Annotated in this window: 57 protein-coding genes, 1 riboswitch and 1 other annotated feature; of the genes, 45 read left to right on the top strand and 12 right to left on the bottom strand. The window is 44.8% G+C overall.

What is annotated here, in order from left to right; all coding sequences use genetic code 11:
- Positions 1-124: 124 nt before the first annotated feature.
- Both ACNAZ4_RS15080 and argH read left to right on the top strand, forming a co-directional pair.
- On the top strand, positions 125-1,330 hold the full coding sequence (locus ACNAZ4_RS15080; protein WP_415815582.1) for an argininosuccinate synthase: 1,206 nt from the start codon (positions 125-127) through the stop codon (positions 1,328-1,330).
- On the top strand, positions 1,327-2,697 hold the full coding sequence (argH, locus tag ACNAZ4_RS15075; protein WP_415815580.1) for an argininosuccinate lyase: 1,371 nt from the start codon (positions 1,327-1,329) through the stop codon (positions 2,695-2,697). Before ACNAZ4_RS15080 ends, argH begins: the two co-directional genes overlap by 4 nt.
- A 49-nt stretch (positions 2,698-2,746) precedes the next feature.
- Here the strand turns inward: argH and ACNAZ4_RS15070 are convergent, their stop codons facing one another.
- A complete protein-coding gene (locus ACNAZ4_RS15070) occupies positions 2,747-3,196 on the bottom strand; it encodes a universal stress protein (protein WP_415815578.1) in 450 nt (149 codons plus the stop codon).
- A 105-nt stretch (positions 3,197-3,301) separates the two neighbouring features.
- On the opposite strand from ACNAZ4_RS15070, the gene ACNAZ4_RS15065 reads away from it, so the two are divergent.
- The 3 genes from ACNAZ4_RS15065 to ACNAZ4_RS15055 all read left to right on the top strand — a co-directional run bounded on the left by ACNAZ4_RS15065 (position 3,302) and on the right by ACNAZ4_RS15055 (position 6,004).
- Positions 3,302-3,457, top strand: coding sequence for a hypothetical protein (locus tag ACNAZ4_RS15065; protein WP_415815576.1), 156 nt, complete (start codon positions 3,302-3,304; stop codon positions 3,455-3,457).
- 336 nt (positions 3,458-3,793) lie between these two features.
- Positions 3,794-4,915 (top strand): alanine dehydrogenase, encoded by a 1,122-nt coding sequence (ald, locus tag ACNAZ4_RS15060; protein ID WP_415815574.1) that lies wholly within the window; start codon positions 3,794-3,796, stop codon positions 4,913-4,915.
- A gap of 159 nt (positions 4,916-5,074) precedes the next feature.
- Positions 5,075-6,004: a manganese-dependent inorganic pyrophosphatase gene (locus ACNAZ4_RS15055; protein ID WP_415815572.1), complete on the top strand. Its 930-nt coding sequence runs from the start codon at positions 5,075-5,077 to the stop codon at positions 6,002-6,004.
- A gap of 67 nt (positions 6,005-6,071) precedes the next feature.
- Here the strand turns inward: ACNAZ4_RS15055 and ACNAZ4_RS15050 are convergent, their stop codons facing one another.
- From ACNAZ4_RS15050 to deoC, 3 genes are all read right to left on the bottom strand, one after another.
- Positions 6,072-6,686 (bottom strand): AmiS/UreI family transporter, encoded by a 615-nt coding sequence (locus ACNAZ4_RS15050; RefSeq protein ID WP_415815570.1) that lies wholly within the window; start codon positions 6,684-6,686, stop codon positions 6,072-6,074.
- A 137-nt stretch (positions 6,687-6,823) separates the two neighbouring features.
- A complete protein-coding gene (locus ACNAZ4_RS15045) occupies positions 6,824-7,246 on the bottom strand; it encodes a cytidine deaminase (protein ID WP_415815568.1) in 423 nt (140 codons plus the stop codon).
- 36 nt (positions 7,247-7,282) lie between these two features.
- On the bottom strand, positions 7,283-7,957 hold the full coding sequence (gene deoC, locus ACNAZ4_RS15040) for a deoxyribose-phosphate aldolase (protein ID WP_415815566.1): 675 nt from the start codon (positions 7,955-7,957) through the stop codon (positions 7,283-7,285).
- 457 nt (positions 7,958-8,414) lie between these two features.
- Positions 8,415-8,461, top strand: a riboswitch (PreQ1 riboswitch).
- Positions 8,462-8,554: 93 nt separating this feature from the next.
- Here deoC and queF point away from each other — a divergent pair.
- Positions 8,555-9,052 carry a preQ(1) synthase gene (gene queF, locus ACNAZ4_RS15035; RefSeq protein ID WP_415815564.1) on the top strand — a complete coding sequence of 166 codons (498 nt, stop codon included), beginning with the start codon at positions 8,555-8,557 and terminating at the stop codon, positions 9,050-9,052.
- Between the two features lie 247 nt (positions 9,053-9,299).
- Here the strand turns inward: queF and ACNAZ4_RS15030 are convergent, their stop codons facing one another.
- Positions 9,300-10,397, bottom strand: a complete 1,098-nt coding sequence (locus ACNAZ4_RS15030; protein ID WP_415815562.1) for a M24 family metallopeptidase — start codon at positions 10,395-10,397, stop codon at positions 9,300-9,302.
- A 208-nt stretch (positions 10,398-10,605) separates the two neighbouring features.
- On the opposite strand from ACNAZ4_RS15030, the gene ACNAZ4_RS15025 reads away from it, so the two are divergent.
- The 3 genes from ACNAZ4_RS15025 to ACNAZ4_RS15015 all read left to right on the top strand — a co-directional run bounded on the left by ACNAZ4_RS15025 (position 10,606) and on the right by ACNAZ4_RS15015 (position 13,106).
- Complete coding sequence (locus tag ACNAZ4_RS15025) at positions 10,606-11,286, top strand: metal-dependent hydrolase (RefSeq protein ID WP_415815560.1); 681 nt, start codon at positions 10,606-10,608, stop codon at positions 11,284-11,286.
- A gap of 102 nt (positions 11,287-11,388) precedes the next feature.
- The gene (locus ACNAZ4_RS15020) at positions 11,389-11,637 is read left to right on the top strand and encodes a hypothetical protein (RefSeq protein WP_415815558.1); all 249 of its coding nucleotides are present in this window, start codon (positions 11,389-11,391) and stop codon (positions 11,635-11,637) included.
- A 149-nt stretch (positions 11,638-11,786) separates the two neighbouring features.
- The gene (locus ACNAZ4_RS15015) at positions 11,787-13,106 is read left to right on the top strand and encodes a DRTGG domain-containing protein (protein ID WP_415815557.1); all 1,320 of its coding nucleotides are present in this window, start codon (positions 11,787-11,789) and stop codon (positions 13,104-13,106) included.
- A 45-nt stretch (positions 13,107-13,151) separates the two neighbouring features.
- Here ACNAZ4_RS15015 and ACNAZ4_RS15010 read toward each other — a convergent pair whose 3' ends face one another.
- A complete protein-coding gene (locus ACNAZ4_RS15010; protein ID WP_415815555.1) occupies positions 13,152-13,448 on the bottom strand; it encodes a YtpI family protein in 297 nt (98 codons plus the stop codon).
- Positions 13,449-13,622: 174 nt separating this feature from the next.
- Here ACNAZ4_RS15010 and ACNAZ4_RS15005 point away from each other — a divergent pair, with 174 nt between their 5' ends.
- Positions 13,623-14,558 carry a DHH family phosphoesterase gene (locus tag ACNAZ4_RS15005; protein WP_415815553.1) on the top strand — a complete coding sequence of 312 codons (936 nt, stop codon included), beginning with the start codon at positions 13,623-13,625 and terminating at the stop codon, positions 14,556-14,558.
- Between the two features lie 38 nt (positions 14,559-14,596).
- Here the strand turns inward: ACNAZ4_RS15005 and ACNAZ4_RS15000 are convergent, their stop codons facing one another.
- From ACNAZ4_RS15000 to ytrH, 3 genes are all read right to left on the bottom strand, one after another.
- Positions 14,597-14,920 carry a hypothetical protein gene (locus ACNAZ4_RS15000; RefSeq protein ID WP_415815551.1) on the bottom strand — a complete coding sequence of 108 codons (324 nt, stop codon included), beginning with the start codon at positions 14,918-14,920 and terminating at the stop codon, positions 14,597-14,599.
- Positions 14,921-15,058: 138 nt separating this feature from the next.
- Complete coding sequence (ytrI, locus tag ACNAZ4_RS14995; protein WP_415815549.1) at positions 15,059-15,562, bottom strand: sporulation membrane protein YtrI; 504 nt, start codon at positions 15,560-15,562, stop codon at positions 15,059-15,061.
- Position 15,563: 1 nt separating this feature from the next.
- Positions 15,564-15,893 (bottom strand): sporulation membrane protein YtrH, encoded by a 330-nt coding sequence (ytrH, locus tag ACNAZ4_RS14990; RefSeq protein WP_144477380.1) that lies wholly within the window; start codon positions 15,891-15,893, stop codon positions 15,564-15,566.
- 170 nt (positions 15,894-16,063) lie between these two features.
- Here ytrH and dnaE point away from each other — a divergent pair, with 170 nt between their 5' ends.
- The 8 genes from dnaE to ACNAZ4_RS14950 all read left to right on the top strand — a co-directional run bounded on the left by dnaE (position 16,064) and on the right by ACNAZ4_RS14950 (position 27,431).
- The gene (gene dnaE, locus ACNAZ4_RS14985) at positions 16,064-19,426 is read left to right on the top strand and encodes a DNA polymerase III subunit alpha (protein ID WP_415815546.1); all 3,363 of its coding nucleotides are present in this window, start codon (positions 16,064-16,066) and stop codon (positions 19,424-19,426) included.
- A 221-nt stretch (positions 19,427-19,647) separates the two neighbouring features.
- Positions 19,648-20,886: an NADP-dependent malic enzyme gene (gene ystJ, locus ACNAZ4_RS14980; RefSeq protein WP_415815544.1), complete on the top strand. Its 1,239-nt coding sequence runs from the start codon at positions 19,648-19,650 to the stop codon at positions 20,884-20,886.
- Positions 20,887-20,953: 67 nt separating this feature from the next.
- Positions 20,954-21,517 carry a FadR/GntR family transcriptional regulator gene (locus ACNAZ4_RS14975; RefSeq protein WP_415815826.1) on the top strand — a complete coding sequence of 188 codons (564 nt, stop codon included), beginning with the start codon at positions 20,954-20,956 and terminating at the stop codon, positions 21,515-21,517.
- A 220-nt stretch (positions 21,518-21,737) separates the two neighbouring features.
- On the top strand, positions 21,738-22,619 hold the full coding sequence (gene accD / locus ACNAZ4_RS14970; protein WP_415815542.1) for an acetyl-CoA carboxylase, carboxyltransferase subunit beta: 882 nt from the start codon (positions 21,738-21,740) through the stop codon (positions 22,617-22,619).
- The gene (gene accA, locus ACNAZ4_RS14965; RefSeq protein WP_415815540.1) at positions 22,604-23,581 is read left to right on the top strand and encodes an acetyl-CoA carboxylase carboxyl transferase subunit alpha; all 978 of its coding nucleotides are present in this window, start codon (positions 22,604-22,606) and stop codon (positions 23,579-23,581) included. Before accD ends, accA begins: the two co-directional genes overlap by 16 nt.
- Before the next feature lie 351 nt (positions 23,582-23,932).
- Positions 23,933-24,892 (top strand): 6-phosphofructokinase, encoded by a 960-nt coding sequence (gene pfkA, locus ACNAZ4_RS14960; protein WP_415815538.1) that lies wholly within the window; start codon positions 23,933-23,935, stop codon positions 24,890-24,892.
- A gap of 33 nt (positions 24,893-24,925) precedes the next feature.
- The gene (gene pyk, locus ACNAZ4_RS14955; protein WP_415815536.1) at positions 24,926-26,686 is read left to right on the top strand and encodes a pyruvate kinase; all 1,761 of its coding nucleotides are present in this window, start codon (positions 24,926-24,928) and stop codon (positions 26,684-26,686) included.
- A gap of 358 nt (positions 26,687-27,044) precedes the next feature.
- Positions 27,045-27,431: an FxsA family protein gene (locus tag ACNAZ4_RS14950; RefSeq protein ID WP_415815534.1), complete on the top strand. Its 387-nt coding sequence runs from the start codon at positions 27,045-27,047 to the stop codon at positions 27,429-27,431.
- 109 nt (positions 27,432-27,540) lie between these two features.
- On the opposite strand, the gene ytvI is transcribed toward ACNAZ4_RS14950, so the two are convergent.
- Positions 27,541-28,668 carry a sporulation integral membrane protein YtvI gene (gene ytvI, locus ACNAZ4_RS14945; protein ID WP_415815532.1) on the bottom strand — a complete coding sequence of 376 codons (1,128 nt, stop codon included), beginning with the start codon at positions 28,666-28,668 and terminating at the stop codon, positions 27,541-27,543.
- Between the two features lie 293 nt (positions 28,669-28,961).
- Between ytvI and ACNAZ4_RS14940 the strand changes: the two genes are divergently transcribed.
- The 22 genes from ACNAZ4_RS14940 (at position 28,962) to thrS (ending at position 53,851) form a co-directional block, all read left to right on the top strand.
- The gene (locus tag ACNAZ4_RS14940; protein ID WP_415815530.1) at positions 28,962-29,420 is read left to right on the top strand and encodes a DUF441 domain-containing protein; all 459 of its coding nucleotides are present in this window, start codon (positions 28,962-28,964) and stop codon (positions 29,418-29,420) included.
- Between the two features lie 372 nt (positions 29,421-29,792).
- Complete coding sequence (gene citZ, locus ACNAZ4_RS14935; RefSeq protein ID WP_415815528.1) at positions 29,793-30,908, top strand: citrate synthase; 1,116 nt, start codon at positions 29,793-29,795, stop codon at positions 30,906-30,908.
- Between the two features lie 171 nt (positions 30,909-31,079).
- Entirely contained in the window at positions 31,080-32,348 is a 1,269-nt protein-coding gene (gene icd / locus ACNAZ4_RS14930) for an NADP-dependent isocitrate dehydrogenase (protein WP_415815526.1), read from the top strand.
- A 91-nt stretch (positions 32,349-32,439) separates the two neighbouring features.
- The gene (mdh, locus tag ACNAZ4_RS14925; protein WP_415815524.1) at positions 32,440-33,378 is read left to right on the top strand and encodes a malate dehydrogenase; all 939 of its coding nucleotides are present in this window, start codon (positions 32,440-32,442) and stop codon (positions 33,376-33,378) included.
- A 163-nt stretch (positions 33,379-33,541) separates the two neighbouring features.
- The gene (locus ACNAZ4_RS14920) at positions 33,542-34,018 is read left to right on the top strand and encodes a MaoC/PaaZ C-terminal domain-containing protein (protein WP_415815522.1); all 477 of its coding nucleotides are present in this window, start codon (positions 33,542-33,544) and stop codon (positions 34,016-34,018) included.
- A gap of 560 nt (positions 34,019-34,578) precedes the next feature.
- Positions 34,579-35,295 (top strand): response regulator, encoded by a 717-nt coding sequence (locus ACNAZ4_RS14915; RefSeq protein WP_415815520.1) that lies wholly within the window; start codon positions 34,579-34,581, stop codon positions 35,293-35,295.
- Positions 35,292-37,058: a two-component system histidine kinase PnpS gene (pnpS, locus tag ACNAZ4_RS14910; RefSeq protein ID WP_415815518.1), complete on the top strand. Its 1,767-nt coding sequence runs from the start codon at positions 35,292-35,294 to the stop codon at positions 37,056-37,058. The genes ACNAZ4_RS14915 and pnpS overlap by 4 nt, the downstream gene beginning before the upstream one ends.
- A 63-nt stretch (positions 37,059-37,121) precedes the next feature.
- Positions 37,122-37,688 (top strand): DUF4256 domain-containing protein, encoded by a 567-nt coding sequence (locus ACNAZ4_RS14905; RefSeq protein WP_415815516.1) that lies wholly within the window; start codon positions 37,122-37,124, stop codon positions 37,686-37,688.
- Between the two features lie 286 nt (positions 37,689-37,974).
- Positions 37,975-38,943, top strand: coding sequence for an FtsH protease activity modulator HflK (gene hflK, locus ACNAZ4_RS14900; RefSeq protein ID WP_415815514.1), 969 nt, complete (start codon positions 37,975-37,977; stop codon positions 38,941-38,943).
- On the top strand, positions 38,936-39,871 hold the full coding sequence (gene hflC, locus ACNAZ4_RS14895; protein WP_415815824.1) for a protease modulator HflC: 936 nt from the start codon (positions 38,936-38,938) through the stop codon (positions 39,869-39,871). The genes hflK and hflC overlap by 8 nt, the downstream gene beginning before the upstream one ends.
- 117 nt (positions 39,872-39,988) lie before the next feature.
- A complete protein-coding gene (gene polA / locus ACNAZ4_RS14890; protein WP_415815513.1) occupies positions 39,989-42,619 on the top strand; it encodes a DNA polymerase I in 2,631 nt (876 codons plus the stop codon).
- Between the two features lie 36 nt (positions 42,620-42,655).
- Positions 42,656-43,483 carry a DNA-formamidopyrimidine glycosylase gene (gene mutM, locus ACNAZ4_RS14885; protein ID WP_415815511.1) on the top strand — a complete coding sequence of 276 codons (828 nt, stop codon included), beginning with the start codon at positions 42,656-42,658 and terminating at the stop codon, positions 43,481-43,483.
- Between the two features lie 85 nt (positions 43,484-43,568).
- Positions 43,569-44,201 carry a sporulation membrane protein YtaF gene (gene ytaF, locus ACNAZ4_RS14880; RefSeq protein ID WP_415815509.1) on the top strand — a complete coding sequence of 211 codons (633 nt, stop codon included), beginning with the start codon at positions 43,569-43,571 and terminating at the stop codon, positions 44,199-44,201.
- A gap of 25 nt (positions 44,202-44,226) precedes the next feature.
- Positions 44,227-44,823, top strand: coding sequence for a dephospho-CoA kinase (gene coaE, locus ACNAZ4_RS14875; protein ID WP_415815507.1), 597 nt, complete (start codon positions 44,227-44,229; stop codon positions 44,821-44,823).
- Positions 44,824-45,078: 255 nt separating this feature from the next.
- Positions 45,079-46,110 (top strand): glyceraldehyde-3-phosphate dehydrogenase, encoded by a 1,032-nt coding sequence (locus tag ACNAZ4_RS14870; RefSeq protein ID WP_415815505.1) that lies wholly within the window; start codon positions 45,079-45,081, stop codon positions 46,108-46,110.
- A gap of 308 nt (positions 46,111-46,418) precedes the next feature.
- Positions 46,419-46,799, top strand: coding sequence for an adenosylmethionine decarboxylase (gene speD, locus ACNAZ4_RS14865; RefSeq protein WP_415815503.1), 381 nt, complete (start codon positions 46,419-46,421; stop codon positions 46,797-46,799).
- A 104-nt stretch (positions 46,800-46,903) separates the two neighbouring features.
- Positions 46,904-47,308, top strand: coding sequence for a hypothetical protein (locus ACNAZ4_RS14860; RefSeq protein ID WP_415815501.1), 405 nt, complete (start codon positions 46,904-46,906; stop codon positions 47,306-47,308).
- 127 nt (positions 47,309-47,435) lie between these two features.
- Complete coding sequence (gene nrdR, locus ACNAZ4_RS14855; RefSeq protein WP_415815822.1) at positions 47,436-47,894, top strand: transcriptional regulator NrdR; 459 nt, start codon at positions 47,436-47,438, stop codon at positions 47,892-47,894.
- 295 nt (positions 47,895-48,189) lie between these two features.
- A complete protein-coding gene (locus ACNAZ4_RS14850) occupies positions 48,190-49,605 on the top strand; it encodes a replication initiation and membrane attachment family protein (RefSeq protein ID WP_415815499.1) in 1,416 nt (471 codons plus the stop codon).
- Positions 49,606-49,610: 5 nt separating this feature from the next.
- A complete protein-coding gene (dnaI, locus tag ACNAZ4_RS14845; RefSeq protein ID WP_415815497.1) occupies positions 49,611-50,543 on the top strand; it encodes a primosomal protein DnaI in 933 nt (310 codons plus the stop codon).
- 130 nt (positions 50,544-50,673) lie between these two features.
- On the top strand, positions 50,674-51,549 hold the full coding sequence (gene ytxC, locus ACNAZ4_RS14840) for a putative sporulation protein YtxC (RefSeq protein ID WP_415815495.1): 876 nt from the start codon (positions 50,674-50,676) through the stop codon (positions 51,547-51,549).
- A gap of 370 nt (positions 51,550-51,919) precedes the next feature.
- Positions 51,920-53,851 (top strand): threonine--tRNA ligase, encoded by a 1,932-nt coding sequence (thrS, locus tag ACNAZ4_RS14835; RefSeq protein ID WP_415815493.1) that lies wholly within the window; start codon positions 51,920-51,922, stop codon positions 53,849-53,851.
- 40 nt (positions 53,852-53,891) lie between these two features.
- Here the strand turns inward: thrS and ACNAZ4_RS14830 are convergent, their stop codons facing one another.
- Positions 53,892-54,095, bottom strand: coding sequence for a hypothetical protein (locus ACNAZ4_RS14830; RefSeq protein ID WP_311072092.1), 204 nt, complete (start codon positions 54,093-54,095; stop codon positions 53,892-53,894).
- Positions 54,096-54,350: 255 nt separating this feature from the next.
- Positions 54,351-54,477 (top strand) — a sequence feature (ribosomal protein L20 leader region).
- 131 nt (positions 54,478-54,608) lie between these two features.
- Between ACNAZ4_RS14830 and infC the strand changes: the two genes are divergently transcribed.
- The 5 genes from infC to ACNAZ4_RS14805 all read left to right on the top strand — a co-directional run bounded on the left by infC (position 54,609) and on the right by ACNAZ4_RS14805 (position 56,867).
- Positions 54,609-55,112 (top strand): translation initiation factor IF-3, encoded by a 504-nt coding sequence (infC, locus tag ACNAZ4_RS14825; protein ID WP_023627046.1) that lies wholly within the window; start codon positions 54,609-54,611, stop codon positions 55,110-55,112.
- A 16-nt stretch (positions 55,113-55,128) separates the two neighbouring features.
- Entirely contained in the window at positions 55,129-55,329 is a 201-nt protein-coding gene (rpmI, locus tag ACNAZ4_RS14820; protein ID WP_023627047.1) for a 50S ribosomal protein L35, read from the top strand.
- Between the two features lie 37 nt (positions 55,330-55,366).
- Positions 55,367-55,726, top strand: a complete 360-nt coding sequence (gene rplT / locus ACNAZ4_RS14815; protein WP_215037128.1) for a 50S ribosomal protein L20 — start codon at positions 55,367-55,369, stop codon at positions 55,724-55,726.
- A 235-nt stretch (positions 55,727-55,961) separates the two neighbouring features.
- Positions 55,962-56,237, top strand: coding sequence for a DUF1294 domain-containing protein (locus ACNAZ4_RS14810; protein ID WP_415815490.1), 276 nt, complete (start codon positions 55,962-55,964; stop codon positions 56,235-56,237).
- 57 nt (positions 56,238-56,294) lie between these two features.
- Positions 56,295-56,867 carry a TVP38/TMEM64 family protein gene (locus tag ACNAZ4_RS14805; protein ID WP_415815488.1) on the top strand — a complete coding sequence of 191 codons (573 nt, stop codon included), beginning with the start codon at positions 56,295-56,297 and terminating at the stop codon, positions 56,865-56,867.
- 60 nt (positions 56,868-56,927) lie between these two features.
- Here the strand turns inward: ACNAZ4_RS14805 and ACNAZ4_RS14800 are convergent, their stop codons facing one another.
- A complete protein-coding gene (locus ACNAZ4_RS14800) occupies positions 56,928-57,326 on the bottom strand; it encodes a sigma-w pathway protein ysdB (protein ID WP_415815486.1) in 399 nt (132 codons plus the stop codon).
- Positions 57,327-57,671 lie beyond the last annotated feature (345 nt).

Below are 57,671 nucleotides of genomic sequence, written 5' to 3'. Positions count from 1 at the left end.
CAGAAGTTTTTTGGAAAATTAAAATTAAGCCTTGAAAAGTTCTATAAAACCTGTTAATTTTATAAACATGAATAAAAATTTATATTAATGTATAAATATCCGAAATGGAAAAGGAGCTTTTAAAATGACTGATAATAAAGTAGTGCTTGCCTATTCTGGCGGGCTTGATACATCTGTAGCGATTAAATGGCTGAAGGATCAAGGATACGCTGTAGTAGCGTGCTGCCTTGATGTCGGTGAAGGAAAGGACCTTGATTTTATTAAAGAAAAAGCTTTGAAGGTTGGCGCTGTACAATCATATGTATTGGATGTAAAAGAAGAATTCGCAACTGAATATGCACTTTTTGCCCTCCAGGCTCATGCATTATACGAGGGGAAATATCCGCTTGTATCAGCACTTTCTCGCCCGCTTATTTCTAAGAAACTAGTAGAAATTGCAGAAATGGAAGGTGCTGTTGCAGTGGCACATGGCTGCACGGGAAAAGGAAATGACCAGGTTCGATTCGAAGTATCGATCAAAGCTTTGAACCCAGAATTGAAGGTCATTGCTCCTGTTCGTGAGTGGAAATGGTCACGTGAAGAAGAAATTGCTTATGCAGCCAACAACGGTATTCCGATTCCAATCAATCTGGACAGTCCATTCTCGATCGACCAGAATTTATGGGGACGCAGCAATGAGTGCGGGATTCTGGAAGATCCTTGGCAGGCACCTCCAGTCGAGGCGTATGAATTGACTGCCGAGCTGGAAGATACACCTGATACTCCTGATGTCATCGAAATTGAGTTTGTTGAAGGGGTGCCGACCGCAATTGATGGGAAAACATATCCTCTTTCAGAATTGATCCTTGAATTAAATGCCATTGCAGGCAAGCATGGTGTCGGAAGGATTGACCATGTGGAAAACCGCCTTGTCGGCATCAAGTCGCGTGAGGTGTATGAAGCACCTGCTGCGATGACCTTGATTAAGGCGCATAAAGAACTGGAAGATATCACACTTGTAAAAGAAGTTGCCCATTTCAAACCAGTGATCGAGAAAAAGATGACGGAACTGATTTATGAAGGCTTATGGTTCTCGCCGCTCCAGGAAGCCCTGGCTGCGTTCCTGAAGTCGACCCAGAAGCATGTCACTGGCACGGTCCGCGTCAAGTTATTCAAAGGCCATGCCATTGTCGAGGGCCGAAAATCACCATATTCTCTATACAATGAGAAACTGGCGACATACACTGCTGATGACGAATTTGACCACAATGCTGCTGTTGGTTTCATCAACCTGTGGGGACTGCCGACCGTTGTCCACAGCATGGTCCAGGGCAAGAAGGTGACAGTGTGAAAAAACTTTGGGGAGGAAGATTCACCGGATCTGCAGAAGAATGGGTAGACGAATTCGGTGCATCGATCGGCTTTGACCAGGAATTGGCGAAGCAGGATATCGAGGGCAGTGTCGCCCACGCTACAATGCTTGCTACCTGTGGCATCATCACAGAAGCGGAAGCGAACGAGATCATTCAAGGTTTGAAAAAACTTGAGCAGCAAGCAGAGCAGGGTGAACTGGATTATTCGGCCAAACTGGAAGATATCCATTTGAACCTTGAGCATCATCTGACAGAATTGATTGGTCCGACTGGCGGGAAGCTCCATACCGCAAGAAGCAGGAATGACCAGGTTGCAACAGACATGCATTTGTACCTGAAAGAGCAGGTGTCTGAAATCATTGAGCTGATCACTGATTTCCAAACAGCACTCGTCGACCAGGCTGAGCAGAATATTGAGACACTGATGCCGGGCTATACCCACCTGCAAAGAGCGCAGCCCATCTCATTTGCGCACCATCTCATGGCGTATTTCTGGATGCTGGACAGGGACAAACAGCGTTTCATCGACAGCCTGAAAAGGATCAATCTTTCGCCTTTGGGCGCCGGAGCACTCGCTGGGACGACTTTTCCGATCGACCGCCATATGACAGCTGAATTGCTTGGGTTTGCCGGTATTTATGAAAACAGTCTTGATGCTGTCAGTGATCGTGATTTCATTCTGGAGTTCCTGTCAGACAGTTCGATCTTGATGATGCACCTTTCAAGACTATGTGAGGAAATCATTCTCTGGACCAGCCAGGAATTCCAATTCATCGAGCTATCCGATGCTTTCACGACTGGAAGCAGCATCATGCCGCAGAAAAAAAATCCTGATATGGCCGAATTAATCCGGGGAAAAACTGGCCGTGTGTATGGCAGCCTGATGGGTCTGCTTACCGTATTGAAAGGCTTGCCTTTAGCGTATAACAAGGATATGCAGGAAGATAAAGAGGGTATGTTCGATACAGTCAAGACAGTCAGAGGCTCCCTGAAAATCTTCGCTGGGATGATCCGTACCATGAAGGTCAAGAAAGAGATAATGGAAGGCTCCGTCAAAAATGACTTTTCCAATGCAACGGAGCTGGCAGATTATCTCGCGTCCAAAGGAGTTCCTTTCCGCGAAGCACATGAAATCGTCGGGAAGCTAGTGCTCACCTGCATCGAAAAAGGCTGCTACCTTGCAGATTTGCCGCTTGATGCATATAAAGGGATGAACATGTTGTTCGAAGAAGACATTTATGATGCCTTGAATACGTACAATGCCGTGGAAAGAAGGAAGAGTGCTGGGGGCACTGGTTTTTCACAGGTACAGGTGCAGATCGAAAAAGCGAAAACCTTATTATAAATGTTAAAAAGCACGCAGCCCAGGCTGCGTGCTTTATTCATGTTGGTGATTAATCATTTTTGTCTGTTCGGACAACCAGGACATCACAGGTTGCATAGCGGGTAATATGCTCAGATACACTTCCGATAAAGAAGCGTTCCACTGCGTTCATTCCTGTTGCTCCGCAAATGATCAGGTCGGCGTTGTATTTTTTCGCAACATCCTTCGCAATCTTGACCTTCGGTGAACCATAATCGATTTCGTAGCTTACATCTGCGACACCAGCATCAATTGCCTGTTGTTTATAGCTTTCCATCAGCTCTGTGGCAAACTGGTTCGCACGTTCAGAGATTGTGCGGTCGTAAGCCTCCACAGTTGCAAAAGTGCGCAAATCGATGATATGGGTCATGACCAGTCTGGCATCGTTCCTTTTTGCGATCTCAATGGCTTTCTTGAAAGCCCATGCTGCTTCTTTAGAACCATCAACGGCAACTAAAATGCTCTTGTAATATAGCGCCATAGTTCTCGCCTCCTTTACCTATATTATACAACAGTTTATTTGGTATAGCTGTGACAATCCAACGAAAACTATAAATGCAAGCATCATATCAAAGGAGGAACCATTATGGATAAAAAGGAGAGACAAGGCCGGTCATCCTATGATTACGATGACCAGGGAATCATGCAGGTCAGTCAGCAGATCATGGATTCATACAACAGCGGAATCGTCCCGCAGGAACAAATGAAAGCAGCCGCTGAAGCGAATGAGGAATTGAGTTAAAAAAGGGATTTTCACAGCTTTTAGAAGATTATCAGCTTCGATGTTCCGGAAAATGATAGTGAAAAGTGGTAAAGGCTTGCTAGCATATGGTTCTTAGCAAGCCTCTTACTATGGCTCCGTTATCGCCGAACTTGACAGATCCGTAAAATTTTTCAATATACAGAATAGTATATTTTAGGGGAAATCGTACGAATTGTTTTGCCAAAAGCTGTTTTTTCTACTAAAATGAAAGTGTTTTCAATCTCGTTTCTTTTTACTGTTTCCCACTTTGAAAAATAGTTAGAAGAAGCAGGGTGAAATGGAAGAGCCATCATAATACATAGGAGGTATGCAAGAATGCGTATCGGTGTACCTAAAGAGATAAAGAATAATGAAAACCGTGTGGCCATGACGCCTGCGGGAGTAGTCAACCTTGTGAATTACGGGCATGAGGTTTATATCGAAACGGGTGCCGGAATCGGCTCCAGTTTTACTGATGAGGATTACAAAGCTGCCGGTGCTTTGATCGTTGAAAGCGCACAAGAAGCATGGGCACAGGATATGGTCATGAAGGTTAAAGAACCACTTCATGAAGAATACGGTTATTTCCGTGAAGGTTTAATCCTGTTCACATACTTACACCTTGCTCCAGAACCTGAGCTGACAAAGGCATTGATCGAGAACAAGGTTGTCGGGATCGCCTACGAAACAGTCCAGCTTCCAAATGGCTCACTTCCATTGCTGACGCCTATGAGTGAAGTGGCTGGTCGTATGTCTACCCAAATCGGCGCGCAGTTCCTTGAAAAGGTGCACGGTGGAAAAGGAATCCTGCTTGGCGGAGTCCCTGGTGTACAAAGAGGAAAAGTAACAATCATCGGTGGCGGTGTAGCAGGAACAAATGCGGCTAAAATGGCTGTTGGCCTCGGCGCTCAGGTTACAATGATCGACCTGAATCCTGACCGTCTTCGTCAACTGGACGATATTTTTGGATCAGATATTACGACGCTGATGTCCAATCCTTTGAATATCGCTGAAGCAGTAAAAGCATCTGACCTTGTGATCGGCGCTGTATTGATTCCGGGTGCGAAGGCTCCTAAGCTTGTGACTGAAGAAATGATCCAGGCTATGAACCCAGGCTCAGTCGTTGTCGATATCGCAATCGACCAGGGCGGAATTTTCGAAACAACTGACAGAATCACGACTCACGATAACCCAACTTATGAAAAGCATGGGGTTGTGCACTACGCAGTTGCCAATATGCCGGGTGCAGTTCCACGTACAAGCACAATCGCGCTGACAAACGTAACAGTGCCTTATGCTGTGCAGATTGCGAACAAAGGGTACAAGCAGGCTTGCCTGGACAATGAAGCTTTGCTGAAGGGGATCAACACGCTTAATGGCTACGTAACTTACCAGGCTGTTGCTGAAGCGCATAACCTTGTATACTCTGAAACAAAAACATTATTGGAGCAAATCTAAATGAAACCAGATCCGGGACTGACATTCCGGATCTTTTTATATGATCATATTTGGGACAAAGCTGTTTAAAATCTTTCCATTTTAGCGTATATTATTTATTGGATATACGGGTTCTCTAGAAGAATGTCCGTGATAAATTGTAACCTGAGGAGTGTCATGATGGAAAAAGTACTTGTTTTTGGCCATAAAAATCCTGATACAGATACAATCTGCTCTGCGATCGCATATGCAAACTTAAAGCAAAAGCTTGGTTTCGATGCTGAAGCAGTCCGCCTGGGCCAGGTGAATGGGGAAACTCAATATGCATTAGATTACTTCAAGGCTGAAGCACCTCGCCTTGCTGGCAGAGTTTCTGAAGAAGTGGACAAGGTCATCCTTGTCGACCATAACGAACGTCAGCAAAGTGCGGAAGATATTGCTGATGTACAGATCATGGAAGTTATTGACCACCACCGTGTGGCCAATTTCGAAACAAGCGATCCACTTTATTTCCGTGTTGAGCCTGTTGGCTGCACAGCGACGATCCTGAACAAGATGTACAAGGAAAACAATATTGAAATCGACAAGGACATTGCCGGATTGATGCTGTCTGCGATAATTTCTGATTCCTTGCTGTTCAAATCACCAACCTGCACAGACCAGGACGTGGCAGCTGCACGTGAACTGGCTGAAATTGCTGGGGTCGATGCAGATGAATACGGCCTCGAAATGCTGAAGGCGGGCGCTGACCTTAGCAGCAAAACGATCGAAGAGCTCATTTCCCTTGATGCAAAAGAATTCCAAATGGGTGAGTCCAAGGTTGAAATCGCCCAGGTGAACACAGTGGACGTCAACGATGTTCTCGCACGCAAGGTTGAGCTTGAAGATGCATTGAACAAGAAAGTGACTGAGAAGGAGCTTGGTTTATTCTTGCTGGTCATCACGGATATTTTAACGAATGATTCTGCAGCACTTGCTATTGGTGAAAAAGCTTCAGCAGTCGAAGAAGCTTTCAATGTTACACTTGCTGACAACACAGCGACACTCAAAGGCGTCGTTTCCCGCAAAAAACAAGTCGTTCCAGTACTGACAAACGTACTGGCTAAATAATTGCCATCAAAAGAAAACCGTCCTTGCCAATTCGGCAGGACGGTTTTTGCTTTTTTTGGGTTCAATATTAAGCGAATCTCTCGTATCTTGCAGATTCTTTCTTCAGCTTGATGGTGATATAGGCAAAATAGACAAAAGCAGCAATCGAGAAGTACACCCATGCCTGCGCTACCTGATCGGTCTTCCATAGGCCAGTCATCGACAGCAATGCCGGAAAGGTCAGTGTCAGCCATGATTGGACCATCGCTACCTTGCCGATATAAACATCGATTTTCTTGTTCATACTCATCGACAGGAAGAACAGGAACCAGAGATAGGCCCACATCAGCCATGTAAGGGTATTGACGATGTCCTCGAAATGGATGTAGGCAACGAATGCATAAATAAGGGCTATGACAGCCACCCAAAGAGAGTACCACCCAAGTCCGCTGCCATCAAGGTCCTTCAATAAAGTCATGCCTACATATAAATAAGTGAAGCCGAACAGAAAGATGCTGGCAAGGCTGTAAATCGTCCAGTTGCTTTGGTCAGATGCGATGATTAAATAGAATGGGACGATGACCTGCATGGCCCCGATGAATAAATTGAATACTGCTACACTTTTGGCATTCGCTTTTCCCAGCAGCATAAGGCTGTTCAGGAAAAGTGCAGCACCTGATAATAATAAACCTGCGTCTCCCATGATGTATGCCGCCCTGATGGCAATGGACGGCTCTTTCCTCCTTTTTCAAGCAACGTTTAGATTGAATAAGAAAGAGCAATTCCAATATCCAATTTCCAGGATGAATGGAATTGCCCTTTCTGTTAACTTGTCGCTATTTAAACCATTTTCTTTGACTGGTTGACCTTATCCATATCCTTGGATGTGAAATATCCCGGCAGGATTTCATCAATTGTCGTTTCCTTCACATCACCGTTCATGTTTGACAGGTAGATTTTAGTATCCTCAGTCGCAAATTCTGCAATAACCTGGCGGCAGGCACCGCAAGGAGAAACAGGACCTTCAGTATCAGCGACGACTGCAATCGCCTTGATTTCAGTGTCCCCTTCAGAAACGGCCTTGAAAATGGCGGTTCTTTCGGCACAGTTCGTCAGGCCGAAAGAGGCATTTTCAATATTGCAGCCAAGATAAACATTGTCATTGCTAGTGATGATTGCAGCGCCAACCTGAAACTTAGAATATGGAACGTATGCTGTGCTTCTTGCTTCTATAGCTTTTTCAACAAGCGTCTTTTTATCCATCGTCCATTCCCCATTCCCAAATGATATATTTATTGCTTAGTATGAAGAGTCAGAAGATAATCCGTTGACAATTGCTACACCAGAGCTTGCGCCAATTCTTGTTGCGCCGGCTTCGATCATGTTTTGTGCATCCTCAAGGCTTCTAACGCCGCCTGATGCCTTCACGCCGATTTCAGGGCCAACTGTCTTTCTCATCAATGCGATGTCTTCGACTGTTGCTCCGCCTGTTGAGAATCCAGTGGATGTCTTGACGAAATCCGCTCCTGCACTGACAGAAAGCTTGCAAGCCATTTCTTTTTCCTCATCAGTAAGAAGGCAAGTCTCGATGATGACCTTAGTCAATGCTTTGCCTTTTGCAGCGTCAACAACCGCTTTGATATCTTTTTCAACAAGGTCATACTGCTTGTCCTTCAAAGCGCCGATGTTGATGACCATGTCCACTTCAGTCGCACCATTTTCAATCGCATTTTTCGTTTCAAATGCCTTTGTTTCAGAAGTAGAAGCTCCGAGAGGGAATCCGATGACTGTGCAAACTTTAACACCTTCAGCATCCTTCAAAATTTCAGCAGACGTCTTTACCCATGTAGGGTTAACGCAGACAGAAGCAAATTTATATTCTTTTGCTTCCTCAGCCAATTTTACAATCTCCGCCTCGGTTGCATTCGCTTTAAGCAATGTGTGGTCAATCATTCCTGCTAGATCTTTAGTCATATCATTCATTCCCTTTCTATAAAAAAATATAATGAAACGCTTTCATAATGAAAAAATATATAGCACAAAGTTATTATATGTTACTTACATGAATAATATATCAGGTGGTTGAACAAATGTAAATAACCTTATGAACATATGTAAAAATAAAAACTGGGAATACACCTAATTGTCATAATTCCTTTTGTCTTTGTAAAAGGCTCTTTTCTCAATTTGTTGCATTTGGTTGCAAAATTGGATTGAATGACCTATGTTTCTTCACAAAATTAAAAATATTGATAAAAAAGAGCCTGCACACTTAATTCCGAACTGCAAAATGGCTACTTATTACGTTAAAATCGGCTTTAGGATTTTAACAACAATCTTTACGGAAACAAGAGCCTCGTAAAATTTTCTTTTGACTTTAACAGGACATTTCTTTATAGTGGCAATATAAATTGAATACAAATCCTGCATCGCGGGAGAGGTTCATAGCGGACACCCTCTATAAAAAACTATGGATTTGAATAATTTCAACCATATCCATGAGGATGTGGTTTTTTTAGCAGGGTTTTCGGCCTCGTTTAGCGTTTGCGGACATTAGTGGAGGCTTTAATCATGGCGGGAAGAAAAGATGAAGAAATGAAAGATTTGACGTTGCTTGGAAACCAGGGGACCAAATACTTATTCGAATATAGCCCTGAAATATTGGAAACCTTTGAAAACAAGCATCCATACAGGGATTATTTTGTGAAATTCAATACACCTGAATTTACGAGCCTGTGCCCGATCACAGGTCAGCCGGACTTTGCATCAATCTATATCAGCTATATTCCGGATGAGCTGATGGTCGAAAGCAAATCATTGAAACTGTATCTGTTCAGCTTCAGGAACCACGGTGATTTCCACGAGGATTGCATGAATATCATCATGAATGATCTGATCAAGCTGATGAACCCAAGATATATCGAAGTCTGGGGCAAGTTCACGCCAAGAGGCGGAATTTCGATCGATCCGTACACAAACTACGGTAAGCCAGGAACAAAATACGAGGAAATGGCAAACTACCGGATGATGAATCACGATATGTACCCGGAAAAAGTCGATAATCGTTAAATTAGGAAAGAGCAGCTTCTGCAGCTGCTCTTTTTAATTGAAAAAAAACACCGATATTTTCCAATTCGCTATAAAAAGTAAAAAGTCGCTATATAAAAAAGAAAGTCGCTATAAAAAAGAAAAAGTCGCTATAAAAATCGGATTTCCGCTATAAAAAGTAAAAACTCGCTATAATAATGACAATTCCGTTATCATTACCCAAAACAAACCGCCTGGACTCGGGATCGCAGGCGGTTTTGGCTCTTTTTTACGATACAAATACTAATTCTTTAGGGTATTTCGTTAAAATCTCGATTCCATCCTCGGTAATGACCACATCATCTTCAATTCTTACACCCGCGACGCCTGGTACGTAAATACCGGGTTCGGCAGTGAACACCATTCCTTTTTCCATTTTTAATGGGTTCGTGCTTGTCAATGATGGATATTCGTGGACGCTGACTCCGAGTCCGTGCCCGAGGCGGTGAGGGAAGTTGTCGCCGTATCCCGCTTCTTCAATCACTTTGCGTGCAGCAAGGTCAACCTCTGAACAGGCTACTCCGGCACGAGCTGTATCTAAAGCTTTCAGCTGTGCTTTCAACACTGTGTTGTAGATTTCTTCCTGCTTCTGAGTGATCTCACCGTAAGCAACAGTCCTCGTGATGTCTGAGCAGTAGCCATCCATCACGACGCCAAGGTCGAACAAGACGAGGTCGCCTTTCTTGATCTTTGTCAGTCCTGGTGTGCCATGTGGTGCCGCTGCATTTTTACCAGTAAGGACCATTGTTGAAAACGACATTTCAGTGACGCCTTTTTTCTTCAATTCATACTCGATCGCAGCAAGGACATCCAGCTCGGTTTTGCCTTCCTTGATCTCGCTGACTCCTGTCTCGATTGCAAAATCAGCCAGTTCACAAGCTTTTCTGAGCTTTTGCAATTCTTCTTCAGTCTTCACCATCCGCATCAGGCGGAGTTTTTCCTCTGCTGAAACAAATTCAGCATTGCCTAAAAGCCCGGTCAGTTTTTCATAACGCTCGACATTCAGTTGTTCCTTCTCGATTGCCGTCTTCTTAATTGACGGAACACGCTTCTTCATCGCATTATAGGCAAGTTCCATTGAATCATCTGTGTCGCTGTAGCCGATGATTTCAAGTTCCCATCCGGCATTTTTGGCATTTTCCTTATCCATCGCCGGGCAGATCATGAATGGCTCGGCATCCGGGAACACGGCAACCGCCAGCAATCTTTCGTGTGGGTCGCTTAAAAATCCGCTCAAATAAAATACATTGTCAGGGGATGTAACAAAAGTGACATCGATACCGTTGTCCTTCATCCATCCTGATAACGCAGCCAATCTTTCAGTCATAGATATTCCTCCTCTATGTGTACATCACACTATGAGAGTAGCAATTACCTGGTCAAAAGTAAAACTTTTAACAGCAGATGTTGTTGGGTATAAAGAAAAATGGAAGCAGGAGATCGCCAAAGGGTGTTGAAATAATTTAATGATACGGCTAATTTTGCACTGACTTATTTTTTTGCAAAAAAAGCCCTGAATGAAAGGAGCGATCATTATGAAAGTATCTTATCACGGCCATTCAGTTGTTAAGATTGAAACAAATGGGAAAACGATCTTGATTGATCCATTCATCACAGGAAATGACCTGACCGATCTGAAGGTGGAGGAGGTCAAGCCGGATGTCATCATCCTGACCCATGCACATGGAGACCACCTCGGGGATACAGTGGAACTCGCAAAAAAGCATGATGCCCTGGTAATCGCCAATTTCGAAGTCGCTACATATTTGAGCTGGAAGGGCTTGAACACACATGGCATGTCAATTGGCGGCGCTTATGAATTTGATTTTGGCAAAGTCAAGATGACACAGGCCTTCCATGGAACAGGCATGGTCACCGAAAACAATGAAATTATCTACGGAGGCATGCCAGCGGGAATCTTGTTCATGGCAGAAGGGAATACAGTGTTCCATGCAGGCGACACTGGTCTGTTTTCAGACATGAAGCTGATTGGAGAGAGGCATCCTATTGACCTGGCATTCCTGCCGATTGGCGACAATTTCACGATGGGACCGGAAGATGCGGCACTGGCAGCAGAATTCCTCGGTGCAAAGCAAGTTGTGCCGATCCATTTCAATACGTTCCCGCCTATCAAGCAGGATCCGCATGCATTTGTGAACATGCTGAAGAACAATCAAGGCCGTGTCCTTGAAGCGGGAGAAGTCATCGAATTGTAAAAACGCCGGCTGCACAAAATTTGTGCAGCTTTTTTATTTACCATGCTTTTTTCTGACCCTTAAGCATAGATATGAATTAAGACAACCTATAGGAGGGGAAGAATGAAGAAGAACCGCTATTTATTGTACCTGCTGTTATGCGGCGTCATGCTTTATATAGCATTGCCGGAGCTCAATCTCCAGGCTGGGGGAAAGGAAGCCCTGTTTGCAGGCTCATGGCTGTTTCTCGCCCTGCTGGTTTTCGCCGGGAATCTGGCGGCTTTTTTGTACACATCGAAAAAGCGGGCTGTGCCAGGAAGCGGAAAAATGGGGAGCAACCAGAAAAGAAAGTCACGCGTTTACACTGGCTGATTTTGATCAGCCAGTTTTTCTTTTTGCCATAAATCTCCTTTCTAAATGAGGGCCAAGCCTTAATACAATTGAATCAAACCCTTTAAAACCTTATAATGTAAATGGATAGAGCTACATTGAACGGAAAATTATGATAAAGGGTGAAAGTCTTGGCAACTAAGCATGAACAAATACTTCAATATATAGATGAATTGCCAATAGGTGAAAAAATATCGGTACGCCAAATCGCCAAGGCGCTTAACGTAAGCGAAGGAACTGCATACAGAGCCATAAAGGAAGCGGAAAATAAAGGGTATGTCAGCACGATTGAACGTGTCGGCACCATCAGGATTGAGCGGAAAAAGAAAGAAAATATCGAGAAGCTTACGTTCGCAGAAGTCGTCAACATCGTTGATGGACAGGTCCTTGGGGGACGCGGAGGGCTTCATAAAACATTGAATAAATTTGTCATCGGAGCGATGAAACTGGAGGCGATGATGCGCTATACAGGCGCGGGCAACCTGCTTATCGTCGGGAACCGCGATAAAGCGCACGAGCATGCGCTGAGAGCAGGAGCAGCCGTATTGGTGACTGGCGGTTTCGACGCTGAGGACCATGTCAAAAAGCTGGCCGATGAATTGCAGCTGCCGATCATTTCAAGCAGCTATGATACTTTCACAGTCGCGACGATGATCAACCGTGCAATTTATGATCAACTGATCAAAAAGGAAATCATCCTTGTCGAGGATATCCTGACACCGGTAGCTGAAACGATCTTCCTTAAGGCGAATGATACTGTGTCGGATTGGTACCGCCATAAGGATGAAACACTGCATAGCCGTTTCCCGGTCGTCGACCACAATATGAAAGTGATTGGGATGATCACTTCAAAGGATGTCATGGGCCATGAACAGGACACCCTGATTGAGAAAATCATGACGAAAAGCCCGATGTCCGTCAGCGGTTCGACAAGTGTTGCTTCGTCTGCCCACATGATGGTGTGGGAGGGTATCGAGGTACTGCCTGTTGTAGATGATGGCAACAAGCTCCAGGGAATCGTCAGCAGACAGGATGTTTTGAAGGCCCTTCAAATGGTTCAGCGCCAGCCTCAGGTCGGGGAAACGCTCGACGATACGGTGACGAACCAGCTTGTCCTTGCGAAAGGGAAAAACAGGGACGAGGATATTTTTCGCTGCCAGGTGACTCCGCAGATGACGAATCACATAGGGACCATTTCATACGGTGTTTTCACAACGATCGTGACGGAAGCAGCGAACCGTGTGCTCCGGGGATATAAAAAGGGTGATCTGGTAGTCGAGAACATGACGATCTATTTCATCAAGCCTGTACAAATTGACAGTGTCATAGACATTTATCCGAAAGTCCTCGAGGTAGGAAGGAAGTTTGGGAAGGTCGATATCGAAGCCTTCAATGATGGAATTCTTGTCGGCAAGGCGATGATGATGTGCCAGCTGATTGACAGACATTAATCGAATGAAAAAGCCGATCCATAACTGGACCGGCTTTTTTGAACGTTAATTTTCCTGGGCTTCTTTTACGGCATGTGGAAGATAAAATTTATACGCTTTGATTCCAGCCCATACACTCAATGAACCAATCACGATGAAAATAGCACCTACTATGTATGTGACTGCAGTCTGGAAAAGGAACAGTTGATTGATGCCGAACAGTGCAACGAACAATCCAAGGGCGATGCTGGATTTGGCAGAAAGCCAGCTTCGTTCAGCAGGTCTCTTGCTGCGGACATATTTAATCTTGTAAAAGATATAAAAGACGAATGAAAGAACGATCAATAATACGAGAATAGGCATTGCGATTCCTCCAAATTCATAATCTACTCTATTTTACAGCTTATCAAGGGAGATTGCCAAGCAAAGGTTGGGGATGGGAGAGGATGGCTAAATCAGGCCAGTTGATGTTCATGCTTTTCTTTTCCAAAAAATATGTTCATAATTGAGATATGAAAAAGGTGAAGGAGCATTTTGATGAAAGAGCAAATACTTGAGGCAATTGAAAATTATGAAACCATCATTATCCACCGCCATGTAAGGCCTGATCCTGATGCGTACGGTTCGCAGGGAGGGCTTGCGGAAATTTTGAAGGCTTCCTACCCGAAAAAGAATATATACACGGTCGGCGCCGAGGAGCCATCGCTCAATTACTTGAGGAAGCTTGATTCTATTCCTGAAAGCACTTTTAAAGGAGCTCTTGTCGTTGTCTGTGACACCGCTAATGCCGAGCGGATTTGTGATGAGCGTTATCGACTTGGGGAACAGCTTGTGAAGATCGACCACCATCCGAATGAGGATCCATATGGTGACCTTCAATGGGTGGATACTTCAGCCAGCTCTACTAGTGAGATGATTTATGAGTTTTATCTTACCTTCAAGGAAAAGGGCATCAGGATGTCTGATGAGGCAGCAAGGTTGCTGTATGCAGGAATTGTCGGTGACACAGGCCGATTCCTTTATCCAAGCACGACCAATAAGACATTTGCTTATGCGGGAGAACTGATTCACTATAACTTCTCGCGCACAGAGCTGTATGACAGGATGTATGAACTTGCGCCGAATGTGGTGAAGCTGAACGGATACATCCTGCAAAACTTCGAATTGCTCGAAAATGGTGCGGCGAAGGTTGTCATGAAGCAGGAATTGCTGGACCAGTATTCCGTGAAACCTTCAGAAGCATCGTTGCTTGTCAGTGAATTGGGCAATGTAGGGGGAATCAAGGCATGGGTGTTCTTTATTGAAGAAGAGGACCAAATCCGTGTACGCCTCCGCTCTAAAGGCCCTGTCATCAATACGATTGCCAGGAAATACAATGGTGGCGGGCACCCGCTTGCTGCCGGTGCATCAATCTATTCCTGGGATGATGTCGACCGTGTCCTGACTGACCTCATCGAAGCTTGCCAAGAATAAAAAGAAGGTGCGTTTCATTCCGAAACGCACCTTTCAAATCATCTATTGTTAAAATAAACCCGCAATGCATCAGCAATCTCCGTATCCATTCCATCGGTGTTGATTGTATAATGATCACCCTCCAGGGAAGCGGTAAAATCCTCGATCCCCTGCTGCTTTAAGAATTCATCAATGTCCGATAGATGTTCACCCTGATTTTTCAGGCTTTTTTGCCCGATCAGATCTTCATTCACATAAACATCATACTGGTCTTCAGTTAATTTCACCTGGTTGTCCCCATTGACTTTATTCATGGCGTAAGCAGGGAAAAGTCCGCCGCCAACACCACTTCCGCTATTTCCGGCTCCGTTATTAAAAGACATATGCAGCCCTCCATTCTGAAACTTTTCTTTTATGTTTCCCCTTTCTAATTGCAGTCACACAGATTGAAGGGAAATGGAGGGAATTTCCTATACAAATTTTCAATGCCGGCAAAAAGCAGCATTTAATCCGATGCCAAATCAGTCAAGACTGATCTCCACCAGGATGCTGACTGAAGTGTAAATGACCATTGACTTGATTTTCAGTTTATAGCGTTTGTCACTGATCCTGATCGATTTGTTTTCAATCACCTTTGTGATCAGCTCCCGGCTTTTAAAAACCGAATCGAGATCCTTGGCGAGGAGCATGTTCAGCTGACCTTTTGTCTCCTCCTCGATTTCGTAGATGCTGAGGGTATCAAGTTGTTTATACTTTTTATCATTGACGATTTTTACCTTGATTTCCTGAACGGTGAGTTTTTCCTGGTTCTTTTTGTTTAACTCTTCATAATCTTCCATCCAGATTTCAATGTCGCTTTTTAACTCTGCGATTTCATCTTTTTGCTGCTCGATCGTTTTCGCGTGTCTTTCCATCCATGCACCATTCATATATAAAAATAAAACCCAGCTGACGAGGGCTCCAACTGCTGCACCAGAAAAGAATCTTTGCCATTCTGGTTTACGGTAATAAGGAGGAACCCTCATGTCAGACATGCTCCTGGGTCAGCCAGTCAATGAGAAGGGCCCCGGTCTGGGCGCCGCCCATGGCAGTGAGGATCAATAGGAACTGTTTGAAAATATCCTTTGTTTCTCCATGCAAAAGTCCTTTTTCAAAGCTGTAGACAGTATCGAATGTGCCGCCGATCGCAGCGATGATGGCCCAGATCCTGATAGAGCTGGAGAAACGGGCAATTTCGGTCATTAATGGCTGTCCTGTTAAAAAAGCGGCCAATCCACCGATCAAAGAGCCGCCCAGCAAAACACCAAGCGCAATGAAATATGCTTCAAACAAACCCGGGATAAATGGCTGGTTCATACTATACACCCTTTTATAAAAGTCGATTTTTTCCTCGTACTTCATCTTATGGACAATCTGCCTGCAATATGTTTAAAGTTACTTGAATAAAGGAGAACATATTTTCTTTTTTGGCTTTAAAAGCCTATAATGAAAGAAGATGAACCTTACCTTTAAAGGGTGTGAGAGATATGCCATTTATTCACCTTCATGTCTATAGTGCATTCAGCCTGCTCACCAGTACGGCTACAGTTGAGCAGCTCGTCCGCGATGCAAAGGCAAAGGGCTTTTCCGCACTCGCACTGACGGATCACAATGTAATGTACGGAACGGTTGCGTTTTATAAAGAATGCCTCAAAAATTCAATCAAGCCATTGCTCGGCTTGACGGTTGATGTCGTCAGTACCTCTATGGAAGACGAATCATTTCCGCTTGTCCTCCTTGCGAAAGACAATGAAGGATTTCAGAACCTGATCAAAATTTCAAGTGCAGTACAGACGAAATCCCCTGAAGGAATTCCGGTGAAGTGGCTGAAGCATTATGCCGCAGGACTATTTGCAATGACACCAGGAACCAGGGGTGAAATAGAGTATTATCTGGCAAGTGGAGAAAGAGAGAAAGCGCTGGATACGATTGATTCATATAAACAGATTTTCGGGAAGGACAATTTTTACCTTGGCATACAGGACCAGGGCCTCTCGGGGCAAAGGGAGCTTGTCAAACAGCTGGCTGGTCTAGGCTCAGAAACAAATACTCCATTGGCAGCCTCGAATCAGGTGCACTATTTAGACAAAGAGGATTCCTTCGCCCAGGAGTGCCTGCTTGCGATCAAGAATGGTGATAAGCTCCAGGATGACGCTCGTGAAAAACTTGGCAGCAGCGAGTTTTATCTGAAAACCGCAAAAGAAATGGGCGATTTGTTTTCAGAGTATCCCGAAGCCCTGGAGAACACGCTGGAAATTGCGGAACAGTGCAATGTCATGCTTGACTTCGGTTCAAGGCATTTGCCAAAGTTTCCGGTCGAACCGGGAAAAACTGCCGACGAGATGCTTGAGGAACTTTGTTTCCAGGGGCTTGAAAAACGTTATGGAAACCCATCACACCAGCATGTGGAAAGACTGGAGTATGAACTATCCATCATTAAAAAAATGAACTTCAGCGATTACTTCCTGATCGTATGGGATTTCATCAAATATTCCCGGGAAAAAGGAATCCTGATCGGCCCTGGCCGTGGTTCCGCAGCCGGATCGATTGTATCCTATGTGCTGTTCATCACCGACGCCGACCCGATCGAACATAATCTTCTTTTTGAAAGGTTCCTGAATCCTGAACGGGTTTCCATGCCCGATATCGATATCGACTTTCCAGATAATCGCAGGGATGAGGTCATTGAATATGTCGCGGCAAAATATGGGGAGCTTCATGTCGCACAGATCGCTACCTTTGGAACACTTGCAGCCAAGGCAGCCGTCAGGGATGTTGGCCGTGTTTTCGGTTTGAACACCAAGGAGCTCGAGCGCCTCTCAAGGCTTGTTCCATCCAGACTCGGAATCACTTTGAAGGATGCCATCAACGAATCAGGCGGATTAAGGGAGTTTATAGAAGAATCTTCAAAGAATAAAAGAATCCTTGAAACGGCGATAAAGCTGGAGGGGTTGCCTCGCCATACTTCCACTCACGCTGCGGGTGTAGTCATCAGTGAACAGCCGCTCACGAATGTCGTACCGATCCAGTCAGGCCAGTCCAGAGTGTTCCTCACCCAGTATTCAATGGACCATCTTGAAGAAATAGGCTTATTGAAGATGGACTTCCTGGGCTTAAGGAATCTGACTTTAATCGATACCATCCTGCATTCCATCCAGAATAAAACCGGGCAAACGCTCCGGATCCATGATATTCCCGGCGAAGATGAACAAACGTTTCAAATGCTAGGCAGAGGGGAGACGACAGGTATTTTCCAGCTTGAGTCCGAGGGAATGCGGAAAGTACTGACAAGGCTGGAACCGACACGATTTGAAGATATCGTCGCAGTCAATGCGCTTTACCGTCCGGGCCCGATGGAGAATATCCCGTTGTTCATTGATCGGAAGCATGGGAGACAGAACATTGATTATTATCATAAGGACCTCGAACCGATCCTGCGTGATACATATGGAGTCATCGTTTACCAGGAGCAAATCATGCAGATTGCCTCAAAGATGGCGGGTTTCTCCCTCGGGGAAGCGGATCTGCTGCGGAGAGCGGTTTCGAAGAAAAAGAAGGAAGTCCTTTCCCAGGAACGCGAACATTTTGTGAATGGTGCGTTAAGGAAAGGATATGATGCACAGACAGCGCAGCTGGTCTACGATTTAATCGTCCGATTCGCCAATTACGGATTCAACCGCAGCCATGCTGTCGCGTACAGTATGATTGCCTACCAGCTGGCTTACCTCAAAGCGCATTATCCGCTTTACTTCATGGCTGCCCTGCTGACATCTGCCATCGGTAATGATACTAAGATTGCCCAGTATGCTAGAGAGCTGCAGCAGATGGAGATCAAGCTACTGCCTCCTTCAATTAACAGAAGCGCTTTCAGCTTCCAGCCGGAGGGAGAAGGTGTCCGGTACAGCCTGGCAGGAATCAAGGGGGTCGGGATCGCATCACTCAAGGAAATATTCCAGGCAAGACGCAGCGGGCATTTCAAGAACATTTTCGACTTTTGCATCCGAGTGCCGCAAAAGGCTGCATCAAGAAAAGTGCTGGAAGCCTTGATCTATTCGGGTGCTTTCGATGAATTCGGGCAGGACCGTGCTATCCTTTTGGCGACGATCGATGTGGCGATCGAACATGCCCAGCTCGTGGCTCCGGATGATTCAGGGCAGATCGATATGTTCGCTGAAGCGGAGTTTTCACTGAAGCCTAAATATATTGAGGTTGATTCAATGCGGATAGAAGACAAGCTCGGACTTGAAAAAGAAGTGCTGGGAGTCTATCTCTCCAGGCACCCTGTTTCCATCCATGAAAAGGAGTTCGAGGCTGCAGGCGTCAAGAAAATCGCATCCAGGGCCCCGGGCAGCAAAATTAGGCTTGGTGTCTATATTACGGAGCAGAAGAAAATCCGTACCAAAAAAGGCGAGGCAATGGCCTTCCTCACTCTCAGTGACGCAAGTGGTGAAACCGAAGCGGTTGTATTCCCCTCCGTCTATAAGCAGTATGGTCATGTACTGGAGCAAGGGAAAATGGCGCTGGTTGAAGGGAAATTCGATGAACGTGACGGTAAGAGCCAATTTATCGTCCAGCAGGTGCTGGACCTTGAAAAAGAAGCGGAAAAAAATGGACAGAAAAAGCCGGTTTTGTATTTGCGAATTGCAAGGGGTGCCGGCAGCACCGATAAAATGGCCGAGCTTAAAGCTTTATTGAAAAAATATCATGGTGCTGTCCCGGTAATTGTGTATAACGAAGAGACCGAGAAATCCATGCTGCTGCCAAATGAATTCAGTGTGAACACAGAACGGGACAGTATGAGGGCATTAAAGAAGGTATTGGGCGACAATAATGTAGTGCTGAAAAATTAGTTCTTTACAAGTATAATAGATGTGTTATATTGGAAAAGGATATGTGTGGTCAGACCACTGGAGAAGGCAACTTTTTTAAATAACCAGGCCGTTCGCCTATTATTGTGTTGCTGATCTTTCGCATTTTTCATCGAAGAACACCTGCCGTGGCCAAGAGTGCGGATCAAGATGAGTGAAATGATATTGTCGGAGAGTGCCCATAATTAAGGAGTGGACCTGAGTTGACTTTACGTGAAGAAGCTTTGCATATGCACCGTGTGAATAAAGGAAAATTAGAGTCGAAATCGAAAGTGCCTGTAAGGAATGCCAGAGATTTAAGCTTGGCCTATTCTCCGGGTGTCGCGGAGCCTTGCAAGGAAATATATGATAAGCCTGAAACAGTTTATGATTATACAATGAAGGGCAATATGGTGGCTGTCGTTTCCGATGGAACGGCTGTCCTTGGACTGGGAAATATCGGTCCTGAAGCCGCGCTTCCTGTAATGGAAGGAAAGGCTGTCCTTTTCAAAAGCTTCGCTGGAGTCGATGCTTTTCCAATCTGCCTGAATACAACAGATGTAGATAAAATTGTTGAAACGGTGAAGCTGCTTGAACCGACGTTCGGCGGTGTCAACCTGGAGGATATAGCTGCACCAAACTGCTTTGCAGTGGAAGAGCGCTTGAAAAAAGAGACGAATATCCCAGTGTTCCATGATGACCAGCATGGTACCGCAATTGTGACCGTGGCAGGACTTGTGAATGCGCTGAAAATCGTCGGGAAGAAAATGAATGAAATCAAGGTGGTTGCAAACGGAGCAGGAGCTGCAGGGATTGCTATCATCAAGCTTCTGTATTCGTACGGTGTCCGTGACATCATCATGTGTGATACTAAAGGCGCGATTTACGAAGGACGCCCGAATGGCATGAATGCGATCAAGGAAGAAGTGGCGAAATTCACTAACCGTGACAACGTTGAAGGGTCCCTGGCTGATGCGATTAAAGGTGCTGATGTATTCATCGGCGTTTCTGTTGCTGGAGCACTGACTTCAGAAATGATCCAGACAATGAATAATGATTCAATCATCTTTGCAATGGCGAACCCGGTGCCGGAAATCATGCCAGAGGAAGCGAAGGCTGCCGGTGCGGCTGTAATTGGTACTGGCCGCTCCGATTTCCCTAACCAGGTGAACAATGTTCTTGCTTTCCCGGGAATCTTCCGTGGAGCATTGGATGCAAGGGCAACCCATATCAACGAAAAGATGAAGGTGGCTGCTGTCGAAGCAATCGCAGGGCTGATTGAGGAATCAGAGCTTTCAAGCGATTATGTCATTCCAGGTCCATTCGATCCGCGCGTAGCACCCGCTGTTGCTGCAGCTGTCGCAAAAGCAGCGATGGAAACCGGGGTTGCACGCATCAAAGTGGATCCGCAGGAAGTCAGGGAGCGTACTGAACGTCTTGCATTGATCGGAAAAGGTGAGTGATTTCTTAGTGGCACAGCCTGAAAAAAGCACAAAAGTTTATGTGGGAATCGTCAGGCAGCTAAGGGAAATGATTAATAAGGACGGCTTGAAACCTGGAGATAAAATTCCCTCCGAACGTGAACTTTCAGAGCGCCTTAATGCCGGGCGCTCCTCGGTTCGCGAGGCCCTGCGCGCCCTCGAGCTCCTCGGGCTGATCGAGACAAGAAGGGGAGAAGGAACTTTTATAAGGGACTTCCGCGGCAACCAGCTGGTCCAATTATTAAGCACCTTTATCCTGCAGGATGAAAAAGCCAAGGATGATGTGGTCGAAACGAAAAACATGATCGAGGCAGATTGTTTATACCTGGCAGCTGAAAAAATTCAGGAAGACGATATTAAAAGATTAAAGGTCTGGATAGATGACCATAATTTTGAAGACGAGGAATTTTTCAGGGAAATTGCCGAGCTATCTGACAATCACCTTTTTTATCGGATTTGGTATATATTGAATGATTATTACAAGGCACTGGAGCTGAAAGCAATTCCAGCGGAAAAAGAAGAATACCATCTGCTGCTAGACTCGCTTGCAACAAAAAATGGAGAACTGATTCTGAATAGGCATCGCATGCTGCGGAAAATGTCGACGCAATGACGACATGAAATAACATCTTTCGAAGACAGGATGTTATATACTTTTGGACATGCCTAAGATGCCAGGACGGCAGTCTCTCTTCTTTTTTGATATAGTGGTCTGACCACCTGGTGCTTTATGACTATTGGCGCTTTTCGCAGCTGCAATTAAGAGCGGAAATACAGCCTTGCAAAACTAGGATATTACAAAACAACCAGTATTATTCGGAGGGGGTTATACATTGCTTAAGGAACTTTTTACGAAAACAACGAAAAAGAAAAAGTACGCGACAATTCCTTCTGAAGCAGCGAAGCAGGACGTTCCTGAAGGAATCATGACTAAATGCCCGAACTGCAAGAAAATCATGTATACGAAAGAACTGAATAAAAACTGCAAGGTTTGTCTCCAGTGCGGTTACCATCACCAAATGAATTCTGCTGAACGGATCGAAAGTTTCCTGGATTCCGGAAGCTTCCGTGAACTGGACCGTGAAATGGTCTCAGGCAATCCGCTCGGTTTCCCGGGATATGAGGAAAAGCTTGAGAAGGACCGGGAAAAGACAGGGCTGAATGAAGCTGTAGTCACCGGGACAGGAACAGTTAACGGATATGATGTGGCAATAGCGATCATGGATGCGACCTTCAGGATGGGAAGCATGGGGTCGGTTGTAGGCGAAAAGATTACGAGAGCGATTGAGAAGGCTGATGAATTGTCCATTCCATTCATCATTTTTACCGCATCAGGCGGAGCAAGGATGCAGGAAGGTGTCCTGAGCTTGATGCAAATGGCAAAAACAAGCGTCGCATTGAAAAGATTCAGCGATAATGGAGGGTTGATCATTTCCATCATGACCCACCCTACAACTGGAGGAGTTTCTGCAAGCTTTGCCAGTCTGGGGGACTACAATTTTGCTGAACCAGGCGCACTGATTGGTTTTGCAGGCCGAAGAATCATTGAACAGACAATACGCGAAGAACTGCCAGAAGACTTCCAGACAGCAGAGTTTTTGTTGAAGCATGGACAGCTTGATGCAGTGATTTCGAGAGTCGATATGAAGGAAAAGATTGCGGGAATACTTGAAATCCATCAGCCAGGAGGGACATTCGAATGGCAGGAGAACTAGAATTCGAGAAACCGGTATTGGAATTAAGGAAAAAAATCAGTGAGCTCAAGGAATTCACCAAGAATACAGACGTTGATCTCACATCCGAAATTGATAAGCTTGAAGCAAGGCTGCAAAAGCTGGAATCTGAAGTATATGAGAACATGAAGCCGTGGGATCGGGTACAGATTGCCCGTCATCCGGACCGCCCGACAACACTGGAGTATATTTCTTTGCTGTTCACCGATTTCTTCGAATGTCACGGCGACAGGAATTTCGGGGATGATGAAGCGATAGTTGGCGGTATTGCGAAGTTTCATGGTTATCCGGTAACAGTCATCGGCCATCAGCGCGGTAAAGATACGAAGGAAAATATCCGCCGGAACTTTGGCATGCCGCATCCGGAAGGCTACCGTAAAGCTTTGCGTTTGATGAAGCAGGCTGAAAAATTCAGACGGCCGATTATTTGCTTCATTGACACGAAGGGTGCTTATCCTGGAAAAGCCGCAGAGCAACGAGGACAGAGCGAAGCAATCGCCCGCAACCTGTTCGAGATGGCTGGTTTGAAGGTCCCGGTCATTTGTGTCGTCATCGGCGAAGGCGGAAGTGGCGGAGCACTGGCACTGGGAGTCGGCAATTATATTCACATGCTGGAAAATTCCACATATTCTGTTATCTCACCAGAAGGAGCCGCAGCGATTCTTTGGAAAGATTCTTCGCTGGCGAAAAAAGCCGCTGAAACGATGAAAATCACTGCCCCTGACCTCAAAGGACTGGGAATCATAGATGAAATCATCCCGGAAGTTAAAGGCGGAGCACATAAAGATTTGAAGCAGCAAGCAAAGTATATGGATAAGATTTTAAAAGACTCGATGTCAGAGCTGCTGGTTTTGGATGAAGAAACATTATTGAGCCAGCGCTATGAGAAATATAAACGAATTGGTGAGTTTTCGTTTCCAACAGAATTTATCGGGGTAAAATAAAACGTGCAAAATTGCACGTTTTATTTTTTATGCTATCCTTGTCAGGACGGGGCGTTTAATTATGAAGCGCTTGCAATTACATGATAATTCCGTCTTATTGTCAATATTGAGGATTCAGTTGAGATACCGCACCCTACGTGTTATTTTAGAAATATTCCCGGGTATTCTGTTCATAATAAGAGAAGCTAACAGAATACACAGTAATTAGTTTTATGTATGTTTTTCCGGATTCGTTGCTTTTATATTCAAGAGTAAAAAGTAGACTTCCATGAATTTTACAGTTGCAATATCGAAGGCACCATTCGAAAGAGCAGAAAAGTACATAGATGATACCGAATGAGGTGAATGAAAATGAAAAGAATTGGTGTTTTGACGAGCGGCGGGGATGCGCCTGGAATGAACGCTGCAGTTCGTGCTGTAGTAAGGAAAGCTATTTTTCATGATGTTGAGGTTTATGGTGTAATCGGCGGTTACGCTGGATTGATGAACGGAAATATTAAAAAACTTGAACTTGGTTCTGTAGGTGACATCATCCATCGTGGAGGAACATTCCTTTACTCTGCACGCAGTGAAGAATTCAAGACAAGAGAAGGACAGCAAAGAGGGATCGAACAGCTGAAGAAACTCGGTATTGACGGTCTGGTCGTCATTGGCGGCGACGGATCCTACCGAGGTGCGAAGGCCCTGACAGAACAAGGTTTCCCGTGTGTCGGTGTCCCAGGTACGATTGATAACGATATCCCAGGTACGGAGTTTACCATCGGTTTTGATACTGCACTTAACACAGTAATCGATGCGATTGACAAAATCCGTGATACCGCTTCTTCGCATGAAAGAACTTTTGTCGTGGAAGTAATGGGACGAAATGCTGGAGATATCGCACTGTGGGCAGGTTTGGCAGGCGGTGCGGAAACGATTCTTATTCCTGAAGACCCGCATGACATGAAGGACATTGCCGACCGTCTTAAAAAGGGACATGAACGCGGCAAGAAGCACAGTATCATCATCGTAGCCGAAGGTGTTATGAATGGTTATGATTTCGCGAAGAAATTGAAGGAAGAGACAGACTTCGATACGAGAGTAACGGTTCTCGGACATGTCCAGCGCGGCGGTTCACCGACTGCATTTGACCGTGTACTGGCCAGCCGTCTTGGCGCCCGTGCAGTAGAGCTTTTATTGGAAGGTAAAGGCGGACGGGCAGTAGGGATGGAAAAGAACCAGCTGGTGGACTATGACATCATTGAAGCCCTGGCAAAAGAACATGTTGTTGACCTGAACTTATATAAATTATCAAAAGAGCTTTCTATTTAATTTCTTTTACAGTAAACCAGGAGGTTGCAATCTATGCGCAAAACGAAAATTGTTTGTACGATTGGTCCCGCAAGTGAAAGTGTAGAAAAATTAACTCAGCTGATTGAAGCAGGGATGAATGTATCCCGCTTGAATTTCTCCCACGGAAATCATGAGGAGCATGCTGCACGTATCAAGAATATCAGAGAAGCTGCGGAGAAAACGGGGAAAAAGGTAGGTATCCTGCTTGATACAAAAGGCCCTGAAATCCGCACGAACGATATGGAAAATGGCGCGATCGAGCTGACAACAGGACAGGAATGCATCGTATCAATGAAAGAGGTCCTTGGTACAGCCGAGAAATTCTCTGTAACTTATGACCAGCTGATTGATGATGTCCATCCAGGTGCGAAAATCCTTCTTGATGATGGATTGATCGGTCTTGAAGTCGTAAGCATCGATAAAGAAAACAGTGAAATCAAAACAAAGGTCATGAACACGGGTACGCTTAAAAATAAAAAAGGCGTGAACGTTCCGGGTGTGTCTGTGAATCTTCCGGGAATCACGGAAAAGGATGCAAAAGATATCCTATTCGGAATCGAACAGGGAGTAGACTTCATCGCTGCATCATTTGTGCGTCGCGCAACGGATGTATTGGAAATCCGCCAGCTATTGGAAGAAAATAATGGATCTTACATCCAAATCATCCCTAAGATCGAAAACCAGGAAGGCGTTGACAACATCAACGAAATCCTTGAGGTTTCTGATGGCCTGATGGTTGCTCGTGGAGATCTTGGCGTCGAAATCCCGGCTGAAGAAGTGCCGCTTGTCCAAAAAGACTTGATCAAGAAGTGCAATACTCAGGGTAAGCCAGTCATCACTGCTACTCAGATGCTCGATTCCATGCAGCGCAACCCGCGTCCGACCCGTGCAGAGGCTAGTGACGTTGCAAATGCGATTTTCGATGGAACGGATGCAATCATGCTATCTGGCGAAACAGCAGCTGGACAATATCCTGTAGAAGCTGTTCAGACTATGCACAATATCGCTTCTCGAGCAGAAGAAGCACTTAATCATAAGGAATTACTGTCATTCCGCACGAAAGAGATAGACCACAATATTACCGATGCTATCGGACAATCGGTTGCGCATACGGCGCTGAATCTTGAAGTGAATGCTATCATCACACCAACTGAAAGCGGACATACTGCACGCATGATTTCGAAGTACCGTCCAAAGGCACCGATTATTGCGGTTACTTCCAATGATCATGTGGTCCGCCGACTTGCCCTTGTTTGGGGAGTATATCCACAGCTTGGGGAAAAGGCAGGAACTACGGATGAAATGCTTGCGAGCGCAGTCGAAGAAAGTGTGAACAGCGGACATGTATCCCATGGTGACCTGGTAGTCATCACTGCTGGTGTACCGGTCGGAGAAGCAGGCACAACCAACTTGATGAAGATCCATGTGGTTGGCGATATCCTTGCAAAAGCACAAGGCATTGGCCGCAAATCTGCATATGGAAGAGTGGTTGTTGCGAAAGATGCACAAGAAGCTATCAGCAAGGTAAAACAAGGCAGCATCCTTGTAACCATCGGCTCTGACCGCGAAATGGTACCTGCCCTTGAAAAGTGCAGTGCATTGATCACAGAAGAAGGCGGTTTGACTAGCCATGCAGCTGTTGTCGGACTGAACCTTGGAATCCCAGTCATCGTAGGCGTGGAAAATGCGATGAACTTGTTCAAGGATGGCCAGGAAATCACCGTTGACTCTGCAAGAGGTGTCATTTACAAAGGACACGCAAGCGTACTATAAGTAAAAAAATCCTTCAAAATATTTAGCGTGAAATCACACCGATTTCACGCTTTTATTTATATGTTCAGACAAAACAGCAGCAGAAACTTGAAAAAATGTCCGAAGTCGCCCCATGTTCGGACAAAACAGAGGCTGAACCTGCAGGAAATGTCCGAAGTCATCCCATATTCGGACAAAACAACGGTCAATCCTGCAGGAAATGTCCGAAGTCCCCTAGCATAATCTCTTTATGAAATCTAATACTAGTATTCACTAAGCTTTCATATCTTAGGGGGTATGAGCAATCATATTATTGTATTATCGCCTTTTCGGCACGTATAATAGAAGGACAAGCTATCCCAACACATTGAGGTGTAAAATGAAATTCATTTTTTTGCTTTTAGTTATTGTTCCGGCTGCTGAGATTGGCGTCCTGCTTCTTTCCGGGCAGACCATCGGCATTTGGCCAACGATCTCCCTTATCATCCTGACCGGTTTCCTCGGGGCTTACCTGGCGAAACAGCAGGGACTTGAAACAATCAGACGTACCCAAGACCAGTTAAGGAGAGGCATGATGCCAGGCGATGTCATCCTGGATGGTGTAAGCATCCTAATTGGAGGAACACTGCTGCTGACTCCTGGATTCATAACAGATGCCTTGGGATTTCTACTCCTGGCGCCACCTACCAGGAAGTTCTTCAAAGCATTGATGTTGAAATTATTCCGTAACTGGATTGATCGAGGAACCATTAAAGTAATCCGCTAATATAAAAAACGCCAACTGACGGTTGGCGTTTTGTTTTGCAGTTTTGGATTCTTTTGGTTTAACTTGCGATTAAAGATTAAAGATTTCTATCGAGCTATAGTCCTGTCATTCATTTAATGATCACTTCATCTTTTCCTTTGATGAATAACCATAAATCCCGGAAGACGTTTGCTCGCTGCAGGGTATTGAAGATAACCAGGACGACAGGACCGACAATCAGTCCGAGGAACCCGATAGTTTTGAAACCGACAAAGAGAGCGATCAGGGTGGCAAGCGGATCCAGTCCGATGCTGGAAGAAAGGATTTTCGGCTCCATGACCTGACGCTGGACCAGGACGACAATATAAAGAACACCTAAACCGAGGGCGGTGCCCATATCACCGGCGATCGCTTCGTAGATAATCCAGGGGACAAAGACAGCACCAGTACCCAGGTATGGAATAATATCGACAATGCCTGTCACAAGGGCGATCGTGATCGCATAATCGATTCGTAGGATCAGCAGGCCAATCAGGATGATGACCGTGGTGATCGATATCAAGGTAGCCTGGGCCTTCACAAAGCCAAATAATGCCTTTTTCAGATCGATAAAAACAGTCCTGCCGCTCGTCCTTGCGCGGTTTGGCAGCAGTCGGCCGCTTAATGCTGACAATCTGTACCAGTCTTTGCTGATGAAGAAAGTCCCCAGCAGTGAGAAAATGAGGACGGTAGCCGCATTCGGGAACCATGACAGGATGTTCGGGATTTTTTCAAAAAAGTTCTTGATGAAATTTCCTGCAGTTGTCCCGATGGAGGCGCCAACATTCTGGATATTAGTCATGATCGTATCCTGCTGTCCCACATCAAGGCTCTGGAACATTCCGGCCAACTGGTTATAAAACGGAATGAGCTGTGCAGCAAATAAGTGCTCTATGTAATCAATCAGTGTAATAAGGTGTTCGGGAACAACCTTCGCAAGATATTCGGCACCGGATGCAATTTCGACAATGAGCAAAGTGATCAGCCCGGCAAACAATGATATGATCAGGACAAGGGAGATGATCACTGCCAGGGCTCTCGGCATTCTTGCCCGTTCTTGAAAAAAGTTGACGAGCGGGTTCATCATGAATGCGATCAAAAACCCGATGATGAATGGATAGGTGACTTTTGAGACGTAAAATAATGCTAATGCTCCCGCGATAATTATGCTGATGACCAGCATGAAACGCAGTGTCCGGTGAAGATATACGAGGTTCAAGCAGCTTCCTCCTTTTGGAATGGCCTATTTCGAATGTGCTGCCATATTGTAAATCGTGTAATAATGCCAGACCTGAAAGTTTTCTACAATATACGGTCTATCCATAAAAAAGATTCGACTTCCGTTACGAAATCCCTTTAAAAATCTCAGGGACCAGGAAGAAATGAATCGTGAATGAGGACAATAACCTTCAGCGTATATTAATAGAAGGAGAATCAGGGGGTACTACTTGCTTGGTGTAATATTTTTAATTATGTTACAATAGTTTCAACCGTGGAAGGATGACAAAAATTATGCTAGAGCCTATGCTATTTTTAATAACTTTGCTGGTGATAGCCTTTGTGGCCAAAAACCAATCTTTAATCATTGCGGTATTGGTCCTTCTTGTGATGAAAATAGCCGGGTTTGAAGCAAAAACGTTTTCGCTTCTCCAGGGGAAGGGCATTAATTGGGGAGTGACAGTCATCACGATTGCCGTACTGGCTCCGATTGCAAGCGGTGATATTGGCTTCAAGGATTTATCCGGTGCATTCAAATCGCCATTTGCATGGATTGCCCTGATTTCGGGGATGGCAGTTGCTTTGCTTGCAAAGGGCGGCGTTACTTTGCTGGCTGAAGATCCTCATATCACAACTGCACTCGTCCTGGGAACGATCCTGGCGGTTTCATTATTCAAAGGTGTCGCTGTCGGTCCTCTGATCGGCGCAGGGATTGCCTATGCGGCAATGAAAATGTGTGATTTGTTTAAATAGCCTTTTTTCAAAATAATATTTTCTGCTGAATTAAGTTGTTTTCATTCACAAATGTCAGATAATTGTTTATAATAGGACTTGTAACTGCTTCCATACCCTTGTATAGACGACGGGAGAAGTAGGAAACCACGGTTTTTTAATTTTATAAAATGTAAGCATTTTCTTTTTTTGCCGGCTGCCTGAGCAAGCGCTCGATACCATCTTGTGTATGGCAATTCCGGTTGGGATCGGTCTGTCGCCGGTGTATGGTCCGGCTATTCGTATAAAGTGTCAGAAATTTCTTTTTTTCTGATCGCTGTTCTAAAACAGCAATCCAACATACAGACAAATTATGGGATATGGGGAAATTAAACTACAAAGGAGAGATTGAGTATGACAGTAACACGTGGTCTTGAAGGGGTAGTGGCAACAACATCTTCTATCAGTTCGATCATCGATGATACGCTGACTTATGTTGGCTATGACATTGACGATCTAGCTGAAAATGCTAGTTTCGAAGAAGTGATTTACCTATTATGGCACCGCAAGCTTCCTACAGCGGCAGAATTGGACGAATTGAAGAAGCAGCTTGCAGAAAGTGCAGCATTGCCTAAGGAAGTGCTTGAGCATTTCAAGATGTACCCGATCGATAAAGTCCATCCGATGGCTGCCGTTCGCTCGGCTGTATCTCTTTTAGGATTATATGATGATGAAGCTGATGTCATGGAAAAAGAAGCGAATTACCGAAAGGCCATCCGCCTGCAGGCCAAGATGCCGGCAATCGTTACGGCGTTTGCAAGAGTAAGGAAAGGCCTTGAGCCAATCGCGCCAAGAGAGGACCTTAACTTCGCGGCAAACTTCCTATACATGCTGACTGGCGATGAGCCTGATGAAGTAGCGGTAGAAGCGATGAACAAGGCGCTTGTCCTGCATGCTGACCATGAGCTTAACGCTTCGACGTTCACTGCACGTGTATGTGTTGCGACATTATCTGATGTTTATTCAGGTGTTACAGCTGCCATCGGTGCACTGAAGGGACCTCTTCACGGAGGAGCAAATGAAGCAGTTATGAAGATGCTGACTGAAATCGGCACTCTTGAAAACGTTGAGCCGGCAATCCGCGGAAAACTTGCGAACAAAGAAAAAATCATGGGCTTCGGACACCGTGTATACCGCCAGGGAGACCCTCGCGCGAAGCACTTGAGAGATATGTCGAAGAAGCTGACTGAACTTACAGGCGAACCGCACTGGTATGAGATGTCAACAAGAATCGAAGAAATCGTGACAGGCGAAAAGAACCTTCCGCCGAATGTGGACTTCTATTCTGCTTCTGTATACCACAGCCTTGGCATCGACCATGACCTGTTCACGCCGATTTTTGCTGTAAGCCGTGTTTCCGGATGGCTTGCGCATATCCTGGAGCAGTATGACAACAACCGTCTGATCCGCCCTCGCGCCGATTATACTGGACCTGGCAAGCAGGAATATGTTTCCATCGAAATGAGATAATTTATAGAAACAGAGGAGCAATATTTTACTTTTCAGTGAAAAATTGCTGTAATAGGAGAGTGGGGGAAGTCAGACATGATTGCCTGCCTTCCCTGAGAAAAGGTTAGAGGCATACAAGCCTGCTAACCTTTGATTCTGATATGAACGAGGATTTTGGAGGGAGAGATAACAATGCAAGGTGAAAAAATCACAGTAAAAGATGGAGTATTAAACGTACCAAACAACCCGATTGTACCTTTTATCGAAGGTGACGGCACTGGTCCGGATATCTGGGCAGCTTCTGTCCGCGTTCTCGATGCTGCTGTTGAAAAAGCATACAAGGGTGAGAAAAAGATTGTCTGGAAAGAAGTATTAGCTGGAGAAAAGGCATTCAACCAGACTGGTGAATGGCTTCCAAGCGAAACATTGGAATTGATCAATGAATACCTGATTGCAATCAAGGGACCTTTGACAACTCCGATCGGCGGCGGCATTCGTTCCCTGAACGTTGCATTGCGCCAGGAGCTTGACCTGTTTGTATGCCTGCGCCCTGTACGCTGGTTCGAAGGAGTACCATCACCTGTAAAGCGTCCTCAGGACACTGACATGGTCATCTTCCGTGAAAACACTGAAGATATCTATGCTGGCATCGAGTATGCAAGCGGATCTGACGAAGTCAAGAAGCTTCTTGCATTCCTGCAAAACGAAATGGGAGTAAATAAAATCCGTTTCCCTGAAACTTCAGGTATCGGCATTAAGCCTGTTTCCAAAGAAGGAACAGAGCGCCTTGTACGTTCAGCGATCAATTACGCCATCACAGAAGGCCGTAAGTCATTAACGCTTGTACATAAGGGCAATATCATGAAATTCACAGAAGGCGCGTTCAAAAACTGGGGTTATGAACTTGCTGAAAAAGAATTCGGTGATAAAGTTTTCACATGGGCTCAGTATGACAAGATCAAGGAAGAACAAGGTACGGATGCAGCAAACAAAGCTCAGGCTGATGCAGAGGCTGCTGGCAAAATCATCGTTAAAGATGCCATTGCGGATATCTTCCTTCAACAGATCCTTACACGTCCGAAAGAGTTCGATGTTGTTGCAACAATGAACCTGAACGGCGACTACATTTCAGATGCACTTGCAGCACAGGTAGGCGGTATCGGTATCGCTCCTGGAGCAAACATCAACTATGAAACTGGCCACGCTATTTTCGAAGCGACTCATGGTACTGCTCCGAAATATGCTGGTTTGGATAAAGTTAACCCGTCTTCAGTAATCCTTTCAGGCGTTCTAATGCTTGAACACCTGGGCTGGACTGAAGCAGCTAACCTAATCGTCAAGTCAATGGAAAAATCAATCGCTTCAAAGGTTGTAACATATGACTTTGCACGTTTGATGGATGGCGCTACAGAAGTCAAAACTTCTGAGTTCGGTGATGAACTAATCAAGAACATGGGCTAAAAATGTGCGGAAGGCTATCCTTTTTAAGGATAGCCTTTACATAAATAACATATATTTTTACGAAATATATTCGTTCTGAGGAGGAAGCCTTATGTCATTGAAACGCAAAAAGATTTCAGTCATTGGTGGAGGATTCACAGGAGCAACAACAGCATTCTTACTTGCGCAGAAGGAACTTGGGGATGTAGTATTGGTCGATATTCCGCAAATGGAAAACCCGACTAAGGGTAAAGCGCTTGATATGCTTGAAGCGAGCCCGGTGCAGGGATTTGACGCGAACATTACTGGTACATCCAGCTATGAGGATACGAAAGACTCAGACATCGTTGTTGTAACCGCAGGTATTGCCCGCAAGCCCGGCATGAGCCGTGATGATCTTGTCCAGACTAACCAGAAAATCATGAAGAGTGTTGCCCAGGAAATCGCGAAGCATTCTCCAAATAGCCATATCGTCGTTTTGACTAATCCGGTTGATGCGATGACTTATACTATTTTCAAAGAATCAGGTTTCCCTAAGAACCGTGTAATCGGCCAGTCAGGTGTATTGGATACTGCTCGTTTCCGTACATTCGTAGCCCAGGAATTGAATCTTTCCGTAAAAGATATTACTGGTTTTGTCCTTGGCGGCCACGGTGATGACATGGTACCACTTGTGCGTTATTCATATGCTGGAGGCATTCCTCTTGAGACACTAATCCCGAAAGACCGCCTGGAGGCAATCGTGGAACGTACACGTAAAGGCGGAGGCGAGATCGTCAACCTGCTTGGAAATGGCAGCGCTTACTATGCGCCAGCTGCTTCACTGGTGGAAATGTGTGAAGCAATCCTTAAAGACCAGCGCCGCGTCCTTCCGGCGATCGCCTACCTTGAAGGCGAATATGGGTATGAAGGAATCTACCTCGGAGTTCCGACAATTCTCGGAGCCGGGGGAATCGAAAAAGTAATCGAACTTGAGCTGACAGAAGAAGAAAAATCTGCTCTCGATAAATCAGCAGAAGCAGTCCGAAACGTCATGGCCGTTTTGGCTTAATGCAGATATCGAAGGCTTCACGCGCTTTTAATCGATTCGAAAACAGCCTAAAAAAGAATCGGGGAACTTTCCCCGATTTTTTTCCAATAGGGGACGTATATTGTTTTGGGACAAAGGAATATAATGCAACTAATCGAACTTCTATTGCAAAGGGGTAAACGCTATGCTGCTTGGAAGAAAACGTAAGCTTGGCAGGAAAATAGAAGAAATCACTGTCGGAGAAAAACTGACATTAACAGAAAAAATCGAGGATAAAGACCTCCTTTTGTATCTGGGATTGACAAATGATGCGAATCCTTTGTATATCCAGCATGATTATGCTTCACAAACACCATATGAAAAGCCGATTGTTCCGGCGATCATGCTGAATGGGATCATCACATCAGCTGTTTCCAAATACCTTCCGGGACCTGGAAGCCATATACTTAAACAGGAAATAGAATATGTGAAACCTGTCTATCATTATGGAACAGTGCAATTCCTGTTTGAAGTAACAGAAGTCATCAGAAGCAAGCATAATGTCGAAATAACTGTTACAGGAAAAAATGAAGATGATGAGACGGTTGTAAAAGGGCGGATGCTTGTCTGTCCTCCTTATCCAGTGCAGCGCATGGACGGTAAGGCATTGGAGAATTTTTAAACTTTGGGATGTACATTCATTTGTACATCCTTTTTCATTGTATACGAGGAAATTATAAAAGCATTTTTGTGTGGATAACTGCATATGGGTGTCTTAAGCCAGCTCCAGCGCCTAGCCCCTCGAGACGCTTGGCTAGCTGCGGCTCCTAACTCCTCGAGACGTTACGGTCCTGCCAATGAAGTCAAAGGACGACTTCACTGGCAGGCCCTCCAACGCTTGTCGGAGTTGGGCAGTCGCCTCCGCTTTTCGAATTGTCTAGTGTCGCCTCCTAGAAACTCCGAAACTTCAACTCCGCCCGCAGAAGCAAAAAGCGTTTCTTTGTCGGAGTCTCCAGTTTCTGCGTTTCTGGGCAGTCGGCTATACTTTTCGATTTCGGTCCTGCCAATGAAGTCAAAGAACGACTTCACTGTCAGGCCCTCCAGCGCTTGTCGGGGCTGAACAAGGCGCTTGCGCTTTTTGTTCTTTCATCGTTAAATTTGATTTTACATAGCAGGTTGATATTATAATGTAGATAGAGCTATTTGGATGAATCAGGGGTAATAACTTTTTTGGAGGCTTATATGAACAAGAAGGTTTTGGTTGTGGATGATGAACAATCTATTGTGACACTGCTGAAGTATAATCTGGAGCAGGCTGGTTATTCGGTTGTGACCGGAATGGACGGCGAGGAAGGAATTCGCCTTGCAGCAGAAGAAAAACCGGATTTGATGGTGCTCGATTTGATGCTTCCGAAGCTTGATGGCATGGAAGTATGCAAGCAGCTCAGGCAGCATAAAATCAATGTACCGATTTTAATGCTGACGGCAAAGGATGACGAGTTTGACAAAGTGCTTGGCCTCGAACTGGGTGCAGACGATTATATGACGAAGCCTTTCAGCCCCCGTGAGGTTGTGGCAAGGGTGAAAGCCATCCTTAGAAGGGTTCAGACAGTGCCCGATATCGTGGAAGAAAAGCAAGAGGACGAAGGGCAGATCAAAATAGGAGAGCTTAAGATCATGCCGGACTTCTATGAAGCCTATTTCATGGGCGATTTACTTGAATTGACACCGAAGGAATTCGAATTGCTTCTCTATCTGGCCAAAAATAAAGGCCGGGTACTGACGCGGGACCAGCTGCTAAGTGCGGTGTGGAATTATGACTTTGCCGGGGATACAAGAATTGTAGATGTACATATAAGCCACTTACGCGAAAAAATCGAAAAAAACACGAAGAAGCCATCCTATATTAAAACGATCCGCGGCCTTGGCTATAAGCTGGAGGAACCGAAGGGAGAATGACAAAGTACAGGACGCGTCTCTTATTTGCCCTCATTACCTTGATCATCATCGTGTTAATAGGCCTGGGCCTGTTATTGGGACAATTATTCAAGAATTATTATATCAATTCATTCAATGAACGCCTGAAAATTGAAATGAATCTTCTCACCTCCAATATTGAACAAAATGGAGGGCTTGGATCTCTGGATAAAAAAGAGATTTTAAAGATGAGCCAGCTGCTGAACGCGAGAATCACTATCATTGACCTTGGCGGCGATATCCAATATGACACTGGTGAACTTTCAAGTACAAAGATCAGCAGGCACAAGGAAATAATTGGGGATATCGTCAAGGATACGCCAAAGAGGCAAAGCGACCTTGAAGTCGGGGGCGGCTTTGATCTGCATTATTATTGGAACCCGCTCATTAATGACGGTGAAAAAGAAGGGTATGTCTTTTTGACAACCAAGATTGATGAACTGCAGAAAGCATATCGCCAAATCTGGTGGATCCTGACCATCAGTCTTGGTATGGCATTGGTCGTGATCATCCTCCTCGGTACCAGGATCACTAACCGCTATACGAAACCAATCGAGTCAGCGACAAATGTAGCGATTGAGCTGGCAAAAGGGAACTACCGTGCAAGGACATATGAGGACCATATAGACGAAACGGGTATGCTGAGTTCATCCATCAATATCCTGGCCAGAAATCTACAGGAATTGATGAAGCTGAAGGAATCACAGCAGGACAGATTGTCCACGTTGATAGAAAATATGGGCAGCGGACTGATCCTGATTGACAGCAGGGGATTCATCAATTTGATCAATAAGCCATACAAGGAAATCTTCAATGTAGAGGCTTCTGAATATCTGTATAAACTTTATTATGAAGTAATTGACCACGAAGAAATAATCCGGATGGTCGAAGAAATTTTCATGACAGAGCAAAAAGTCAGGAAGCAGGTGGTGCTTCCGATTGAGATTGAAAGACGCCATTTCGAAGTATACGGAGTGCCCATCATCGGTACCAGCAATGTCTGGAAAGGGATCCTCCTTGTATTTCATGACATTACCGAGCTGAAAAAGCTCGAACAGATGAGGAAAGACTTTGTGGCGAATGTCTCGCATGAGCTTAAGACGCCGATCACATCGATCAAAGGCTTTTCTGAAACACTCCTTGATGGAGCGATGAATGATAAAGCCACTCTGGAAGCCTTCCTGGATATCATTTTGAAAGAAAGTGACCGTCTGCAAGTATTGATCCAGGAATTGCTGGATTTATCTAAAATTGAACAGCATGGTTTCCGGCTGTCAGCTGGAAGTGTGGACCTCCATCAGCAAGCAGCGGAAGTCATTGAGATATTAGAAGGAAAAGCTGCACAAAAGGATATTGTTCTGATGCTTGGCAAGACGGAGCAACATGCAGTCATTGAAGGGGATGCTGACAGGCTGAAGCAGGTTCTGATCAATCTCGTCAGCAATGCCATCACATACAGTCCGAATGGCGGCCGTGTGGACATCTCAATAATCGACCAGGAAGACACTGTTTCCGTAGTGGTCAAAGATTCGGGTATTGGCATTGAGAAGAGTGAGATCCCAAGAATCTTTGAGCGTTTTTACCGGGTGGACAAGGCAAGGAGCCGGAACTCCGGTGGAACAGGCCTTGGGCTTGCAATCGTGAAACATATCGTGGAGGCTCATAAAGGGCAAATTGAGGTATCCAGTCAGGTTGGTAAAGGAACCATCTTTACGATCAAGCTTTATAAGAAACTGCCTCAATAAGAAGGTGTTTATGCCTCCTTTAGAGAAGTGAAAGCAGAGCTTTTATAAATAGGAGGAATTTGTATGCCAGATAAAAAGAAGGAATTGTCACCGGAAGAGCATGAGGAACTGTTCTTGATTTTAAAAACACGTTTTGAAAAAAATATGGATCGCCATGAAGGTATTGTCTGGGAGGATGTACAAGCCAGGCTTGATATGAACCCGGAAAAATTGTGGACTCTCAACGAAATGGAAAAAACAGGCGGAGAACCTGATGTTGTTGGCCATGAGAAAGAGACGGGAGAATACACTTTCTATGACTGCTCAGCTGAAAGCCCTAAAAGCCGCAGAAGTGTTTGTTATAACCGTGAAGCGCTGGAATCCAGGAAAAAGCATAAACCAGAAAACAGCGCCATGGACATGGCAGCTGACATGGGAATCGAACTTTTAACAGAGCAGCAATACAGGGAACTGCAAGAGCTCGGGAATTTCGATTTGAAAACGTCGAGCTGGGTGAAAACGCCGGACCGTATTAGAAGCCTCGGAGGCGCACTTTTCTGTGACCGCCGCTACGATACGGTGTTCTTATATCACAATGGAGCAGATTCGTACTACGCTGCAAGAGGGTTCCGCGGCGCACTGAAGGTGTGAGTTCGTTAGCCTGAATAAAGCTTTGGAGAAGAAAAGGTTTTCCAAATTTACATAGTCTTAACAAGAGGTTTATTTTTACTTAACACTTCCTTGCTATCATCATTAGTGAAAACCCCTTCATCCAAGGAGCCGAAAGAAGCACAAGCAGACCCCGCTTGTGCTTTTTTAATTGCTAAAATCTCCCCTTTCGGCAAAACAATATTACAAATCTCATACTTTTTGAAACTTTTATGACTTCTAATCGTAAAAACAAACATAGACAGAAACATAGGAAGAGGGGAATTCGATGGTAAGCTTAAAAAAGATTTACGTGACGGGCGGTATTGTCGTTCTTGCCATTATTTTGGGCCTTTCTGCTTTCACGACCTGGTATACGGTCGATGAATCAGAACAGGCGGTCATTTTGACATTTGGCAAGGTGGAGGAAGGAATCAGCGAGCCTGGATTGCATTTCAAGCTTCCTTGGCCAATCCAGAGTGTCGAGAAATTATCGAAGGAAACATTCAGCCTTCAGTTCGGCTATGAAGAGAAAAACGGTGAAATCGTCGAGTTTCCGGATGAAACGAAGATGATTACCGGTGATGAGAATATTGTGCTGGCCGACCTGGTTGTTCAATGGAAAATTACTGACCCGGCAAAATATTTATACAATGCTGATAATCCAAGAGAGATTCTGTATGATTCAACTTCGGCATCTGTCAGAAGCATCATAGGAAGCTCCAAAATTGATGATGCGCTGACTTCAGGGAAGGCAGTAATCGAAGCGGACGTCCGTGACTTATTGTCGTCATTGATTGAAAAATACGATATGGGTGTCTCTGTCGTTGGCGTAAAACTCCAGGATGTTGAGCTGCCAAATCAAGAAGTCCGCAAAGCTTTTACCGATGTGACCGATGCACGTGAGACAATGAATACAAAAATAAATGAAGCAAAGAAATACCGCAACCAGAAAATGAACGAAGCACAGGGTGAAAAGGATGCGCTCATTTCAAGGGCGGAAGGTGAAAAAGCTGCCAGGATCGAACGGGCGCGCGGTGACGTTGCTGTATTCAATAAACTGTATGTTGAATACAAATCGAACCCGGAAATCACCAGACAGCGTCTAATATTGGAAACGCTTGAGCAGGTGCTGCCGGGAACGGAAATTTACATCATGAATGATGAAGGTAATACAATGAAGTATTTCCCGATTCGCCCGCTCGAAGCGGATAAGCCTAAGTCAGAGAAGGAAGGCAGTGAAAAGGATAATGGTTGATCAAAACGTGATTGATTTGAAGGAACGAGGCGGCGGTTCGTTCAATTGGAAAAACTATACGAAGATGGGGATTTTCCTGATTATTCTCATTGCCCTTCTGGTTTTCATTTTCACAAATGTTTTCGTTGTAAAACAAGGTGAATATAAAGTAGTGAGACAGTTCGGTGAGGTTGTCAGGATTGTAAAGGAACCTGGACTCAACTATAAAGTTCCATTCATCCAGAGTGTATCCACACTGCCAAAGTACCAAATGACTTATGATGTCTCACAGGCGGAAATCAATACAAAGGACAAAAAGAGAATCCTCATCGATAATTACGCGATCTGGCGTATTGAGGATCCGAAAAAGATGATTTCCAATGCAAGGACTCTAGAGGGTGCGGAATCGCGCATGGAAGAATTCATTTATTCTGTTGTCCGTTCTGAACTCGGGCAGCTTGATTATGATGAAATCATCAATGATGAAAAGTCCTCCCGTGGTTCGTTGAATGACAGGGTAACTGAAAAGGTCAATGAATTTCTGGACGGCGGCAATTATGGTGTCGTTGTAACTGATGTCCGGATGAAGAGAACGGATCTCCCTGGAGAGAACGAGAAATCCGTCTTCACCCGTATGATCTCTGAACGTGAAACGAAGGCACAGGAATATCTGTCAATGGGGGATGCTGAAAAGAACAGGGTCATTGCCCAGACAGATCGTGAAGTGAAAGAGATTCTCGCAAAAGCAACAGCCGACGCAGAAACCATCCGCGGGGAAGGCGAAGGGGAAGCTGCAAAAGTATATAACCAAACATTCTCTAAGGATCCCGAGTTTTACACCATGTTCCGTACTCTTGAATCCTACAAAAAGACAATCAACGGCGAAACCGTCATTGTCCTCCCATCAAATTCACCATACGCAAGGATGCTGATGGGTTACACAGATTAATAGAAGGCTGGCAAAAGGCCGTTATTTTTCTTTCTATCATCTCTCATGATAAAATAGAAAGGAATTTAACGGTCTTTTTTTATATATAAAATTCCCATGACCTGGAGGAGGAATGACATGTCCAAGAAGCTTGTACTGATTGATGGCAATAGTATCGCCTATCGTGCGTTTTTTGCTTTGCCGCTGTTGAATAATGAAAAAGGGATACATACAAACGCTGTTTACGGTTTTACCATGATGCTGATGAAAATTCTCGAGGATGAAAAGCCTACTCATATTCTTGTCGCGTTTGACGCAGGAAAAACGACTTTCAGGCATAAAACGTTTAGTGAATATAAGGGGGGCAGACAGAAGACGCCGCCAGAACTTTCCGAACAATTCCCATTCATCCGTGAACTGCTGACAGCTTACGGAATTGCCCAATATGAGCTGGAAAACTATGAAGCGGATGATATCATCGGCACATTAAGTTTGCTGGCTGAAAAAGAAGGGTTCGAAACGAAGGTCATATCCGGTGATAAGGACTTGACTCAGTTGAGCTCCGACAAAACAACAGTCAGCATCACCCGGAAAGGCATCACGGATATCGAGGAATATACGCCGGAACATATCATGGAGAAATATGGGCTGACGGCGCAGCAAATCATTGACATGAAAGGTCTCATGGGAGATGCATCCGATAATATCCCGGGTGTTCCCGGCGTTGGGGAAAAGACAGCCATCAAACTGCTGAAGGAGCATGGCACGCTTGAAAAGCTGGTTGAATCAATTGACCAGGTCAGCGGGAAAAAGCTCAAGGAAAAGCTTGAGGAATTCAAAGACCAGGCCTTCATGAGCAAGGAGCTTGCGACCATCACACGGGAAGCCCCGGTAGGAATCGAGTTAAGCGAGCTTGAGTATGAAGGAGCAGAGAACGACAAGCTGGTGAAAATGTTCAAGGAACTCGGATTCAACTCGTTATTGGACAAGCTTGGCGCAGACACTGTAACCGATAATGTCGAGCTGGATGACATAGAGTTCGAACAGCTCGATACAGTCAACCCGGCCATTTTTGCAAAAGAAAACGGTTTTTACGTCGAGGTGCTTGAGGATAACTATCACTATGGAGATATCGTAGGTTTTGCGATCGTGAATGAAAACGGGAATTATTATCTGCCTGTGAAAATCGCTCTCGAATCTGAAGAATTCAAAAAATGGGCTGAAGATGACTCCAGCAAAAAGACAGTCTATGATGCAAAACGTTCCGAGGTTTCCTTGCGACATCAAGGCATCCATCTGAAAGGTGCCGATTTCGATGTGGCACTAGCATCCTATATCATCAATCCTTCCGAATCGCCTGATGACCTTGCTGCGATTTCCAGACAGCATGGCTTCATGAGCGTCCAGGCTGACGAAGTTGTCTACGGGAAAGGTGCCAGACGGAAAGTACCAGATGAAAAAATACTTGGCGAGCATTTGGTGCGCAAGGCAGATGTACTGCTGTCCTTAAAAGAAAAGCTGGAACAGGATTTGTGGGATAATGACCAGCACGACCTGTTCAGCAGCCTGGAAATGCCATTGACGCTGGTGCTGGCAGATATGGAATATCTCGGTATCAAGCTGGATATGGCCCGTCTCGAAAACATGGGTGAGGAAATCAAAGGCCGCCTCGCTGAAATTGAAACAAAAATCTTCGAAATGGCAGGAGAGCAATTCAATATCAATTCACCGAAGCAGTTAGGGGTCATCCTGTTCGAAAAACTGGGCCTTCCTGCAGCCAAAAAGACGAAGACCGGTTATTCTACGTCAGCTGATGTGCTTGAAAAATTGGCATCTAAGCATAAAATCATCGAAGAAATCCTGAACTACCGCCAGCTTGGCAAGCTGCAGTCAACCTATATCGAAGGGCTGCAAAAGGTTGTTAATAAGGAAACGGAAAAAGTCCATACGAGATTCAATCAGGCGCTGACCGCAACAGGAAGGCTCAGTTCAACGGACCCTAACCTGCAGAATATTCCGATCCGCCTTGAAGAAGGCCGGAAAATCAGGCAGGCATTCGTTCCTTCTGATAAAGATTGGGTGATTTTTGCTGCTGACTACTCACAAATTGAACTGCGTGTCCTTGCCCATATTGCCGGGGACGAAAAACTGATCGATGCTTTCCGTAATGATATGGATATCCATACAAAGACGGCGATGGAAGTTTTCCATGTCGGAAAAGATGAGGTCACTTCCAATATGCGCCGCCATGCGAAGGCGGTTAACTTCGGGATTGTATATGGAATCAGCGATTATGGTTTATCGCAGAGCCTGAACATCACGAGGAAGGAAGCCGGAGAATTCATTGAACGCTATCTTGAGAGCTACCCTGGCGTGAAAGAGTATATGGATGAAATCGTCAAAGACGCGAAGGCAAAAGGGTATGTGCAGACATTGCTGCACAGGCGCAGGTATATACCAGAAATCACGGCACGCAACTTCAACCTGAGAAGTTTTGCGGAACGGACAGCGATGAATACACCGATCCAGGGAAGTGCAGCTGATATCATCAAGAAGGCAATGATCGATATGGCTGAAAGGCTGCGCGAAGAAGGGCTGAAGACCAGGCTGCTCCTTCAGGTGCATGATGAATTGATTTTCGAGGCGCCGCAGGATGAGATTGAGAAGCTGAAGAAAATAGTCCCGGATGTCATGGAAAATGCCATTGAATTAAAGGTTCCTTTGAAGGTGGACTTCTCATACGGTCCAACCTGGTATGATGCGAAATAAAGACAAGATAAGTAAGGTTAAGAAAGGCGGGATAGGATGCCTGAACTTCCAGAGGTAGAAACCGTCAGGAGGACGCTTGAGGTTCTTGCAGTGGGCAAGGAAATCGGACATGTTTCGGTTTTTTGGCCCAAGATGATCAAAAAGCCAAGTGAAGTTGAGCAATTCAATGATGCCCTTCGCGGCCAGAAGATCAGTGGAATCGACAGGAGAGGCAAATTCCTGATATTTTATACAGACAACTACGCCCTTGTCTCCCACTTGAGGATGGAAGGGAAATACGGGCTATTCAGCGCAGAGGAACCTGTAGAGAAACATACCCATGTCATTTTTCATTTTACCGATGGCAAAGAATTGCGCTATAAGGATGTCCGCAAGTTCGGGACGATGCACCTCTACGCCAAGGGGACTGAATTCGATTCGCAGCCGCTCGCTGATTTGGGTCCTGAGCCATTTTCAGGAGATTTCTCGGTAGAATGGCTGTCAGAAAAGCTCAAAAGGACCAACCGGAAAATTAAGCCCGCGCTGCTTGATCAAAAGATCCTTGTCGGGCTGGGGAATATTTATGTTGATGAGGCGCTGTTCCGGGCGAAAATCCACCCGGAACGGATTGCGAACTCGTTGTCCCAGGAAGAAGAATCGGTCCTCTACAGGGAAATTGTCAGCACCCTTTCCGAGGCTGTGGAGAAAGGCGGCAGCACCATCCGCTCCTATGTCAATTCCCAGGGTCAGATCGGCATGTTCCAGCTCCAGCTGCTGGTGTACGGCCGCAAAAATGAGCCATGCAAGGTTTGTGGCACACCCCTTGAAAAAACAGTCGTCGGTGGACGGGGTACCCACTTTTGTCCATCATGCCAAAAACTCTGATCAAATAATCGCCTGTTGATTTTCTCACCATATCTAGGCTCCTTCCATATACTAACGTAGCGATTGACAGGAAGGAGCTCAGTTTATGGCACAAATAATCTCCCTGCTTTTACTTGCATTCGCTGTCAGTATTGACAGTTTCAGTGTAGGGTTAACGTATGGATTGCGGAAAATGAAGATCCCGGTTAAATCGATTGCCGTCATTGCGGTCTGTTCAGCGGTCGTCCTGATGGCTGCCATGATGATCGGACATTTTCTCGAGAGCTTTTTTTCACCTGAATTGGCAGAGACACTGGGTGGCACTGTCTTGATCGTACTGGGCGGATGGGTGTTATTCCAGTTTTTCCGCGATGACCAATCAGAGATGCTCTGTCATGAAAAAATCATCCTGAACTTTGAGATTAAATCACTTGGCATTGTTATCAATATTTTGAGGAAACCGATGTCGGCAGACTTTGACCGTTCGGGTACGATCAATGGAATCGAGGCCGTCATGCTTGGCCTTGCCCTGTCTCTTGACGCATTCGGAGCCGGGATTGGCGCTGCCTTGCTGGGCTTTTCGCCTGGCTATCTTGCTTTGACGGTGGCCTGTATGAGTTCATTGTTCGTCTATGCCGGCATGAGAATGGGCAGTTATTTTTCAGAAAGCGGATGGCTGCAGAAGTTTTCATTCGTTCCTGGAATCTTATTGATTATAATTGGACTGCTCAAGCTTTAGCGGTCTGTTTGAAAGGATAAAACTTATGTCATTAATCATTGGATTAACCGGAAGTATAGCGAGCGGGAAAAGCACGGTATCGGCGATGTTCACTGAACTTGGCATCCCTGTGATCGACGCTGATATCGAAGCAAGGCTTGCTGTTGAGCCAGGAGAAAAAGCATATAATGACATTGTCGGCCATTTTGGCACAGAGGTTTTAGAAGAAGATGGAACCATCAATCGCCCTGCATTAGGAGCGATTATTTTCAACAATGAGGAAAAAAGGCTGCTGCTCAACTCGATCGTCCATCCTGCCGTACGCGAACGGATGTCCATGAAAAGGCAGCAAGCCGAAGCAGCAAATGAAAAAGCAGTGGTTCTGGACATACCATTGCTGTTTGAAAGTAAGCTCACAGGGCTGGTCGAAAAAATCATCGTCGTCTACGTGGATGAGAAGACCCAGCTGGAGAGGCTGATGTCCAGGAATGGTTTTTCTGAAGATGAAGCACTTTCAAGGATTAAGTCCCAGATGCCTTTGAAGGATAAAGTGGATATGGCAGATGAAGTCATCGACAATACGGGAACGATCGAACAATCAAGACAGCAATTGATGAACATCCTGAATAAATGGGGAATCTAAAGAGCCGAATTGGGCTCTTTTTTCTTTTGACGCAAATCCTAGTTATGAACAATAGGGTTTCCTGTTCCAATCCAATCATCCTGGTTTCAAAAAAATCCTCATCATAATACACATGTATTCAGTGAGAAATATTATCAGAATTATTTTAAATTTTAAATGTGTGCATTTATATATCACAAATAATTTTTAATATGTTATACTAATACCATAACAAAGGGTTATTAAGTATAACACTAATTCGGAAGGGGCCGTACAATGAAGGCGAGAATAGCGATAAACGGTTTTGGGAGAATTGGAAGAATGGTATTCAGAAAAGCCATTCTTGAAGAAAATCTTGAGGTTGTAGCGATTAATGCGAGCTATCCAGCTGAAACACTGGCGCATTTGATTAAATATGATTCAACTCATGGTCAATTTGCAGGCGAGATCATCCCTGCTGATGATCACCTGGTCGTTAACGGGAAAACTGTCAAACTATTGAGCAATCGCAATCCTGCTGAGCTTCCGTGGAAAGAAATGAAGATTGATATTGTCATAGAGGCAACAGGAAAATTCAACTCACGTGACAAGGCAGCGCTTCATCTCGATGCCGGCGCAAAGAAGGTCATTATTACTGCACCAGGAACAAATGAAGATATTACGATTGTGATGGGTGTAAATGAAAGCGCATTAAATATCGAAAAGCATGACGTTATTTCCAATGCTTCGTGCACAACGAACTGCCTCGCACCTGTTGCAAAAGTGCTTGATGATACATTCGGAATTGAAAACGGTTTGATGACAACGGTCCATTCCTATACGAATGACCAGAACAATATCGATAATCCGCACAAAGATTTGCGAAGGGCGCGTTCTTGCGGCCAGTCAATCATCCCTACTTCAACAGGGGCAGCAAAGGCGCTGTCGCTCGTTCTGCCACAGCTGAAAGGAAAGCTTCACGGCATGGCGCTTAGGGTGCCAACGCCAAACGTTTCACTTGTCGACCTTGTTGTTGACTTGAAGCGGGAGGTCACTGTTGATGAAGTGAACGATGCGTTCTATTCAGCTGCAAAAGGAAAGCTTAAGGGCGTACTGGATATCACAACAGATCCGCTCGTATCCGTTGATTTCAACACGAACGAGCACTCGGCAATCATCGATGGACTGTCGACAATGGTCATTGGTGCCAACAAGGTGAAAGTACTAGCTTGGTATGACAATGAATGGGGATACTCAAGCAGGGTAGTGGACCTGGTAAAGCATGTAGCCCAGGAGATGTCTGCTTCAGCCGCCGTGAAAGTCGGATAATTGAACATATAAAGAAAGCCTGCCGGATCGGCAGGCTTTTTACTGTGGGACAAACTCTGAATACCTGAAGAATAGTGAACTATGAAACTGTGCACATGGTGTGAAGAATTTAGGTGAAAAAATTTATTTTCATGTGTTGCAAAAAAAATATAAACAAAGTATACTAGTCATCGTGAACTTCTTAATAACGGTACCAATTGGCTACTTAAAGGGTTAGGACCTCTCTGGACTAACTTTCCCCCGTGGTAGTTAAGATACCATTGAAACTAGGAATTTCATTCTAATATTATTAGAGGGGGAAATTGAATATGGAAACAATGGGTCGTCATGTAATTTCTGAACTTTGGGGTTGCGATTTTGAAAAATTGAATGATATGGATTATATTGAACAAACTTTCGTTTCAGCTGCATTGAAGTCTGGAGCTGAAATCCGCGAAGTGGCTTTCCACAAATTTGCGCCACAAGGTGTAAGCGGAGTTGTCATTATCTCTGAGTCTCATTTAACTATTCACAGCTTCCCGGAGCACGGATACGCCAGCATTGATGTTTACACTTGCGGCGATCTGGATCCTAACATTTCAGCTGACTATATTGCTGAAGCTCTTGGCGCTCAAACTCGCGAGAATATCGAAATTCCACGCGGTATGGGTCCTGTGCATGTCAAGCAGGCACAAGCAAAGGCTCTATAATTGAAAATATGTAAATTTCCAAGGGGTGTAGCGATACACCTCTTTTTATTTTGGGCCAAAATTAAGGTAAACTATAAATAGAATAATCCACGGGAGGATTTTTGATGTCTCTTTTGAAATCCATAACAGGAAGATACGAGAAATTTAGCGGTACAAGTGAGAACAACAAGGATGAACAATTGCGGACCCATTATTATAAAGCGAATTTTAATCAGGCGTTCCAGTCAGTCGAGGACCTCTTTAAAGCAAATCCTGCAGCGAGGATCACAAGTGTATCGAAGGAGCATGGAGAAATTTCCGCAGAACTTGACGGAAGGATTAAAGGTTTCTTGACCGCGACCGTCATTACGACTAAACCATTTGAAACAGCGGTTGATCTACATATCTCCTCGGATAAATTTTCTTTTGCAGGGATCAATCCTGCATTGAGGCAAGAACTGGTCAAAATATATGAAAAGCTGGACAAAACACTTACGTTCATCGGTTCAGGCAAATATGGAAATCAATAGTTCCTCTTGTCCCATCACCATCTTTTTAATAAGATAATAGTAAGGATAATGCTTATGGACGTATTGGTGGAAAAAGCGAATGGTCCTTCGCTCATTCTATATTTCAAAATATTCGGAGCTGATCGAAATGAAATGTCCAACTTGCCAAAATAACTCCACCCGGGTTCTTGATTCAAGACCGGTTGACGATAGCCGATCAATTCGACGCAGACGTGAATGTGAAGCTTGCGGATTTCGCTTTACCACTTTTGAGAAGGTCGAAGAAATCCCTTTGATTGTCGTGAAAAAAGAAGGTACCCGTGAAGAGTTCAATCGGGAAAAGCTGCTTCGCGGTCTGATAAAAGCTTGTGAAAAACGCCCTGTCGCTTTAAAAGAACTGGAGGATCTGGTTTCCGAGGTGGAAAAAGAGCTTCGCAGCCATGGTGTTTCCGAAGTGAAGAGTGAAGCGGTTGGAGAAATGGTGATGGACCGGCTGGCTAAGATCGATGAAGTCGCCTATGTCCGTTTTGCCTCTGTGTACCGTCAGTTTAAGGATATCAATGTATTCATCGATGAATTGAAAGAGCTGTTGAAGAAAGAACAATGATTAGCCTGGAGTCAGACTGCTGAAGGGTATTAACAAAGGCGCTTGCGCTTTAAAAATTCACTTCGAGAATTGTCTAGCTCCAGCGCCTAGCCCCTCGAGACGTTTCGGTCCTGCCAATGAAGTCAAAGAACGCCTTCACTGTCAGGCCCTCCAACTCTTGTCGGGGCTGATCAAGGCGCTTACGCTTTTCTTTGAAGGAGCTGAAGGAAACTTCGGCTCTTTTTAAGGCTCATTAAAGCTTTTTTAATTGTGGTGTAAGTAAGAATTTTAACCGTACAGAATGGAGGGAATCAGGATGGCTCAGCATTGGCAGGAAACTTTGCCTGTGGATCAATATAATGTTGCATCCGGCGGCCTGCTGCATGATTATGATCGCAAGGTGCTCACCTTTTTGTACCAGCCTTTGATTGGGCCAGCTTGCTTAAGCCTTTATATGACCTTGTGGGCCGAACTTGAAGAAAATCGGCTATGGTCACAATCTGGTACCCATCATAATCTGATGACAATCATGGATATGAATTTGAAGGACATTTATCATGCACGCCAGAAGCTTGAGGCCATGGGTTTGCTAAAGACGTATGTGAAGAATAATGAAGACGGCCGTTCATTCATTTATGAATTGCAGCCGCCATTGACTCCAGAACAATTTTTCCTGGATGGCATGTTAAATGTCTATCTGTACCGAAAGATCGGAAAGAATCAATTTTTGAGGCTAAAGCGATTTTTCAGTGACAAGCTGCCCGAGGCAGAGCCAGGATATACGGAAATAACCAGGGCTTTTCAGGACGTGTTCCTGTCAGTTCCTCCTCAGGCTCTCATGCACAATGAGGATTCAGCTGCCGATCTTGGGGAAGATGAAGCGCAATCTTTCATCGGCAGGATGGAACCTTCCAAGATTCAGGTTGACCCTGCTGAATTTAACTTTGAACTGTTAATGGGAGGTCTTCAGGATTCTTTAATCCCGAAAAAGGCTTTTACCAACAAGGTCAAAGAAGCAATCAGCAATCTTGCCTTCCTTTATGGGATAGATGCATTGAAGATGAAGAATATCGTCCTGAGTGCCATAACCGCTGATAATGAACTCGATATCGAGGAACTGAGAAAGGCAGCCCGGGACTGGTACCAATTTGAATACCAGGACCAGTTGCCGGCGCTGCTTGATCGGACCCAGCCTTATCAGCACAAAGCGGGGATCGAGAAACCAAAAACGCAAGAAGAGGAACTGGTTCTCTATTTCGAAAAAACCTCCCCGAGACAGCTGCTGATCGACTTATCGGGTGGTGCTGAGCCTTCGAAATCCGATTTGCAGATCATCGAGGAAGTGATGTTCAAGCAAAAGCTGCTCCCTGGTGTCGTGAATGTCCTGGTCCAATATGTTATGCTCAAAACGGATATGAAGCTGGCAAAAGGCTATATCGAGAAAATCGCCAGCCACTGGTCGAGGAAAAAAATCTCGACTGTCAGGGAGGCCATGGAACTGGCGAAAAGTGAGCACAGGCAATACCTCGATTGGGCTGAAGGCAAGAAAACGACCGCTTCATCAGGAAAACGGAAACCTGTCCGCAAGGAAGTTTTGCCAGACTGGTTTGAGAAAAAGAGCGAGAAAGGATCGGACCAAAAGCAAAATTCTGCTGCTGGAGTGGATCCTGACTTTGAAATAGAAAAGAAAAAGCTTGAAGAAGAACTGAAGAAATTCAAATCCGGGAGGTGACTCATTTGGAAAACATAAATGAAACGCTGAAGAAGCTTGCTAACAACCAAAACTTCCAGGAACGGTATGAAACACTTAAAAGACAGGTGATGCAGGATCAGCGTATAAAGGAATTCCTTGATAAGAATGCGGACCATATCACCAGGGAAATGCTTGACGGCAGCATGTCAAAGCTTTATGAGTTTTCGACCCAGAGCAAGGGCTGTGACAAATGCGAAAGTCTCGCAGCCTGCAGGAATATGATCAAGGGCTATGAACCAGAGCTTTTCATCAAAGGGAATTACATTGATGTCAAATATGATCGTTGTAAAAAGAAGGTCATGCATGATGAGCAGCAAAAGAACGCACGTCTGATTAACAGCATCTATGTGCCGAAGGAAATTCTGAAAGCATCATTCGGGGATATTGAGCTTGATGACGCCGGAAGATTCAAGGCTATAAAAATGGCGAAGGATTTCATCGAGAATTATGAATCCGGCCAGAAGCAAAAAGGTCTGTTTCTTCATGGCCCGTTCGGAACGGGCAAGTCGTACCTGTTAGGCGCCATTGCAAACGAATTGGCACAGAAACAGATCAGCTCATTGATTGTATATGTTCCCGAGTTTTTCAGGGAAATGAAAAATGCGATCGGTGATCATACGGTCAACGAAAAGCTGGAAGCAATCAAGAAAGCTGATATCCTTATGCTTGATGATATCGGGGCGGAAACGATGAGCAGCTGGGCCAGGGATGAAATCCTTGGAACGATCCTGCAATTCAGAATGCTCGAGAATCTTCCAACATTCTTCACCTCCAACTTTGACCTCAAAGGGCTTGAACACCATCTCACACACAGCCAGAGGGGAGAAGAAGAGCAGTTGAAGGCAGCGAGGATCATGGAACGGATCAGGTACCTTGCACAGCCGGTAAAAGTAGAAGGCAAGAATCGGAGAGTTTAAAAGTAGGCTGCAGCGAAAAGGCTGCGGCCTTTTTTTTGCCATTTAGGCATTCAGCTGCGATCTGGATACTTCTAAATTGTCCAAGTCCCCCATATATATAATCAGGGATTATTTAAAAGGGGGGATATGGTTGATTGAAATCATCTTCCAAAAAAAGCAGGATGCCTGGAATTTATACCATCACCTGACAGCCAGGCTTGCTTCATTGCAGGAAAAGAATTCAATTCTTCTTAATGAAGATCGAAATAGAGTGCAGATTCCAGAAGATTTTTTCGTGAAAGAAAAATTAGCGGCACTGAAGAAATGCGTATATGATTTTACCCTAAAGCTGAAACGTGATGACTGGTTAAGAAACATCCTGGCCGAATCCTATTATTACACCGAAAGTGATGAACAGGATCAAATCCTCGATATTATCTACTCGGTCATGGAAGGGAACAGAAAGGATCTGGCTCCTTTTATGGAGGGAGTCGATGAGCCGGGGATTGTTAAAAGCTCAATCAATGAAATTCTGGACGAAAGAGTCTCGTTTTCATTTGATTCTTTTGTCATCTTCAGACTGAAGTCATATTTCGAGCAGCTGACGAATTGGATAGAGGTCGCAATCGATGAATATAAAATGGAGCAGGAATACCAGGTATTCCTTCATACATTGAGAAGCTTCCTGAAAGACAGAAAATCGCAAATGCCTTATTTGTATTTGGTCATCGGTGAAAATATGACGTTCTTTAATCATGAGTTCAAGGAGATGAAGCGGAGCGAGCTGTTTAAAACCATCGACCGAAAGCTGCTTGTCAATCACCCTGTCTACGTTGATTCAGGAACGATTGCGCCGCTTTTGTCAATTGCACCGCAAACCATCTTCCTGTATACCGATGATCCGCACCAGCCATTAGTGCGGACGATTATCAACCTATTTGAGGAACGGGTCAAGATTAACCCGATTTCTGCCTTTGATGAGGAAAGATTGGATTTTTTTAATGAAGATCATGAAAATATACGATAGCCCACTTGATTTTCAAAACATTACAAACTATAATTACGTACATACTAAATCAATACTAAATCAATAGTAAATGTAATGATGAGGACATGGGCATTCTTGAAAGGTTTGCAGAGAGGGAAGTCTAGGCTGAAAACTTCCTAACACTTAAGAAACGCTTACCACCTCTGAACTCCAGCTGTGAAAGCCTATTCGGCAAGTATTGGCTGGCGGCAGAAGCCGTTACCGCAACCAGAGCCATTCCTGCATTAGTTATGCGCAAGAGTGGGAATTGGGTGGAACCACGTGTGATCAAACTCGTCCCTGTTTCAGGGACGGGTTTTTTTATTTTTTGCGCAAATAATGCGCCACATTTGAGAAGGAGGAAAAGCCAATGGCAGACATGTTAAAAATATCGTTTCCAGATGGAGCAGTGAAGGAGTTTCCGGCAGGCACTACAACTGAAGACATTGCCGGTTCAATCAGCCCGGGACTTAAGAAGAAAGCCATTGCCGGTATGGTGAATGGAAAGCCATATGATTTCAAGAGACCGATCGAGGAGGATGCATCGATTGAAATCATCACTCCAGACCATCCTGAGGCACTGGAAATCCTGCGCCACAGCACAGCTCACTTAATGGCACAGGCAGTCAAGCGTCTGTATAAAGATGTGAACCTAGGAGTAGGCCCGGTCATTGAGAGCGGCTTCTACTATGACATCGATATGGAGCATTCCCTGTCACCAGAGGATTTGCCTGAAATTGAAAAAGAAATGAAGAAGATCATCAATGAAAACATAGAGATTGTCCGCAAAGAAGTAAGCCGTGAAGAGGCCGTGGAGTTTTTCAAAGATCTCGGCGATCCTTATAAGCTTGAATTGATTGAAGCAATCCCGGCTGATGAAAAAGTGACTCTTTATGAGCAGGGAGATTTCGTTGACCTTTGCCGTGGCGTCCATGTTCCATCAACTGGAAAACTGAAGGAGTTCAAATTGCTGAGCATTGCAGGTGCATACTGGCGCGGCGACAGCGACAACAAGATGCTGCAGCGTATTTACGGAACAGCATTTTTCAAAAAGGAAGACCTGAAAGAGCATTTGAGACTGCTTGAAGAAGCGAAGGAACGCGACCACCGCAAGCTTGGCAAAGAACTCAGCCTGTTCACAAACTCGCAAAAGGTTGGGCAGGGACTTCCACTTTGGCTTCCGAAAGGCGCGACAATCCGCCGCATCATCGAGCGCTATATCGTCGATAAAGAAGTCAGCCTTGGCTATGACCATGTTTACACTCCGGTAATGGGAAGTGTCGAGCTTTATAAAACTTCCGGCCACTGGGACCATTATCAGGAAAACATGTTCCCGGTCATGGAAATGGAAAATGAGCAGCTCGTCTTAAGACCGATGAACTGCCCGCACCACATGATGGTGTACAAAAACAGCATCCATAGCTACAGGGAGCTTCCAATCAGAATTGCCGAGCTTGGAACAATGCACCGTTATGAAATGTCCGGCGCACTGGCTGGTTTGCAGCGTGTACGCGGAATGACTTTGAACGATGCTCACCTTTTTGTCCGCCCGGATCAAATCAAGGAAGAGTTCAAACGTGTCGTTGAGCTAGTTCTTGAAGTTTACAAGGATTTTGACATGAATGATTACTCGTTCCGTCTGTCCTACCGTGATCCAGAAGACAAAGAGAAATATTTCGATGATGACCAGATGTGGGAAAAGGCTCAAGCCATGCTTAAAGAAGCGATGGATGAAATGGGACTCGACTACTTCGAAGCAGAAGGCGAGGCTGCATTCTACGGACCGAAGCTTGATGTCCAGGTCAAGACTGCTCTTGGCAAAGAAGAGACACTGTCAACTGTACAGCTCGACTTCCTGCTTCCTGAGCGCTTCGACCTGACTTATATCGGTGAAGACGGCAAGCATCATCGCCCGGTTGTCATCCACCGCGGTGTCGTATCGACTATGGAACGTTTTGTAGCCTTCCTGATTGAAGAGTACAAAGGTGCATTCCCAACATGGCTGGCTCCAGTCCAGGCACAAATTATCCCGGTTTCACCTGCGGTCCACTACGATTATGCAAGGGAAATCAAAGAAAAGCTTAAAGCAGAAGGCTTCCGCGTCGAAATCGATGGCCGTGACGAAAAAATCGGCTATAAGATCCGCGAAGCACAAATGCAGAAAGTCCCTTACATGCTTGTTGTCGGTGACAATGAAGTGGCTGATAAGGCTGTCAACGTCCGTAAATACGGCGAACAGAAATCCGAAACAATTTCCTTTGATGAATTCCTGGAGTTATTCAGGAAGGAAGCGAAGAAATAAAAAAAAGAGGGGCCAGATGGCTCCTTTTTTTTTCACGGTATTATTCAATAGGTTTCGAACAGGTGGGACATAGATTTTTGGTATAGCTGCGCTGTATCCTCTCACCGCAATTCCGGCAGGATTTTATGTTAACAGGCGTATTATCAATATCATTAGAAAAACCATAGCCAGTCCTGAAAAATTTCAATGCAGTACCAGCGAGCAGTCCAGTGATCACACCGGTGATGATAATCGCGATCAGCATTTGTACACCAGCTTTCTTGTCTATTTCTACCAATCATTATACCAGGAAAGAAGCAATCAGGCATTGACATATTAACGAATAGTTGTAATTCCATGTCATAGCTTTTGCGGATAAATTTAATTTCGCCTGAAAAAAAGTATTGCAGCCTGTATTCCTATCTGATACAATACTTTTTGTTGCAGTTAACGAAAAGTGATTCGTTTGACACATCAATTTCTTTATGCTATATTAGCAAGAGTGAACTGAATACAAGTTTTAGGAAAGAAGAAGCACCCGCTTCTCACCTGGCTGACGCAATTGAGCTGTTGGCAGGTAATACGTAAACGTCTAATTATTTTGTTTCCGTAAGTGTGGGTGTCGTAGCCTGCACTTTTTTTATTGCAAAATAAAAATGGACTATATCGTATGTCATTGTGTGAGCAGGATGAGGCTTCGGCCCTGGCAATGCACTTCTTCTCCTTGACAATGTATTCGATAAAACCCTGGAGGTGGCTAATTATTAGCAAAGATGCGATGTTACTAAACGAGGGAATTCGTGCTCGCGAAATTCGTTTGATCGATCAAAATGGCGAGCAATTAGGAATTAAATCCAAAGCTGAGGCTCTTGAGATCGCAACGCGCGTAAATCTTGATCTTGTCCTTGTTGCTCCGAACGCGAAGCCTCCTGTAGGCCGAATCATGGACTACGGAAAATTCAAGTTTGAACAGCAAAAGAAAGAAAAAGAAGCACGTAAGAACCAAAAAATCATCACAACTAAAGAAGTCCGTCTTAGTCCGTCAATTGATGAGCATGACTTTAACACGAAGTTGCGCAATGCTATCAAGTTCCTGGAAAAAGGCGATAAAGTTAAAGCATCAATCCGTTTTAAAGGCCGTGCTATAACTCATAAGGAAATTGGTCAGCGTGTTCTTGATCGCTTCTCTGAAGCTTGCAAAGAAGTAGCGACAATCGAATCACATCCAAAAATGGATGGCCGAAGCATGTTCCTGGTACTAGCACCTAAAACTGAAAAGTAACGAGGAGGAAGTCCCAATGCCAAAAATGAAAACTCACCGCGGCACTGCCAAGCGTTTCAAGAAAACTGGAACTGGCAAACTTAAGCGTTCACACGCTTACACTAGCCACTTATTTGCTAACAAGTCTACAAAAGCTAAGCGTAAGCTTCGCAAATCTGCAATTGTTTCAAAAGGCGATTTCAAACGTATTCGTCACATGCTTGACAACATTAAGTAAACTCGAGGAATCTCGATTTATATAGGAGGGTAATTAAATGCCACGTGTAAAAGGCGGTACAGTTACGCGCAAGCGTCGTAAAAAAGTCATTAAATTAGCTAAAGGTTATTATGGTTCTAAACATACATTATACAAAGTTGCTAACCAGCAGGTTATGAAATCCCTAATGTATGCATTCCGCGACCGTCGCCAGAAGAAGCGCGACTTCCGCAAACTTTGGATTGCTCGTATCAACGCAGCAGCTCGCATGAACGGTCTTTCATACAGCCGTATGATGCATGGCCTTAAGCTTGCAGGTATCGAAGTAAACCGCAAGATGCTTGCTGAACTAGCAGTAAGCGATGCTCAAGCATTCGCTCAATTGGCTGAAACAGCTAAGCAACAGTTCAACAAGTAATCATACGATAAGACTAACCATTCTCATATTGAGGATGGTTTTTTCTTTTTTTGATATATAAAAGTCCGCCATCGTTATTTTTATCGGACAAGTGGAAGCGTAATTCTGGGAAAANTGTCCGATAGAAGGGCTCTAACGGACAAACAGAAGTGGAACCGCGAGAAAAATGTCCTATCATGATTCCAGACGGTTATAATTAAGCAATACAAACATCATTATAAGAGGATGTGAAGACGTGGAAAAATGGATATTGACCAGTTTAATCATCGTAATGAATCTTGCCGGTTTTCTGATCATGGGCATAGATAAAAAGCGGGCAAAAAACAATCATTATCGAATCAGCGAAAGAACGTTGTGGACTATTGCTTTCCTTGGAGGGGCGATCGGGGCAACTGCCGGCATGAATCATTTCAGGCATAAGACGAAGCATGCCCAGTTCAAATATGGCCTGCCGGTGCTTGCTGTTTTAGAGATTGGTATTTTTACATATTTGTTTAAGCTGTTGGCATAACAGCTTGGATGATTCTATATGCTAGTAGCAACAGAGATTCGCAGGCAGGTGACATAAATGGATGATGCATGGTCGATGCTGCTGATTATTGTGGAATCTGGAAGCTGGTTTGCACCAATTGTGTTTATTCTTTTTCATGTTTTCCGTCAGTTCATATTCATTCCGCCTGCAGTTGTCTGCGTCGCGGGCGGTCTCCTTTTTGGGGTGGTTCCGGGAATCATCTATTCACTGGTCGGGTTGACCGGAGCCAGTATATTATTTTATGTTTTAATGAAAAAAATTCCGGAGACAATGCAAAGGTTAAGCAGATTGAAAAAGCATCTGGTAGGGCGGTTCAGGGACTTGACTGTAACACAGGTTGCATTGTTGAGGCTGATCCCGCTGATTCATTACCAGCTGCTGAGCTTTTGCCTGTATGAGCGGAAAAAAGATTTTAAGGAATTCATGCTCGCCTCATTTCTGGCGAATATTCCGTTCGTGATCTTTTTTACAGTCTTCGGGGAGAGTATTGGAGATTTTGATGCGTTCGCAGGAAGCTTCCTGATTATTGGTCTGCTGGTGCTCGCCTATCTTTTGAGAGAGAAGAGCACACTGATTAAATGGCGGGAATTTTTTGATGTGACATCTTGAATAAGGAAAGAATGTACAATAGGAAAAGCGTCCGAATAATAATCGGACGCTTTTGTCTTATTAATCTTCTTCCGGCTCATGATTCGCCATGAATTCCTTGATCGGGCTTTTCCAGTCGATTTTGGCGACAGGATAGCTCTCGCGGATCTTTCGTTCGATGAATTGGAAGTCTTCAAGCACGAGCCCCTTCAAGGCAGACGTTTTCTTGGGCCAAATGAAGATGGAAACGACCTCGAAGGCAGATGGAGTCGTACCTAGATACTTTTCCCCCTCAAACAGAACCCCCTTATACGTCAACAAGAAGTTCTTGCGGACATTGTCCGGGTCATCCAGTAAAAAGAAGCGCTTCTGCTCGTGAGCAAGCTCCAGCTTCCGTTTCGGATGGAATAAATACTTCACACCACTATATATCAGGAAAATGAATAATAATAACAAAATAAGACGTAAAAGCAGAATCATGACTGCCCCTCCAATGCGAACTTTCCTTATTTACGAATGAGATTCCAAATAGTTTCAACAAATTTATAATTGTTTTATACTTTTTTATGCGGAGTATGATTGTGGATATAGGATGGATCCATTTTAAAGGGGAAACTGGTGCAAACAAGGATTTATATCAGTATGGGTGGAGTTTTGACAGTTTTATGTGAGAATAAGGAAAAGCTGTCAGAAGTAAGCCCAAGTTANGACAGGTTTAGGTGGGAATCAGGAAAAGCTGTCAGAAGTAAGCCGAAGTTCGGACAGGTTTAGGNGNAANNNAGGAAAAGCTGTCAGAAGTAAGNNNAAGTTCGGACAGNNTTANNT

The sequence above is a fragment of the Mesobacillus thioparans genome, assembly GCF_965138835.1.
GTDB lineage: Bacteria > Bacillota > Bacilli > Bacillales > Cytobacillaceae > Mesobacillus > Mesobacillus thioparans.
This window is presented reverse-complemented; position numbering and strand designations above follow the sequence as displayed.

Bases quoted from the DNA above. Each gene is read 5' to 3' on its own strand.
- ACNAZ4_RS14975 (WP_415815826.1), top strand. From the start codon at position 20,954: ATGATTAATAAGGACGGCTTGAAACCTGGAGATAAAATTCCCTCCGAA.
- ACNAZ4_RS15020 (WP_415815558.1), top strand. From the start codon at position 11,389: ATGAAGAAGAACCGCTATTTATTGTACCTGCTGTTATGCGGCGTCATG.
- ACNAZ4_RS14920 (WP_415815522.1), top strand. From the start codon at position 33,542: ATGCTGCTTGGAAGAAAACGTAAGCTTGGCAGGAAAATAGAAGAAATC.
- pfkA (WP_415815538.1), top strand. From the start codon at position 23,933: ATGAAAAGAATTGGTGTTTTGACGAGCGGCGGGGATGCGCCTGGAATG.
- ACNAZ4_RS14830 (WP_311072092.1), bottom strand. From the start codon at position 54,095: ATGCTGATCGCGATTATCATCACCGGTGTGATCACTGGACTGCTCGCT.
- ACNAZ4_RS14860 (WP_415815501.1), top strand. From the start codon at position 46,904: ATGTCTCTTTTGAAATCCATAACAGGAAGATACGAGAAATTTAGCGGT.
- dnaE (WP_415815546.1), top strand. From the start codon at position 16,064: ATGCCATTTATTCACCTTCATGTCTATAGTGCATTCAGCCTGCTCACC.
- infC (WP_023627046.1), top strand. From the start codon at position 54,609: ATGTTACTAAACGAGGGAATTCGTGCTCGCGAAATTCGTTTGATCGAT.
- icd (WP_415815526.1), top strand. From the start codon at position 31,080: ATGCAAGGTGAAAAAATCACAGTAAAAGATGGAGTATTAAACGTACCA.
- ACNAZ4_RS15080 (WP_415815582.1), top strand. From the start codon at position 125: ATGACTGATAATAAAGTAGTGCTTGCCTATTCTGGCGGGCTTGATACA.
- speD (WP_415815503.1), top strand. From the start codon at position 46,419: ATGGAAACAATGGGTCGTCATGTAATTTCTGAACTTTGGGGTTGCGAT.
- ACNAZ4_RS15065 (WP_415815576.1), top strand. From the start codon at position 3,302: ATGGATAAAAAGGAGAGACAAGGCCGGTCATCCTATGATTACGATGAC.
- ACNAZ4_RS15005 (WP_415815553.1), top strand. From the start codon at position 13,623: ATGAAAGAGCAAATACTTGAGGCAATTGAAAATTATGAAACCATCATT.
- ald (WP_415815574.1), top strand. From the start codon at position 3,794: ATGCGTATCGGTGTACCTAAAGAGATAAAGAATAATGAAAACCGTGTG.
- pyk (WP_415815536.1), top strand. From the start codon at position 24,926: ATGCGCAAAACGAAAATTGTTTGTACGATTGGTCCCGCAAGTGAAAGT.
- ACNAZ4_RS15010 (WP_415815555.1), bottom strand. From the start codon at position 13,448: ATGCCTATTCTCGTATTATTGATCGTTCTTTCATTCGTCTTTTATATC.
- rpmI (WP_023627047.1), top strand. From the start codon at position 55,129: ATGCCAAAAATGAAAACTCACCGCGGCACTGCCAAGCGTTTCAAGAAA.
- ACNAZ4_RS15025 (WP_415815560.1), top strand. From the start codon at position 10,606: ATGAAAGTATCTTATCACGGCCATTCAGTTGTTAAGATTGAAACAAAT.
- rplT (WP_215037128.1), top strand. From the start codon at position 55,367: ATGCCACGTGTAAAAGGCGGTACAGTTACGCGCAAGCGTCGTAAAAAA.
- accA (WP_415815540.1), top strand. From the start codon at position 22,604: ATGGCAGGAGAACTAGAATTCGAGAAACCGGTATTGGAATTAAGGAAA.
- citZ (WP_415815528.1), top strand. From the start codon at position 29,793: ATGACAGTAACACGTGGTCTTGAAGGGGTAGTGGCAACAACATCTTCT.
- ACNAZ4_RS15055 (WP_415815572.1), top strand. From the start codon at position 5,075: ATGGAAAAAGTACTTGTTTTTGGCCATAAAAATCCTGATACAGATACA.
- ACNAZ4_RS15000 (WP_415815551.1), bottom strand. From the start codon at position 14,920: ATGTCTTTTAATAACGGAGCCGGAAATAGCGGAAGTGGTGTTGGCGGC.
- ACNAZ4_RS14915 (WP_415815520.1), top strand. From the start codon at position 34,579: ATGAACAAGAAGGTTTTGGTTGTGGATGATGAACAATCTATTGTGACA.
- ACNAZ4_RS15050 (WP_415815570.1), bottom strand. From the start codon at position 6,686: ATGGGAGACGCAGGTTTATTATTATCAGGTGCTGCACTTTTCCTGAAC.
- ACNAZ4_RS14850 (WP_415815499.1), top strand. From the start codon at position 48,190: ATGGCTCAGCATTGGCAGGAAACTTTGCCTGTGGATCAATATAATGTT.
- hflK (WP_415815514.1), top strand. From the start codon at position 37,975: ATGGTAAGCTTAAAAAAGATTTACGTGACGGGCGGTATTGTCGTTCTT.
- ACNAZ4_RS15030 (WP_415815562.1), bottom strand. From the start codon at position 10,397: ATGACTGAAAGATTGGCTGCGTTATCAGGATGGATGAAGGACAACGGT.
- pnpS (WP_415815518.1), top strand. From the start codon at position 35,292: ATGACAAAGTACAGGACGCGTCTCTTATTTGCCCTCATTACCTTGATC.
- ytrH (WP_144477380.1), bottom strand. From the start codon at position 15,893: ATGAACCAGCCATTTATCCCGGGTTTGTTTGAAGCATATTTCATTGCG.
- ACNAZ4_RS15070 (WP_415815578.1), bottom strand. From the start codon at position 3,196: ATGGCGCTATATTACAAGAGCATTTTAGTTGCCGTTGATGGTTCTAAA.
- mdh (WP_415815524.1), top strand. From the start codon at position 32,440: ATGTCATTGAAACGCAAAAAGATTTCAGTCATTGGTGGAGGATTCACA.
- coaE (WP_415815507.1), top strand. From the start codon at position 44,227: ATGTCATTAATCATTGGATTAACCGGAAGTATAGCGAGCGGGAAAAGC.
- ytaF (WP_415815509.1), top strand. From the start codon at position 43,569: ATGGCACAAATAATCTCCCTGCTTTTACTTGCATTCGCTGTCAGTATT.
- hflC (WP_415815824.1), top strand. From the start codon at position 38,936: ATGGTTGATCAAAACGTGATTGATTTGAAGGAACGAGGCGGCGGTTCG.
- ACNAZ4_RS14805 (WP_415815488.1), top strand. From the start codon at position 56,295: ATGGATGATGCATGGTCGATGCTGCTGATTATTGTGGAATCTGGAAGC.
- ACNAZ4_RS14905 (WP_415815516.1), top strand. From the start codon at position 37,122: ATGCCAGATAAAAAGAAGGAATTGTCACCGGAAGAGCATGAGGAACTG.
- mutM (WP_415815511.1), top strand. From the start codon at position 42,656: ATGCCTGAACTTCCAGAGGTAGAAACCGTCAGGAGGACGCTTGAGGTT.
- deoC (WP_415815566.1), bottom strand. From the start codon at position 7,957: ATGACTAAAGATCTAGCAGGAATGATTGACCACACATTGCTTAAAGCG.
- polA (WP_415815513.1), top strand. From the start codon at position 39,989: ATGTCCAAGAAGCTTGTACTGATTGATGGCAATAGTATCGCCTATCGT.
- nrdR (WP_415815822.1), top strand. From the start codon at position 47,436: ATGAAATGTCCAACTTGCCAAAATAACTCCACCCGGGTTCTTGATTCA.
- ACNAZ4_RS14870 (WP_415815505.1), top strand. From the start codon at position 45,079: ATGAAGGCGAGAATAGCGATAAACGGTTTTGGGAGAATTGGAAGAATG.
- ACNAZ4_RS14940 (WP_415815530.1), top strand. From the start codon at position 28,962: ATGCTAGAGCCTATGCTATTTTTAATAACTTTGCTGGTGATAGCCTTT.
- ytrI (WP_415815549.1), bottom strand. From the start codon at position 15,562: ATGAGGGTTCCTCCTTATTACCGTAAACCAGAATGGCAAAGATTCTTT.
- queF (WP_415815564.1), top strand. From the start codon at position 8,555: ATGGCGGGAAGAAAAGATGAAGAAATGAAAGATTTGACGTTGCTTGGA.
- ACNAZ4_RS14800 (WP_415815486.1), bottom strand. From the start codon at position 57,326: ATGATTCTGCTTTTACGTCTTATTTTGTTATTATTATTCATTTTCCTG.
- ACNAZ4_RS15045 (WP_415815568.1), bottom strand. From the start codon at position 7,246: ATGGATAAAAAGACGCTTGTTGAAAAAGCTATAGAAGCAAGAAGCACA.
- thrS (WP_415815493.1), top strand. From the start codon at position 51,920: ATGGCAGACATGTTAAAAATATCGTTTCCAGATGGAGCAGTGAAGGAG.
- ACNAZ4_RS14950 (WP_415815534.1), top strand. From the start codon at position 27,045: ATGAAATTCATTTTTTTGCTTTTAGTTATTGTTCCGGCTGCTGAGATT.